Here is a 41356-nt window from a genome sequence, read left to right as displayed (position 1 = left end):
CCCCCCCCCCCCCCCCCCCCCCCCCCCCCCCCCCCCCCCCCCCCCCCCCCCCCCCCCCCCCCCCCCCCCCCCCCCCCCCCCCCCCCCACCACCCATCCGGTGCACCGCCGCCAGGGGAGCCCACCGCTCCCCCACACAGACCGGAAAGACCATGGCTTCCACCACACCGATAGACACGCCGCCGGCACCGCCGGTGGCGCGCAAGAGCGCCAGGCCCAAGACCGGGCGCGCGGGCGACAAGATCTTCCTGGGCCTCTCAAGGGGCTCGGGCATTCTGCTGCTCGTGATCATGGCGTCGATCGCCGTGTTTCTCACCTACCGCGCCGCGCTCGCCGTGTCCAAGGACGAAGGCAACTTCTTCACCACCTTCGACTGGAACCCGGCCGGCGACCCCCCGGTCTTCGGCATCGCGGTCCTCCTCTTCGGCACGATCGTCAGCTCGATCATCGCGATGGCCATCGCCGTCCCGGTCGCTGTCGGTATCGCCCTGTTCATCTCGCACTACGCGCCGCGCAAGCTGGCCGCGCCCCTCGCGTACGTCGTCGACCTGCTCGCCGCAGTGCCGAGCATCGTGTACGGCATCTGGGGGGCCCTCTTCCTGGTCCCGTACCTGGAGGGCCTGAACCTCTGGCTCGACCAGTTCTTCGGCTGGACCTACTTCTTCGAGAAGACCGAGGTCGGCGTCGCCCGCTCGCTCTTCACCGTCGGCATCCTGCTCGCGATCATGATCCTGCCGATCGTGACCAGCGTCAGCCGCGAAGTCTTCCTCCAGGTCCCGAAGATGAACGAGGAAGCCGCCCTCGCCCTCGGCGCCACCCGCTGGGAAGTCATCCGCCTCTCGGTGCTCCCCTTCGGCCGCTCCGGCGTGATCTCCGCCTCGATGCTGGGCCTGGGCCGTGCGCTCGGCGAGACGATGGCCGTCGCCACGGTCCTGTCGCCGAGCTTCGTCATCTCCGGACATCTGCTCAATCCGGGTGGCGGAACCTTCGCCCAGAACATCGCCGCGAAGTTCGACGAAGCCGACGAGCTCGGGCGCGACGCCCTGATCGCCTCCGGCCTCGTGCTCTTCATCCTCACCCTGCTGGTCAACGGCGCGGCCCGGCTGATCATCGCCCGCCGCAAGGAATACTCGGGGGCCAACGCATGAGCCAGGCAGCCAACACCGGCATCCAGGAACGCCCCACCCCGATGGCGCCCACACGCAAGACCAGCCTCAGCAGCCGGGCCCTGCCCCGCTGGGCCCCCCTCGCCTTCGCGGCCGTCGCGATCGCACTGGGCGTGGGCATCGGCGCGGCGGCGGGCTGGCGCAGCCACACCCAGTGGGGACTGCTCTCCGCCCTGCTCTTCGTCGTCATCTCGTACGTCACGACGACGGTCGTCGAGAACCAGCGCCAGGCCAAGGACCGCCTCGCCACCAGCGTCGTCTGGGTGTGCTTCCTCCTTGCCGTCGTCCCGCTGTTCTCGCTGATCTGGACGACGGTCAGCCGCGGCGCCAAGGTCCTCGACGGTTACTTCCTGACCCACTCCATGGCCGGTGTCCCCGGCATCGAGGCGGGCGGCGGCGTCTACCACGCGCTGATCGGCACCCTGGAGCAGGTCGGCATCGCCACCCTGATCTCCGCCCCGATCGGCCTGCTGACCGCCGTCTACCTGGTGGAGTACGGCAAGGGCGCGCTCGCCAAGGCCGTCACGTTCTTCGTCGACGTGATGACGGGTATCCCGTCCATCGTCGCCGGTCTCTTCATCCTGTCGATCATGCTGATGGCGGAACTCCAGCCATCCGGCCTGATGGGTTCGCTGGCCCTGTCGATCCTGATGCTCCCGGTCGTGGTCCGCTCCACCGAGGAGATGCTCAAGCTCGTCCCGAACGAGCTCCGCGAGGCATCGCTCGCCCTCGGCATCCCGAAGTGGCGCACCATCCTGAAGGTGGTCATCCCCACCGCGATCGGCGGCATCACCACCGGTGTGATGCTCGCGATCGCCCGGATCGCCGGCGAGACCGCGCCGATCATGCTGCTGGTCTTCGGCAGCCAGCTGATCAACCCCAACCCCTTCCAAGGTGCACAGTCCTCGCTCCCGTTCTACATCTGGGAGCAGTACAAGATCGGCAGCGAGCCGTCGTACGACCGTGCCTGGGCCGCCGCCCTGGTCCTGATCGCCTTCGTCATGATCCTCAACCTGGTGGCCCGCGGCATCGCCCGCTGGAAGGCCCCGAAGACCGGCCGCTGACCGCGGCACGAAAGAAGCAGTGATTCAGATGGCCAAGCGCATCGACGTCAGCGGCCTGTCCGCCTACTACGGCTCCCACCTCGCCATCGAGGACATCTCGATGACCGTGGAGCCCCGCTCCGTGACCGCCTTCATCGGCCCGTCCGGCTGCGGCAAGTCCACCTTCCTGCGCACCCTGAACCGTATGCACGAGGTCACCCCCGGTGGCCGCGTCGAGGGCAAGGTGCTGCTGGACGACGAGAATCTGTACGGGACGAACGTCGACCCGGTCACCGTGCGCCGCACGGTCGGCATGGTCTTCCAGCGTCCGAACCCGTTCCCGACCATGTCGATCTTCGACAATGTCGCGGCGGGCCTCAAGCTGAACGGCTCGTACAAGAAGAACCAGCTGTCGGACATCGTCGAGAAGTCCCTGCGCGGCGCCAACCTCTGGAACGAGGTCAAGGACCGGCTGAACAAGCCCGGCTCCGGTCTCTCCGGCGGCCAGCAGCAGCGCCTGTGCATCGCCCGCGCGATCGCGGTCGAGCCGGAGGTACTGCTGATGGACGAGCCGTGCTCCGCCCTGGACCCGATCTCCACCCTCGCCATCGAGGACCTGATCGGCGAGCTGAAGGAGCGCTTCACGATCGTCATCGTGACGCACAACATGCAGCAGGCGGCCCGTGTCTCGGACCGCACGGCGTTCTTCAACCTCGCGGCGGTCGGCAAGCCCGGCAAGCTCGTGGAGATCGACGAGACGGAACGCATCTTCTCCAACCCGTCCGTTCAGGCAACCGAGGACTACATCTCGGGACGCTTCGGATAGTCACCCGGCAACGGGGCTGACGTGGGCCGGGGGCGTGGGTGGTTACGCCCGGTGGTGGGTTTCCACCGGCGAACCGCCTCACCCCTCCGGCGAACCGGCCTTGTCCTCAGACTGCCTTGAGGTGCTGCATGGCGGTGCCACCGCAAGGCGAAGGGGCCGCCCCCACTCCCCGCAGGGGGAGTGGGGGCGGCCCCATTTCCGTACAACCACGATCACGCCGGGCAAAGGGCGAAGCGGCCACCGGACGACCCCGGCGACCCCACCGCCCCGTCACCCGAACAGCAGCACCACAACCCCGTAACTGGCGGCGGCGACCAACCCCGCGGCCGGCATCGTGATGAACCACCCCAGGATGATGTTCTTGGCAACACCCCACCGCACCGCGTTCACCCGCTTCGTGGCGCCCACACCCATGATCGCCGAGGTGATCACATGCGTCGTGGAGATCGGCGCGTGAAACAGGAACGCCGAGCCGAACATGATCGACGCGCCCGTCGTCTCCGCGGCGAACCCCTGCGGCGGGTCCAGCTCGATGATCTTCCGGCCGAGCGTCCGCATGATGCGCCAGCCACCCGCGTACGTACCCAGCGAGAGCATCAGCGCGCAGACGAGCTTCACCCAGACCGGAATCGGGTCGCTCGGGCTCTCGACATCGGCGATGACCAGGGCCATCACGACGACACCCATCGTCTTCTGCGCGTCCTGCAGACCGTGGCCGAGCGCCATGCCCGCGGCCGAGACCGTCTGGGCGATCCGGAAGCCGCGCTTGGCCTTGTGCGGGTTGGCCTTCCGGAACATCCACATGATCGCGACCATCACCAGATAGCCGACGACCAGGCCGATGACCGGCGAGAGGAACATCGGGATGACGACCTTGTCGAGCACCCCGTCCCAGTGCACCAGTGTCCCGCCGGCGAGCGCCGCACCGACCATGCCGCCGAACAGCGCGTGCGAGGACGAGGACGGCAGCCCGAAGTACCAGGTGACGAGGTTCCAGATGATCGCACCGACGAGCGCGGCGAAGAGGATTCCCATCCCCTTGTCCCCCTCGGGGGTCGCGATCAGACCCTCACTGACGGTCTTGGCGACACCGCTGCCGAGGAATGCACCGGCAAGGTTCATCACCGCGGCCATCGCCAGTGCCGCACGTGGTGTCAGTGCACGGGTGGAGACGGACGTGGCGATGGCATTCGCCGAGTCGTGGAAGCCGTTCGTATAAGTGAAGCCGAGCGCGACACCGATGGTCACGATCAGCGCAAAGGTGTCCACGTGGTTCAGGACTCCTTGACCGCGATGGTCTCCACCGTGTTGGCGACATGCTCGAACGCGTCGGCCGCCTCTTCCAGCACGTCCACGATCTGCTTGAGCTTCAGCACCTCCATGGCGTCGTACTTGCCATTGAAGAGATGGGCCAGCAGCTTGCGGTGGATCTGGTCGGCCTGGTTCTCCAGACGGTTGACCTCGATCCAGTACTCGGTGAGGTTGTCCATCGTCCGCAGACCCGGCATCGCCTCGGCGGTCAGCTCGGCCGCCCGGGCCAGCACCTCGATCTGCTGCGCCACGCCCTTGGGGAGTTCTTCGACCTGGTACAGCACGACCAGGTCGACGGCCTCCTCCATGAAGTCCATGATGTCGTCGAGCGACGATGCGAGGTTGTAGATGTCCTCGCGGTCGAACGGCGTGATGAAAGAGGAGTTCAGCTGGTGGAAGATCGCGTGGGTGGCATCGTCCCCCGCGTGCTCCGCTGCCCGCATGCGCTCCGCGATCTCGACTCGGGAGGCAGAGTCCGCCCCGAGCAGTTCCATCAGGAGTTTCGAGCCCGTGACGATGTTGTCCGCGGATGCGGAGAACATGTCATAGAAGCTCGTCTCCCTGGGGGTCAGACGAAAGCGCACGTGGGGTCCTCGGATGCTTTGGATTCGGTCAGGCTGATGCTAGGCGCATCATCCGGCCACGGCTAACCGGCATTCTTCAGTGTCGCGCATCGGGCACTGTGATCAGCACGGGCCCCCGGTCACGGTTCGGCAGAATTCGTTAGGATATACCCACCAGGGGTATATAAACGGCAGGGTTAAGGGAAAACGGGAGGCAGCAATGACCACCACCGAGGCCGCGGAGACGGAGCCCGTCGTCACCGACCACGACCGGGGTATTCACGGCTATCACCACCAGAAGGACGAACACCTCAAGCGGCTGCGCCGGATCGAGGGCCAGATCCGCGGTCTGCAGCGGATGGTCGACGAGGACGTCTACTGCATCGACATACTCACCCAGGTCTCGGCGTCCACGAAGGCGCTCCAGTCCTTCGCGCTCCAACTGCTGGAAGAGCACCTGCGGCACTGCGTCGCCGACGCGGCGGTCAAGGGAGGCGACGAGATCGACGCGAAGGTCGAGGAGGCCACGAAGGCCATCGCCCGCCTGCTCCGTACCTGATACGGGGAGATGCCCGGTGCGGGAAGAATGCCCGGTGCCGGCCGGGGATGCCCGGTGCGGGGCAGGGTCTGACGCGGGGCGGGGCCCCGCACTCACCCCCGGTGGTCGGCCTGCCGGGGGACGGCGGTTCGCTCAGTGATCACCCGGACGTTCAGCACCTCGTCGATACGGTCCGCACTGAGCCGTTCCCCGATCGCGGCCGACGCGGCGATCATCAGCTCACCGCAGAGCTCGATCTCGGCGAGGGCCACATGGTCAGATACGGTCCGCGTGCCGAGCGTCACCACGTCACTCACCTCTCACTGCCGTCGCCGACTTCCTAGCGTAGGGAGCGGACCACACGCCGCGCATGGCACGGACGGACCATTTCGCACCCGCCGGCATGCCTACGCCCCCGCCTTCGTCCGTGCCCTCGCCCGAGTGCCGCCCGGCTATCTCTGCCGGATCTTCCCGGTGTAGATGTCGCGATCGTCCGGCAGTCGCACGGAGACCGGTACCCCGAATCCGTACAGCAGCGTCGTCGACACCACCTCCACCGCCGGCCCCTCGTTGGCGAAGCTGAACCGGTGGCGCACCTTGCGCAGCCGCCCCTGTTCGTCCAGATACGCGTCGAACGCCACCGTGTCCGTGTGGAACCCTTTCGCCGCCGCGGCCAGTGCCCCGCGAGATTTCGGCGATGCCTCGCGCGCCGCCCGGCCGATGTCCGAGATCCCCCGGTAGTGCCGCACGGCCACTCCGGCGAGCTCGGTCCTTCCTACGTACGTCACCTGCCGCGCCCCGCGCAGCAGTTCGGCGGCGGCCGTCGGATCGGTCACTCCGCCAGTGACCAGATTGCCGTCCTCCAGGGTCGTCGTGTCGATCCTGACCCACTTGTCCGCGGGCACACCGGCGCCGCGGTTCATCATGTAGAGCGCACCGGGGGCCAGCAGTTCGGTGATGGGACGGTGCTCGTCCTCGCCGGCGGCGTCCTCGGGCAGCACGACCTTGAGCCGGCCCACCTGGTTGCGGAAGTCGTACGTCCCCCGGCCCCTGATCGTCACCCGCGTCCCGCCCGCCGCGGTCTCCATCGACGTACGCACCTCGGCGCTTCCGGCGACGGACCGGGCTCCGGCCCCGATCACCGTCCCCGTCCCGGTCCCACTCACCGTCCCCGCGAGCACCGCGGCCGCGCGGTGGACCGCGTCGAGGGAGTCGGCCCCGCCCCGTTCATCGGCCATGGCACGGTCGCCGCCGCCACCGCCGCCCGAGCATCCGGCGGTCGCCGCCATCACGCCCACCACGGCAAGGGCGCAGACAGCGCGCGCCCCGCCTCCGGACCTGTGCTGCTGCACCACCATCGCCTGCCAACCCCCAACGACGTACCGCTTGCCCGAGCCCTCCACCCGTTCCGCATAACGACAGCCCGTGTCCCCCGTCACGCCGCTCCCGTACGCCACACCGCCGGGTGGCCGTGCCCAGTACCGTGGACGGGTGTATGTCCAACACACCGATGAGGTCCCGCAAACTCCCCCCACCCCCGCGTCCTTTGGGCACGAGCCCACGACCGTGGAACGCGGCTCGTTCTGCACCGCCCGCTGCAGCTGCGGCTGGTCCGGGCCGGCCCGCCGCTCCCGGGACCGGGCCCGCACGGACGCCGCGGAGCACAGCGCGGCGTCCTGACTCCCTCGTTCCACTCCCCTGACCTCTCCCCCACCGACCGGCCCTGAGCTCCACGACCCGGAGGTCCGATGAACCTGCCACCCCTGCCCGACCGGCGCACCCTGCTCACCGCGGGCGCCACAGCAGCACTCACCGGCGTCACCGCGACCGCCTGCAGCGGCACATCCGTCGCCGGTTCCGGAACCGGCGACGGGGGCAACTCCTCGGGCACGTCAGGCACCGCGGGCAACACCACTCCTGCCTCACCGGTCTCATCGGTCCCGTCGAAACCCTCCCCCTCCGGCCCGGCGAACTGGTCCGCCCTGGCCAGGAGCCTCGACGGCACCCTCGTACGCCCCCAGGACGCGGCCTACCCGACCGCCCGTCAGCTCTACAACACCCGCTTCGACGTTCAGAAGCCCGCCGCCGTCGCATACGTCAGGCACGAGGCGGACATCCGCGAGTGCCTGGCCTTCGCCCGTCGCACCGCCACCCCCGTGTCCATCCGCAGCGGCGGTCATTCCTACGCCGGCTGGTCGAGCGGCAACGGACGCCTCGTCCTTGACGTCTCGTCACTGTCCCGCGTCGACAGGAACGGCACGATCGGCGCGGGCGCCAAGCTCATCGACGTCTACCGGGGCCTCGCCCGCCACGGTCTGACGATCCCCGGTGGCTCCTGCCCCACGGTCGGCATCTCCGGCCTCACCCTCGGCGGCGGCCACGGTGTCGCCTCCCGCGCGTACGGCCTGACCTGCGACAGCCTCACCGCGGCGACCGTCGTCACGGCCGACGGCAAGACCCTCACCGCGGACGCCAAACACCACCCGGACCTCTTCTGGGCGCTGCGCGGCGCGGGCAACGGCAACTTCGGCGTGGTCACCGAGCTGACGTTCCGTACCCGCCCGGCCCCGCAGACCGTCACCGCGTACATGTCCTGGCCGTGGTCGCGCGCCCGGGCCGTCATCCAGGCCTGGCAGGAGTGGGGACCGTCCCAGCCCGACCAGATCTGGTCCTCGGCACATCTCGCCGCGGGCCCGGGCGGCGGCCACCCGACCGTTTCGGTGGCCGCGTTCAGCCTCGGTACTTACGGCGAACTGCAGAACGCCGTCGACCGCCTCGCCGACCGGATCGGTGCCCCGGCCTCCTCCGTCTCGCTGCGCCGCCGCAGCTACCAGGAGTCGATGCTCGTGTACGCGGGCTGCTCGGGCATCACCGACGCCCAGTGCCATCTGCCGGGCACGACACCCGGCCGCACCCCACAGGGCACCCTCCAGCGCGAGACGTACGCCGCCGCGTCCGACTTCTACGACCGCTCCCTGCCCCCGGCGGGCGTGAATGCCCTGCTCGACCGGGCCGAGGCGTTCACCCGGATCCCCGTCACCCAGGGCGGAGGCGGCGGCTCCATCGCGCTCACCGCACTCGGCGGGGCGATCAACCGGGTCTCCCCACAGGCGACGGCCTTCGTCCACCGCCGCTCACGCGTACTCGCCCAGTACATCGGTGCCTGGAGACCCGGCACGGCGGGCAGCGCCCAACAGGACTGGCTGAAAAACACCCACGCGGCGATGCGCCGGTACGCGTCCGGAGCGGCGTACCAGAACTACACGGACCCGACGCTGACCGACTGGCGCCGGGCCTACTACGGCTCGGCGGCCGACCGTCTCACCCAGCTGAAGAAGCAGTACGACCCCGGCCGCCTCTTCGCTTTCCCGCACGCTCTCTGACGTACGGTGATGCCCGTGCCGTGCGGTCACGGGCATGACGTACGGCCACGGGCCTGGCGTCCGGCCCGGGGGCTCGGCGTCCGACCACAACCCCGGCCCCGGCACCGGCCACCGATGGTCCCGGCCGCCTCCTACGCGGCCAGGTCCTTCTCGCCGGCCCCGCCGCCAGTCCCCGGCCGCGGCTCGGGAATCCCGAACGCCCCGGCCCGCCCGTCCGCCGCAACCGACAGCTCCGGCCGGCGCGACCGTACGAGCCACCCGAGCCGGTCCGAACGGGAGACGGCCGCCACCAACGGGGTCAGCAGCATCATCGCCAGCGGGGCGAGCAGCAGAGCGGCTGCCGTGCCGAGCGCGAATCCGCCGATGACGTCGGTCGGGTAGTGGACACCCATGTAGATCCGGCAGAAGCCTTCCAGCAGGGCGAGCGCGATCGCGGCGATGCCGAACTTCCGGTTGGCCACGAAGAGCCCGACGGCCAGAGCCATCGCCATCGTGGCGTGGTCGCTCACGAAGGAGAAGTCGTTCTTCCCGTCCACCAGGACATCCAGCCCCTGGTGATCCCGGAACGGACGCGGCCGCTCCACGAAGCCGCGGATCGGGATGTTGATGAGCAGCGCGATCCCGGCGGCGAGCGGCGCCCAGACGATCCCGGCGACCGCCGTCACCGAGTCATCGGCCGTGCCGCGCCGGCGCACGCTCCACCAGCACCACAGGACCACCAGGACCATGCCGAGCATGATCCCGTACTCGCCGACGAACTCCATGACCCGGTCGAACCAGGTGGGAGCGGACTTCGCGAGTCCATTGATGTCATAGAGCAGGCTGACGTCGGGGTTCGACCCATCCAGTGCGAGTCCAGCCATCTGCTGCGGCCCCTTGCCTTGTCTGCTACCGCGGTCCACACCCATGTGCACCGCTTTGACGAACCCCCGTGTCGGTTCGATCACTGCGTGGATCGGTAAATCGGTAATGCGCGGATCAGTACTGCGTGGCGGCTCTGTCCCTGAGGTCTTCCCCGGTCGGCGCCGCATGGTCGGTGCACCACTGTCCGGTCCACCCAGGGAACGACGTGCCCCGTGCGTACGTTCCACTCTCCACCGAATGATCACCATGACGTTATCGAAGAGTGACTCATCGTCGCAGCTCAGGGCCCAGGCTTCACGGAGAGTTCCGGCCACCGCCGGCCCGGCGTCATGCCGCCGGGAGGGCGGTCGGAAGGGCCGCGGCCCCGTCCTTGGTCACGCGCGTCGCCCCGAAGTAGTCGGGCGTATCGATCTTGTCGAACCGGATCACGGCCCCGGTGTACGGAGCGTTGATCATGTACCCGCCGCCGACGTACAGCCCCACGTGGTGGATGGCCCGTGAGTTGTTCAGATCGTCCGAAAAGAACACCAGGTCACCCGGGAGCAGTTCGTCCCGCGAGGGGTGCGGCCCGGCGTTGTACTGATCGTTCGCCACCCGGGGCAGCTCGATGTCCACGGTGCGGTACGCGGCCTGGGTCAGCCCCGAACAGTCGAACCGCCCGCCCTGCGCGGCCGTACCGTTGCCGCCCCACAGGTACTTCGTACCGAGCTTCTTCTGCGCGAAGTAGATCGCCCCGGCCGCCTGCTGCGAGGGCTGCACCCGTCCGACGGGCCGGGCGAAGCTCTTCTCCAGGGACCGGATGATGGTGACGTAGTTCTGCGTCTCCTCAATGTCCGGAACCCCGCCCGACCGGATCACCCGGTACGCACCGGCGTTGTACGCGGCCAGCATGTTGTCCGTCTGATCCCCCGGCACCTTCTTCACGTACCCGGCCAGTTCGCAGTCGTACGAGGCCGCGGACGGAATCGCATCGGCCGGGTCCCATACGTCCCGGTCCCCGTCCTTGTCCCCGTCGATCCCGTGACCGGCCCAGGTGCCCGGGATGAACTGGGCGATGCCCTGAGCGGCGGCGGGACTCTCGGCCCGGGGGTTCCACCCGCTCTCCTGATACAACTGGGCGGCCAGCAGGGCCGGGTTGATGGCGGGGCAGAGGTTGCCCCACTTCTGCACCAGGGGCTGGAATTTCGCGGGCACCGCCCCCTTCGCCAGCGCGACGGCTCCGCTGCTGCCGGAACTGACCAGTCCGGCAGCAGCGGAGTACGTACCGACGACGAGCAGCGCCACGAAGCACATGGCCATGCCGACGCCGATGCCACCAACCACCCAGAATTTCCGCACCCCTCAACCATCCCCCATCGGAGCCGGGTTCATGAGCGATTTCGCGGGTGTGTACGAATCAACCGGGTCATCAAGGTCGTTGACCGGCCACTCCGGCGCACTGACCAGCCATCAGGATGCTCCGGTGGACCAGTAGTCGGAGTGCACGTTGGGGCGCGGAAGGGGATAGACCCCTTCGTAGGCGGGCCCGTTCGGCTTGGAGGTGGAGTCGGCGACCTTCGACTCCTTCACGCAGGGGCTGTCCGCTTCGAAGAACGCCTGCCCCTTGCCGCGGAAACTCACACTGATGCCGAAGCCGGCCTTCGTCTGTGCGTAGACCGCCGGGAACTCCTTGTCGTTGTTCTTCGCCTTGATGCGGTAATCGCTCTTGCGCCAGAACTTCTCGACCTGGTCCAGGAAGCTTTGCCGGCGCTCCGCCGACACGATGGTCATCACGGTGCGCCTGCGCGTCACATCGCAGCTGCCCGTCGTCGTCGGGCCGTGCGCCCACTGCACCTCGGGGTCGATCTCCTTCAGCACGGCGTCGAGCATGCCGTCGGACCGTTCGGCGGCCTCCTGCATGTCCATGCCGCTCTCCTTGGTGCTCTTGGTGCTCTTGGTGGCCCCGGCGCTCTCGCTGCCGCTCGATTGTCCGCTCTCGTTGCCGCAGCCGGACAGTGCGAAGCCGAAAGCCAAGGCCACCGCGACGATCTGGAACCTTCGCTTCATCGCTGTTCCTCCATCTTGAGCCGGTCGGAGTGTCCCGACACGATCAGAGCGATGCTGTCCGCCGACATAGCGTCCCGTACCGGATCGAAGTAGTTGGAGTGCGCGTCGAAGCTCACACCGTCGGTGCTGATCAGAGGCTGGCCGGGGGCCACCGGGAACCGCGTGCCCCCGAAGGCCTTGCTCGCCGGGTCCTTGCCGAACCAGAGGTCGTCGTCGCCCGGGTCGGCCAGGTCTCCGGCGAGGTATGCACCGGCGGGCCCTCCCAGAAGCATCCCGATCGCACCCACGGCGGTCTGTGTCTTGGACGGGAGCTTGGTCACCGGGTCGTTGGCCGCGGCACCGACGAAGACATGCCCGCTGCCGACGCCGAGGTCCACGGCGCGATCCACGCCCACCCCCGGACTGCCTACCAGAATGATGTCGTCCACCCCCGGAATACCACCGTCGCGCTGCGTCGCGGCGCCCACGGTACGTGAACCGTAGGAGTGCCCGATGGCCGTGATGTGCGGGTCCTTGTTCTGATTGGTGGCCGCGATACCACCCATGAAGTCGCTGTAGGCCACGCCGCCCTTCTCCGCACGGCCGGTGCCCGCGACCGCCAGGCTGTGCAGCCCGTCCGGCGTCTGCGGTGCGTCGTATCCCAGCCAGACGATCGACGCGGTGGACGAGTCGTAACCCTGGGCGCCGATCGCCGTGTCACGGGCACGCTTGAGATCGTTCTTCGCGAATTCCTCGTCGAGGGAGGTGTTCAGCCCCGGCACATAGGCCGACACGTTCTTCGAGGTGTCGGGGTTCCCGTAGGAGACGATGGCCCGCCCGTTGCCCTCGTCGCTGATGCCGATCAGGTACATCGGCGGCTTGCTCCCCTCCTGCAGCTGCCGGTCGATCTCCTTCAACGCCGCCAGCTGGTCCTTCGACTTGGAGTCGGTCTTCCCCTCCAGCTTCGAAATCAGGTCCGGGAGGTTCTTCCGGTTGGCCGCGTCCCTGTCCGCCACCGGGATGCCGTCCAGATTGCCGATCTTGTCCGGGGAGAGCTCCAGGTACTGATCGCGCTGTTGCTGCGTCAGCCCGTTCCACCAGTCCCTGCGTTGGGCGGCAGTCCCATTGTAGGGAATACGGTCGTTGAGGTATTTGCGCTTCGCGTCCCGTACCGCCGACTCGACGCGGCTACCGGAGCCGGGCAGCCCGGCCACCGCGCCGCCGCCCCCGCCGGAAGCCTTGGTCATGTCCCAGGCGGCGGCTACGTACTTGCCCTTGTCCCACTTGCCGCCGGCGCCCCGTGCGGCCTGGGCGTACTGGTCGGCGATGTCCTTGGCGGTGTCGACGGGGTGGGAGACCGTGTCGACGACACCGCTGACGTCGCCCCACAGGCCGTCGTCGCCGACGACGCCGGTGAGGAAGTTGCCGTCCGAGGGGCGGGAGGAGTCGGTGTCCGAGTTTTGTCTACCCGCGTCGACCTGCGAAGAAGAACCGCCGGAGGCGGATTCGGGGGAACCGCCGGAGGTGTCGGAGCCGCCGGTGCTGTCTGTGCCACCGGAGCCACCGGAGCTGCCGGAGCTGCCGGATGAGGCGGACCCGCCGGAATCCGAGCCGCCGGATGTGGTGGACCCGCCGGATGTGTCCGAGCCGCCGGACCCCGTGCCCCCGGTCACGGTCGCGCCCTCGGATCCCGCACCGCCGGCGGAATCGGATCCGCCCCCGGTCGAGGTGCCGCCGCCGTTACCCGTATCTGTGCCGTTGCCGGCGACCACGTCGACATCGGGTGCCGGGCAGGCGCTTCCGGTCAGCTGGCAGATGGCGTTACGGATCTCCCCGGTCAGCTGCCCGCCGATGCCCGTCGCCGCGAGCCCGCCGATGAGGGCCACGACCACGAGGATCATGCCCAGGTACTCCATCGCGGTCTGACCGGCGTCCCGACGCCACTTGATCATCCGCGCGATGCTGAACGGCCGGTGCTCGGCGCGCTGTTCAGGACTGAGCCCGAACCATTCGCGCGAGCCGGCCCGGAACAACAGGACGACGACGACAACCGGCATCACCAGTTGCGTCACACCCTGCCCGCCGGTGTCCTCGCTCAGTGTCGCCAGGGCGCCGAGGGCGAGCCAGACGTGTACGGCGAGGAGCCCGCGCCAGATCCAGACGCCGCCGGTCCGCATGTACAGCGACAGTACGAATCCGGTGACACCGGGCAGTGCGGCGTACAGCACCATGCCCAGGAGGTGACCGTCGACCGCATCGACGGACGACGCCACGACCAGCGCGTCGATCGCACCCACGACGGTGACGACGAAGAGCAGCCGGACGAGAATCAGCACCGCTTGCAGAGGACGCGACAACGACTGTCTGCCCGGACGGGCCTCGGCAGCGCTTATGCCGGCGCCACCCGGTACTGCTAATTCTCGTATGCCAGACACGACGAGTCTCCCAGCTTGGTGAGTGGGCGCAGCGACAGTTCCCCCGGTCTCTGTATGCGACCACACCAACACTGGGCGCGGCATGGGCCCCAGGGCCCAATGCAGGACTCAAAGTCCCAGGCGGCCAGCCTGTCCCTTACTCCACCGACTGGCCTGATATGGGCCATTGGGGATGATGACGTGACGTCAGGGAGCTCCGGCGGACCAGAAGTCGGAGCGGACGTTGGGGCGGGGGAGGGGGTAGACGCCCTCGTAGGCGGGGCCGTTTGATGGGGTGGTGGATTCGGCGACCTCCGACTCATTTACGCAGGGGCTGTCTACCTCGAAGAAGGCTTGGCCCGCACCACCGATAATCAGAGTGACGCCGAACCCATCTCTTGTCTGGGCGTAGATAGCTGGGGAGTCCACGTCATTGTTGACGCCCTTGATCCTGTAGTCACGATTCCGCCAAATGCGTTCCACCAGCCCCAGAAAGCTCCCCCGGCGCGCCGCGGACACAACGGTCATCACCGTGCGTCTACGAGTCACAGCACAACTCCCCGTGGTCGTGGGCCCGTGAGCCCACTGCACCTTCGGCTCAATACTCTTTAACGTCGCATCCATGATGCCGTCTGCGTGAACCGCCGCTTCCTGCATATCCATGTCAGTTCTCTTTCCATAGTTCACGCACCCGGCAAGTGACACACACAACAGAAGCGCCACAGTCATCATTCGGATTCGCGGCCTCATCGATAGTCCTCAGCCTTTACTCTCTCAGATTTGCCCGAAGCAATTAGAGCGATGCTGTTAGCCGATGAAGTATCCCTATCTGGATCGAAGTACTGACGGTGCGCATCGAATGAGACCCCTCTGCCACTGAGCAGTCGCGGACCTTCGTCCACAGGAAAACGTCGCGCACCGAACGCCTCGCTCGCCGGGTCCTTACCGAACCAGAGATCGTCGTCCCCTTGATCAGCGATATCTCCTGCGATGTAGGACACGGCCGGCCCTGCGGCGATCATCCCCACCACACCGACGGCGCTCTGCTGCTTGGACGGAAGCTTGGTCACCACGTCGTGTTCTGCAGCCCCGACAAAGACGTGCTCCTTCCCAACCCCTAGATCCTCGGCACGATCAACTCCCACCCCCGGGCTACCAACCAGGATGATGTCGTCAACCCCCGGGATCCCATTTCCATGCTGCGTGGCAGCACCCACAGTCCGCGAACCATAAGAGTGACCAATAGCAGTCAGATGCGGGTCCTCGTTATCATTCGTTGCTTTCAGGCCCGCCATGAAACCGTTGTAGGCCAACCCACCTCTTTCAGCTCTCTCGTCACCCATCACGGCAAAAGATCCCAGTGGGTCATCGACCGGCGTTTGCGGTGCGTCATAGCCGAGCCAGACAATCGCCGCACTGGAAGCGTCATGCGCCTGAGTTCCGATCGCCGTATCCCGAGCACGTTTGAGATCGTTCTTCGCGAAATCCTCGTCTAGTGCAGTACTCAACCCCGGCACATACGCCGAAACATTCCGAGCCGTATCGGGGTTCCCGAACGAGACAATCGCCCGCCCATTCCCCTGGTCCCCAATGCCGAGCAGGAACATCGGAGGCTGCCGCCCCTCCTGCAACTGCCGGTCGATCTCCCGCAACCCCGCCAACTGCGTCTCCGACTTCGCGTCGTCCCGCCCCTCCAGCTTCCCCATCAGCAGCTGCAGGTTGTCCCGGTTCGCCGCATCCCTCACCACAGCCGGAATGCCGTCCAAGTTGCCGATCTGGTCCGGGTACACCGCCAGGTACTCCTCGCGCTGTTCGTCCGTCAGGCCGGCCCACCAGGCCTTCCGCTCGGCCGGTGAGGCGTCGCGGGGGATGCCGTTTTTCAGGTAGCCGCGTGCCGCGTCCCGTACCGCGGCCGCATCGCCCGCCGCATCGGTCCACGTGGCGTCGGGGACCTTCAGGCCCTCCTCGGCCCTCATCTGGCGCAGGATGCGGGCGTACCGCCAGTCGATCTCGGCCGCCGTCCGTACGGCCTTCGCCACCCGGTCCGCGATGTCCTGCGCCTTCGACACGTTCGGGTTGGGCGCGACCAGACCCGAAGGCGGCAGGAGGCCCGGCAGGGAACCCACCGACGCCGTCCCGCCCGGCAGCGGCTTTCCGTCGATCAGGCCCTCGCCCGCCGCCGGATACGTCACCGAACCGTCCGCGTGCACGGTGAACTTCAGGGACTCCGCATCATCCAGTGCCTCCCGCAAAGCCCGTTGCTGGATGCGCAGCTCATGGGCCAGGCTGTTCAGCGTCGTACGGAGCAATCCGCACTCCGTGTAGACGTATTGCAGGTTCCGGCTCATCTGCTGCAGCCGACCGACCGCCGCGTCCGCCGCCGCGCCCCGCTGTGTACCGCGCAATCCGGTCAGGAGTTGCGTCTCGATGCGGTCCCGGCCCGCGTCGGCACGGTTGCTCGCCCTGCCCCACCCGTCGGCCGCACCCTCCAGTTCGCCGCACTTCAGGTCGCGCAACTGTGCCCAGGTGAGGGTCATCGCACCTCACCCCGACCCGACGACGCCACCGACGCGAACGACGCCTTTACTGTCTCGTCCGTCTCGCCCTGGGCCCGGGCGACAGCCCTCAGCTTCCCGGCCAGCGCCCCGCATTCCCCCCGCGCGAGCTCGAACCGTCGCACCCACGACTCCCGTACCGATCCCAGCTCCGCCAGCGCGGTCAGACCTCCGGTCCCCGCGAGCAGGCCCTGGTGCGCTGTCTCCAGTTCCGACTTCACCGGGCCGAGGTGCGTACACATCCCCTCCGCACCACCGGCGGCCCGTAACCAGACCCCGTCGCTGTGCTTCAGTACGTCCCTGCCGCCGCCACCCGCCTCGCCCGCCAGATCACTCAGCCGCTGCCGGCCCCCCGGCTGTCCCACCACTGCCACTCCGGCCACCCCGTTCCGTCCTTGATCGTGGAGCGGCACTGTGCCAAATCCAGTGCGGGCGACACGCCGCGCCCGCACGCGCCTCAAGGCGTCAGGCCCTCGCAGGCCCCGCGCACCAGGCCCCGCATTTCACCCGAACGGGCTACCACCACGCCGCGCCCGAGCCGGTCGGCCGGATCCGCCAACAGTGGCGGTCGCCACATGTCACGCACCGCTGGCGCGAGTTGGCAGACACACGGAGGGAACGTGGCTCGGAGTGCGACTAGTTGTAGGCGTGCACGGCATGGGCATACAAACCGACCCACCCATCGACGAACCCATCACCGCACACGAGACCCCGGTGAACGCCGACGGCCACCTCGTGGTCGCCTTCCGCGACGACGCGGGCGTTCGTCACCCGGAGTGTGCGTCCTGGCCGGACACCGGCACACCGGCCAGGTCGAGGAGTTCGTGCATGTCCTTCACGGGGAGGGCAGGGTTTCCCGCGACGGAGCCGACCGTGTCCGTATCGGCCAGTAGCTCTCGGATCCGTGACAGCGCAAGACGCGGACCGAGCTGCCGTCTCCCGCGTCTCCGGATCGCGGCTGAGTCTGTCCAGGGCCTCAGCCCCCAGCCCTGGATCACGCAGGGCCAGCCGCCGCCGCTTCGGGTCGCAGGAGTCGGCAAACCGGGCCGCGAGTCCTTCCGAGGGGAAGCTGGGCTTGGAGGCGAGCGTCATCACGGCGCGGTGCTCCCCGTTCAGGAACAGGTCGAGCAGCAGCTCCGGTGGTGGTTCCGGATGGAATTCGCACAGCAGCAGCCGTACGGCGAAATCCTCGTCCCTGGCCAGGAGTTCCACCAGTTCCTGCGGCAGCCCCGGGCAGGTGGCGGCGCTCCGCCGCAGCCACAGATGCGCGGACGTCGCGCACCGCCGCAGCACATCCATGTCTTCACGGGCCTCCCGCACCCACGCCAGGGGGGCCAACCGGTCCTCGGGACCGACGGTGTAGTCGATGGCGGCCCGTTCGTCCTCGGTCAGTTCGGGACGTGCGGAGGCGACGAGCCGTACGTGCGGGTCCGGGCTGACGGCGAGTCGTGCGACCAGGTCCGCAGGCAGCGAAGGGTTCGCGGCGAGCGACGACAGCCGGTCGCCCTCGGCCATCAGCCGCTCGGCGAGCTCGCGACTGAGCCGGCCCACCGCGAGCAGCCGTTGGAGCTGCCACGACTCCGCGAGGGCTTCGACGAGCCACGCGGTCCGCTCCTCGTCATCGCGGCACACGCACAGCGCGGCGGCCTGCCGGACCTCCGAGTCCTGATCGTTGAGCAACGACTCCTGTGCAGAATCGTCGAGTTGGTCCCACGCGCGGCAGGCCATACGCCGGAAGAACGGCTCCGGATGGTCCGCCATCCCGGCCAGCACATGGACCGGCACACCGGCGGAAGCGGCCGTCTCGTGGCGGATGGAGTCCCGTGAATGGGTGAGCAGCCGCTCGTACGCCCAGTCCGGCAGCGGCTCCACCGGCATCCGGTACGGATTCGGCCCCATGGCCAGGATGAGGCTGATCTTCGCGGACGGATCGTCGAGAAGGCGGGCGCGCTGGACCGGGTCGGCGTTCCAGCTCGCGGCGAAGGCCTCCCTGACATCCGGTTCCGGGTGGGTGAGGATCGCGTCGACCACCTCGGGCGACAGGCCCTTGCGCTGGGCGACGTTGCTTCTGACCTGCCGGTCGTCGCAGCCGAGCAGCCGCAGCAGCACGCTGCCGGGCGCGGCCGGGTTCCACGACAGCATCTGGAGTGCGACCTCGTGGTGACGGGCCAAGGAGTTCATCGGGCAGGCCACGTCCCCAGCGCCCGCGCAAGCCGCTCGCTCTGCGCCACGGTGATCCCCCGGGCGAGGCGCAGCCCGCACCGTGGACTCATCGAACCGTCGCACTGAAGGATGCCGTCGAACGACGGCTCACCGCCGCTGAGCGGCGACGGTCCGGGTATCTCCCAGCGGGCCGGCTCCCACAGGGGATGGTCCAGCAGAAGCCGAGCCGCAACACGCGCGGCCTCGGCCACCGGCGTGCCGGCCGCCCGGACCAGCGCCGCGCTCACCGCTTCCTCCGCGTCGCCCGGCAGATCCTCGTCACCGAGCGCGGGCAACAGGAGCAGCAGCCGGGCGTACGGGTCATGGACTCCGGGCGAGTTCGGGTCGGAAGTCGTGTTCGCGATATGGCTCAGCTCCTGCCAGGACAGCCCCGGCCCGGCCTGATGCCCATCCAGGGTGGCGAGATGACCGTGCCGACACCCCCAGTCGGGATGGGAGACGAAGTATTCCGTCCCCTGGTCATCGGGAAAGTTGCGGTTCACCACCACCACGCTGTGACCACCGCCGAACGGGATACGGAAGACCGGCCACCGTTCCTGGTCCACCAGTTTCTCGTACGCCTCGTCGAGATCGGCCTCGTCCGCACCGAACCACCCCGTGACCGGCTCACCGTCCTCGTCGTCCGTCTCACCCATCCACAACAGGTACGCGGCCCAGAAGCCCGGACGGGAGAGGAGATCCTCCCCCGCCACCAGCGGGTCGTCTTCATATCCGGAGATCAGCACGGCCCAAGACTGCCAGCGCGATGTCCGAGCCGCGTGAAGTTGGTTCAGCCGGGCCACGCCTGCGGTGCGTAAGAGGATCTACCGAGTCTCCTCAGCACTGCTCCGGGCCCCGCCGCCGTGGCGCGGAGCAGTTCCCCGAGGACCTGGCCGCCTCGGTCCCGGACTTCCCCTCGTTCGCGGCCTGGCTGGACGCCATGGCCCGTTCGGTCACCACATCCGAGCCACCGAGCTGATCGCGGGAAGGGGGCCGGGTTGCCTCAGGCCGTCGGCCCGCCCGCAAGGTCGGCCGGTTCCGGGTCGGAGGACAGGCGGGCGTGCAGATGCTCGTCGTGGTACGCGCCGTCGCCGAAGCGGTGGGAGTCGCGCAGCGTGCCCTCGGGAAGGTAGCCGCAGCGGTCGGCCACCCGGCAGGAAGCCTCGTTGCCGACAGCGTGGGCGATCTCGATCCGGCGGGCGTCGGCCGTCCTGAAGGCCCAGCTGGTCACCGCGCGAGTCGCTCTGGTGGCCACGCTGCGTCCACGGGCGGCCGGCAGCAACCAGTAGCCCATCATCGCCAGGCCGTCCGCACGGTCGACCCAGCGCACGGTGACATTGCCCAGCAGGGCTCCGTCGGCAGCGCCCAGCACAGCGAAGGAGGCGACGCTCCCCCGGTCCCAGCCACCTTCACGAACCTCCAGCGACGCCATGGCTTCGCTGCGGTCGGCCGCCGGGAAGGGATTCCAGAGAGCGATCAGCGGGTCCGCCGCGCCAGCGACCAGGCCGTCCAGCATCACGTCCAGCTCGGCGGCCTCCCGGCTCCATGGGCGCAGCAGTACGTCCCCCAGGTCGAGCGTGGCGCGGACGAAGGTCCGCCGGTCGGCGGGGTTCTGGGCAGCGACCGGGGATATGGGGGTGGTGGAGGTGTTCATGGCCCTCTTTCTACACAGCCACCCGGCGCACCGCCAGCGAATTTCCGCTGGTCACGGGAGTGCCGAGCCCGCTCAGCAGACCGCACCCGGCCCCGCCGCCGTCGCCCGGAGCAGATCCCGCACGAGGTCGTAGTCGATCGCCTCCGTCTTACGGAAGCGCAGGCAGCCTTTCCCCATGTCCTGCCCGGCCAGCCGCTCCGCGAAGGCCTCACGCACGTCGCTGCGCATCAGGTAGAAGGAGATGTACTGCTTCTGCGAGGCGAACGCGATCTCCGCGGTGCCGTCCCGCTCGTACGCGGGCATCCCGTACGCCATGACCTCGTCGAACCCGGCCAGCTCCGCCCGGCACAACTCCCGCAGCCTCGTCAGGGCGTCCCTGCGCTCCTCGGACACCTCGGCCAGATACCCGGCCACGTCCTTCGCCTCGCTCTTCACCATGCAACGAGGCTATGCCCGTCCCGTACGTCTGTCGCCCGGCCCGCACTCCGCATCGCCCTCCCCCTTGGCCGCGCACTCCACCCAGAGGAGCTTCCCACCCTGCCCGGGCAGCCCGCCGCGCATGGGGTACGCGCCCCAGCTCTCCGCGTAGAGGGTGACGAGGTAGAGCCCCCGCCCTCGTTCGGCGAGTTCCGCCGGGGCCTCGGCGGTCCATTGGAACGGGGCGGGGATGTGCGGGTTGGTGTCCCAGACGCTCAGCCGGATACGGCTGCGCCCGGCGTCGCGCAGACGGAGGGAGTACGCCCCCGAGGAGTGCAGGTACGCGTTGGTGACCAGCTCACTCGCCAGCAGTTCAGCGGTCTCGGTGAGTTCGCGCATCCCGTGTACGCGCAGGATGGTGCGGAGGGTTGCACGGGCCACGCCGGGGGCGCGGGGATCCTGCGGGAGTTGGAGGGTGTACGTCCAGGGCGGGGTTACCGTGGCACTGACCATGGAAGTCTCCGTTCACGGAGGGAAGTTGAATCATGGGTTTCCGGTTACCCGGTGACGAGGCCGCTCCGTCGAGCGGGGTACTTCCGGGCTGGTGGCCTGACATCCAAGGTAGCGACCGGCAGCTAACGCGTTAACCATTTTCTGGTGAATCAATAAACTGACACCCTTGTGGGTGACCAGCCGCTCAAGGAGGCGAACAAACCCGTGCGACCACATCCAACGGGTCGTCAACTTCGGTTCGGCAGTGAGCTGCGCAAACTCCGCGAGCGCGCAGGGCTCACTGCGACCCAGGCCGGTCAACTCCTGGGCGTGAAGCAGAACCAGATCAGCAACATGGAGGCTGGACGCATCGGCGTGAGCCTGGCGCGCCTACGCGCCCTGGCCGGCCAATACGAATGCGCCGACAAGGACATGGTCGCCGCGCTAGGGAACATGACCTCCGATCGCACACGCGGCTGGTGGGAGGAGTACCGAGAGATTCTGCCCGCGCCGCTCCTCGACCTGGCCGAAATCGAGCACCACGCCCGTCGGCTGCGGACGGCCGTCACCGTTCACATCCCCGGCCTCTTCCAAACTGCGGAGTACGCGCGCGAAGTCTTCCGCCAGGACGTACCGGAACTGTCGCCTCCCGACATCGAGCACCGCATCTCGTTCCGTATCAAACGACAGGCCGTGCTCTTCAGGGAATCACCGACACCACACCAGGCCGTTGTCCATGAGGCCGCACTGCGCATGCAGTTCGGCGGTCCGGCGGTGACCCGCAAGCAGCTTCAGCATCTTCTCGACATGAGCGAACGTGAGCACACCACTCTCCAGGTGATCCCATTCTCCGCGGGAACCTTTGCCGGGTCGGGTCAGTCGATCTACTACTTCCTCGGACCGGTTCCGCAGCTCGACACCGTCAACCTGGACCAGTCCCACGGTCCCGTTTTCCTCGACGCCGAGGCCCAGTTGGAGAAGTACCGCGTACTGCTCGGCCGCATGGAAGCCACCGCGCTGGACCGCGACACGTCCAGGAACTTCATCCACAACATCGCCCGCGACCTGTGAAGGAACCCACCATGCCCGCTCCCGCCTGGCAGAAGTCCTCCTACTGCGCCCAGGGCAATTCCTGCGTACACATAGCCGCCCCCGCCCCCGACACGGTCTGCCTCACCGAGAGCGGCGACCCCACCGGAGCGATACTCCGCACCACGCCCGCCGCCTGGGCCGCCCTCGTACGCGGCCTCAAGGAGAGCCGCCCCGATGACTGACTTCCCCGTCGCCCCCTCCAGCTGAACCCGTTCTCCGCAGGCATCTGTGACGGGGTGGCCCAATCGGTCCACTACTTCCTCGGGCCAGTCTCACGGTCCCGTTTTCCTCGGCGCCGAGGCCCAGTTGGAGAAGTACCGCGTACTGCTCGGCCGCATGGAAGCCACCGCGCTGGACCGTGACACGTCCAGGAACTTCATCCACGAAATCACCCGCGATCCGTGAAGGACCCCACCATGCCCGCTCCCACCTGGCGAAAGTCCTCGTACTGCGGTGAGGGCGAATCCTGCGTACACGTAGCCGCATCCGCCCCCGGCACGGTCTGCCTCACCGAGAGTGGCGACCCCACCGGAGCGATACTCCGCACCACACCCGCCGCCTGGGCCGCCCTCGTACGCACCCTCAAGGAGTGCGACCACCATGACTGACGCCCCCTCAGGGCCCTGACACAGGCCGGCCTGTTCCAGGTGCGGTGGGCAGTTCGACTCGGACGGTGAGGCCACCGTCGGGGCGGGGGGTGGCGGTGAGCTCGCCGTGGTGAGTCAGGGTGATCGCCCGGACCACGGCCAGTCCCAGCCCGGAGCCGTCGCTGCGGTGTTCCCGACCGCGCTGGAACGGTTCGAAGAGGGCGAGGAGTTCGTCCGGATCCAGCACCGGGCCGGTGTTGCCGACCTCGATGAAGGCAAGGCCACCGACGGTGCCCGTGGTCACCGTCGCCGCGCCGTCACGGTGGTTGTGCCGCACCGCGTTGGCCAGCAGGTTCAGTGCGATCTGCCGCAGCAGTGAGGGGTCGCCCGCGACCGGGGCGGGCGCCGGATCGGCGGTGATCCGGATGCCCGCTGTCCGGGCCTCGTCGGCCAGGTCCGCCAAGGCGTCCCTGGCGGCGTCCTCCAGGTCGACCGGATGCGGCGTCAGCTGCCCGCTCTCGCCACGCGCCAGTGTCAGCAGTGCCGCGATCAGGCGTTCACTGCGCGCGTTGGCGTCCAGCGCACGCTGGACGGCGGGTCTCAGGTCGGCCGGGACCCGGCCTTGGGCGAGCGGGATCTCCAGGGCGGTGCGCTGGAGGGTGAGCGGGGTGCGCAGTTCGTGCGAGGCGTGGGAGGTGAAGCGGCGCTGGGCGGTAAAGCTGCGGTCCAGGCGGTCGAGCATGGCGTCGAAGGTGTTGCCGAGTTCGCGGACCTCGTCGTGCGGGCCGGTCAGGCCGAGCCGTTCGTCCAGGGTGCTGCCGGCGCCGATCCGCCGGGCCGCCGCAGTGACCTGGCTGAGGCGGTGCAGCGAGCGGCTGCTGCCCCACCAGGCGAGCAACGCGGCGAGTGCGGTGAAGACGGCGAGCAACAGCAGGGAGCGCAGCAGCAGATCACTGAGGACGGTGTACTGAAAGTCCTCGAAGCGCTGGGCGGGGCTGGTGAGCGCAGCGGGCACCGAGGAGCCTTGCGGCGTGGCGATGTGGCTCGGCTCCACCTGGGCGGGAGCCAGCGCGCTCGCGGGGACAATGCGGTGGCGGTTTTCCTCCAGGAGTTGACGAGCGCTCAGCCAGTTCAGCAGGAGCAGCCCGCAACCGAGGAATGCGAAGACCGCCGTGGTCATCAGGGTCAGCCGGCCGCGCAGGGGCAGCCCGTGCAGCGAGAGTCGGCGACCGGTCCGGGCTCGGCTCACAGCCGGTACCCGTAGCCGGGGTCGTTGGTGATCAGTGGCGGTTCGCCGAGCTTGCGGCGCAGCGAGTGGACGGTGACCCGGACGGCAGTGGTGGCCGGGTCCAGCGCCGCGTCCCACAGGCTGTCCCGCAGCTGCTCGGTGTGGACCGGGGCGCCGTCCGCGGCCAGCAGCAGTTCCAGCACACCGAGCTCCTTGGGTGTCAGCTTCAGCGGCCGGCCGTCGCGTTCGGCGACCCTGCGCACGGTGTCCAGGTTGACGCCGTGTCTGCTCAGCACGGTGGCACTGCTGCCGGCCAGGGAGCGGCGGCCCAGCGCGCGCAGCCGGGCTATCAGCTCCAGGTACGAGAAGGGTTTGGCCAGGTAGTCGTCGGCGCCCTGACCGAGGCCGTCGACCAGGTCGGCGAGGGCGCCGGCGGCGGTGAGCATCAGGATTCTGGCCGGGTAGCCGGCTGTGTTCAGGGCCCGGCAGACGGCGTCCCCGCTCAGGTTGGGCAGGTGCCGGTCCAGGAGCAGGACGTCATACTCGGCGGCGGCCGTCATTTCGAGTGCGCGGGCGCCGTCGTGGGCGACGTCGCAGACCATGCCCTCGGCGCGCAGGCCCTCGGCGAGCATCGCAGCCAGGTCCACCTCGTCCTCGACGATCAGCACTCGCATCCTGTTCCACTCCACTCCACTCGCTGCACTCTGTCCTGCCCTGCCCTGGTCAACGATGCCCTGGTCAACGATGCCTCGGCAGGCGTTAGCCAGCGGTTAGGCACACACTCACCCGTGCATAACTCGTCGGTCCGTAGGAATGGCGGAGGTCAATGTCGACGTCCAGCAGGGAGAGCAGGAAATGCGTACCAAGACCGTACGGACCGTACTGGCGGCGACCGCCGTGACGGCGGCGCTGGTGATGACCGGATGCTCCTCACAGGGCACGGCGCCCAACGTGGCCGGGGGCGACGGCACGGAAAAGAGCAAGCCGCAGGACGACAACGCGGTCCGGCGGGCCTGGGTGGACTGCATGCACAAACAAGGGCAGACCAGCGTCGAGCAGGACAAGGACGGCAACATCACCTTCCCGGCCACCGGTGTCGACAGTCCCGGCTCGGCCAACGGCTTCGACGCGGCGAGCAAGGCCTGCGACGCCAAGGTCCCCGGCATCCACCAGGTCCAGCAGAAGGGCAACGAGAAGGCCGTCGAACAGGCGCGCGCCTTCGTCGCGTGCGCGCGGAAGAACGGCTACGCGGACATCCCTGACCCCGACCCCAAGAGCGGCATCCTCAACTTCACGGCGAAATCGTTCGACTCCGCCGCGTGGGACGCCCTCCAGCCGGCCTGCGGCAAGCTCCCGATGCCCGGCTACTCGATCGGTCAGTGATCATGAACCGCACTGTTGAGACCACCACCCCCGCCGACACCTCGCCCGCCCCCGCGCGAAAGAAGCGCCGTAAGGTCGTCATCGCGCTCGTCCTGGTCGCCGCGCTCGGCGGCTCGGGTGCGCTCGCCGCGATACGCCCCTGGGAGCACCACGGCACCGCCTCCGCGCAGCCGCCCGTCAGCCACGGCACCGTCGCGGTGCAGAAGGGCTCGCTGTCCACCGGCATCCAGGTCGGCGGCGCGCTCAGCTACGACACCCCGACTCCCGTCGTCGCCTCCGGCCACGGAACCATCACCGCCCTGCCCGCCGTCGGCTCCGTCGTCAAGGCGGGAGCGAAGCTCTACGAGGTCGACGGACGGCCCGTGGTGCTGCTCACCGGGGACCGGCCGATGTGGCGCGACCTCGGCCCCAAAATCAGTGACGGACCCGACGTCGAACAGCTCAAACGCAACCTGATCAAGCTCGGCCACGCCGACGGACTCGGCCTGACGGCCGACCAGAAGTTCACCCCTGCCACCGTCACCGCCGTCAAGCGCTGGCAGAAGGCCCTCGGTGAGAAGCAGACGGGGACGGTCGCGCTCGGCAGCGTCGTCATGCTGCCGCAGGCGGCCGTGCGGGTGCAGCAGCTCGGCGCACAGCTCGGCTCGACCCTCGGGGCCACCGCGGTCATGACCGTGACCGGCACCGACCTGGTCGCCACCGCGCAGCCCGCCGACAACCAGCTCTCCCAGTTCAAGCCCAACGGCCGGGTGACGGTGAAGCTGGCCAACGGCAGCACCATCGACGGACGCATTCGCTCACTGGTCCGCGGCGGTTCCGGCAACGGCGGGGACAACAGCTCGGACGGCTCCGGTGGCGCGGACAAGACCACCGTCACCATCGCGCTGGACCACCAGCGGCAGGCCAAGCAGGCCGGGCCCTCCTCCGTGACCGTCACCGTCGTCGGCGAGACCATCAGCGACGCGCTCATCGTCCCCGTCACCGCGCTGCTCGCCCTGGACGGCGGCGGTTACGGAGTCCAGGTCGTCAGCGGCACCACCACCCGGCTTGTCAGGATCCAGCTGGGACTGGTCGCCGACGCCAAGGCGCAGATCACCGGGGACGTCCAAGCCGGCGCCCAGGTGGTGATCCCGAAGTGATGCCCCACCAGCCACCCGGCAGGGCACCCGTGCTGGAACTCTCCGGCATCACCAAGGAGTATCCGGGATCACCGCCGCTGCGCATCCTGCACGGCATCGACCTCACCGTCGAAGCCGGAGAACTCCTCGCCGTCGTCGGCCCCTCCGGCTCCGGCAAGTCCACCCTCCTCGCGCTGCTCGGCTCCCTCGACCGGCCCACCGCGGGGAAGCTGCGCTTCGAAGGACGCGACCTGTCCGCGCTCTCCGACCCCGAACTGGCCGCCCTGCGCGCCCACCGGATCGGCTTCGTCTTCCAGCAGTTCTTCCTGCTGTCCGGGCTCACCACGGTCGAGAACGTCGCCACCGGCCTCCTCTACAGCGGCGTCCCCGCCTCACTCCGGCGCGCCAGAGCCGCCGAAGCCCTGCGCGAGGTAAGCCTCGGGCACCGACTCCGCCACCACCCCGACCAGCTCTCCGGTGGCGAGAAGCAGCGCGTCGCCATCGCCCGCGCCCTCGTCGGCCGCCCCGCACTGCTGCTCGCCGACGAACCCACCGGGGCCCTGGACAGCGTCTCCGGCGCCGCCGTCGTCGAACTGCTGCGCACCCTGAACGCCAACGGCACCACGGTCGTCGTCATCACCCACGACCGCGAGCTGGCCGCCTCCTTCCCCCGGCGAATCGCCCTCCACGACGGCCGCATCGACTTCGACGAACGCGGCCCGCACCCCGCAGGAGCTGTCCGATGACGCCACCCCTGCGCCGCACCCGGCTGCGCCCGACGGACATGCTGCGCCTCGGCATGATCGGACCACGCACCCGCAAGATGCGCTCCGCCCTGTCCGCGCTCGGCATCTCCCTGGGCATCGCCGCCGTCATCGCCGTGACCGGGATCTCCGCCTCCAACCAGGCGCACCTGCTGGAGCGCCTGGACCGGCTCGGCTCCAACCTGATCACCGTCGCCCCCGGCAACGGCGCCGACCAGAAGCCGGTGCCGCTGCCGCCCACGGCCGAGAAGATGCTGGCCAACATCGCCCCCGTGCAACAGGTCACCGCGACCGGGGCCACCAAGGCCCAGGTCTACCGCAACGACCTGGTCCCGGCGCAGCAGACCAACAGCCTCACCGTGCTGGCCACGCGGCTCAACCTGCTCGACGTCCTGCACGCCACTCTGCAGAGCGGGCGCTGGCTGGACAAGGCGAGTGAGAACCTCCCGGTGACCGTGCTCGGTGACCAGGCCGCGCTCCGGCTCGGCGTGACCGCGCCGGGTGAGCGGGTCTGGCTGGGCGGACAGTGGTTCGTCGTCACCGGAATCCTGGCCCCGAACGAGCTCGCACCCGAGCTCGGCACCGCCGCCCTGGTCGGCTGGCCCGAGGCCACCGCCCACCTGGGCGCGGACGGCACCGCCGCCATGGTCTACCTCAGGGCCCACCCCGAACGCGTCCCTGACGTACAGACCGTTGCCGGAGCCACCGCCGACCCCGCCAACCCAAGCACGGTCGCGGTCAGCCGCCCTTCCGACCTGTACACGGCACGGGCCGAGACCAAGAACTCCCTCACCGGACTGGTCCTCGCCCTCGCTGCGGTCGCCCTGCTCGTGGGCGGCGTCGGCATCGCCAACACCATGGTGGTGGGTGTGATGGAACGCCGCGGCGAGGTCGGACTGCGCCGCGCGCTGGGCGCCCGAGGCGGCCAGATCGCCGTTCAGTTCCTGATCGAGGCCGTACTGATGGGCCTCATCGGAGGAGTCGGCGGGCTGTTCGTGGGCGGCCTCGCGGTCTACGGCTACGCCCTCGCACAGGGCTGGCCCGCCTCCATCCCGCTCTACACGGTCATCGCCGGACCGCTGGTGTCGGTACTGGTGGCGGCCGTCGCCGGAATCTACCCGGCACTGCGCGCAGCCAGGGTGTCCCCGACAGACGCCCTGCGCTCGGCCTGACCGACGGCACCGGAGTCGCCGGCTGGGCCTGACCACGCGGCGGCAACGGTCCGGGCGGATTCACCGACGCCCGCCACACCCGTCCCGCCCGCCCGGCCCGTCCCCGGCCTGTTCCTCCGCCTTTGCCGCACATTCCACCCAGAGCAGCTTCCCGCCCTGCCCCGGCAGCCCGGTCCTCATGGGGTATGCACCCCAGCTCTCCGCGTAGAGGGTGACGAGGTACAACCCACGCCCTCGTTCGGCAAGCTCCGCCGGGGCCTCGGCGCTCCACCGGAACGGGGCGGGGATGTGTGGGTTGGTGTCCCAGACGCTCAGCCGGATACGGCTGCGCCCGGCGTCGCGCAGGCGCAGGGAATACGGCCCCGAGGAGTGCAGGTAGGCGTTGGTGACCAGCTCACTCGCCAACAGTTCGGCGGTCTCGGTGAGTTCGCGCATCCCGTGTACGCGCAGGATGGTGCGGAGGGTGGCACGGGCCACGCCGGGGGCGCGGGGATCCTGCGGGAATTGGAGGGTGTACGTCCAGGGCGGGGATACCGTGGCACTGACCATGGAAGTCTCCGTTCACGGAGGGAAGTTGAATCATGGGTTTCCGGTTACCCGGTGACGAGGCCGCTCCGTCGAGCGGGGTACTTCCGGGCGGGTGGCCTGAATCAGAGATTAAGCTGCTGCAAGGATTGCTTGCAGCAGTTGACCGGAATCCTTGACCTGAACCACTCGTGTGAGTGACAACCCAACTCAGCCGCTCCCAAGGGAGAGTTCGACATGGCAGGCAGGGCCGCCGCTACCGCACGTCGCACACGGCTCGGCGCCGAGCTGCGCAAAATGCGGGAACGTGCCGGGATGACCACCACTCAGGCAGCCGACCTCCTGGGCACGAGCTCGGGGCAGCTCAGCAACATAGAGGTGGCGCGGTTCGGTGTGAGCGCCGACCGGGTACGGGTCGCGGCCCACACGTACTCCTGCACCGACCAAGCACTGATTGACGCGCTGGTCGCCATGGCAAGTGACCGCAGGCGTGGCTGGTGGGAGGAGTACCGGGAGATCCTGCCGCCCAAGCTGCTCGACCTGGCCGAGATCGAGCACCATGGCACCGGCCTGCATGCGGCGCACAGCATCCACATCCCCGGCCTGCTCCAGACCGTGGATCACGCCCGGGAGATCTACCGGCAGGCCGTTCCCGAGTTGTCTCCACCGGAGATCGAGCATCGCGTCTCCTACCGCATCAAGCGGCAGGAAGTGCTTTACCGGATGGCCCCTGTCCCCTATCAGGCCGTCATTCACGAGGCCGCTCTGCGCATGATGTTCGGTGGTCCGAATATCGCCCGGGGACAGCTCCAGCACCTGCTCGGGATGAGCGAGCTCCCCCACGCGACGATCCGCGTGATCCCCTTCGAGGCCACGTACTATCCGGGCTCGGGTCAGTCCGTGTACTACGTACGCGGACCGGTACCCGCACTCGATACGGCGCAGCTCGACCAGTCGCACGGACCCGTGTTCATCGACGCGGAGGCCCAGTTGGCCCAGTACCGCCTGCTGCTCGAACGACTCGACGACGCGGCTCTGAACGTCGAGCGGTCCCGAGAACTCATCCACAAGGCCGCCCAGTGCCTGTGAAAGGAACCACGATGTCCGCACACACCTGGCAGAGGTCGTCCTACTGCGCACAGGGCGAAGCCTGCGTGCACGTAGCCGCGGCCCGTACCGGAGCAATAGAACTCACCGAGTCCGGCGACCCCACCGGCGCGATACTCCGCACCACGCCCGCCGCGTGGGCCGCCCTCGTACGTACCCTCAAGGAGAGCCACCGCCATGACTGACATCCCCGCCGACCTCACCTGGATCCGTGCCGCTCCCGAGGGCGAGGAGGGCCCCGGCCCCTGGATCGAGATCGCCTTCGGCCCGGACGAACTCGTATACCTCCGCGAGACCGGCGACCCCACCAACATCGTCACAACCACCCAGGCGAAATGGGACGCCTTCACCAAGGGCGTCCAGGCGGGCGAGTTCGACCACTTCGCCGAACTCGACGGCGACCAAGGCACAGTGGCACCGGCCTGACCGGAGCTGGAACAAGACGCGTTGCGACACTCCCCCCCTGGTCAGCAACCACGTGGGGAGGCCATGTGAAGGCGTGGGAAGTTCGCCGGATTCGAACAGGCGAAGCTCCGTGCGGACGCCTCCGCTGACGGATAGCGTCATGTTCACGGTGAGGGAGGGCGAGATCACGGCAGAACGTGCGGTTCCGCCTCGCGTGGTGGCCGCAGAGCGTGTCGCCTCCGAGGCGGGATTCAAGAAGAGTTGCATCCCTGAAGTGGGCAGGTTGCTCAGGCTGGCCGCTGCTGCGAAACCCCACGGAATCATTGCGGAGAGCGGCACCGGCTCGGGAGTGGGCACCGCCTGGCTGCACAGTGGCCTTGGCTCCGACGCACGCCTGATCACCGTAGAGCGTGACGCGGAGCTGGCCCGTCGAGCGGCCAGTGTCTTCGCGGACGACAAGCGCGTCAGCGTTCTCACCGGGGACTGGCGACTGCTTGAACAACATGCCCCCTTCGACGTCTTCTTCTGCGACGGCGGCCCGTACCCTTCAATCAGGCTCGATCGGGCATGAGCGGCAGCCCCGGGACATCGGTGCCGCTGCTCGCCCTCGCTGCTGCTTGCCGCGTACCCCAAGGCCTACCGCGACCAGTACGGGAACGAACTGCTGGCCTGCCTCGCCGAGGCGCACCCCGGACGCGGCTGGCCGCCGCCCCGCGAGGTCGTCGCCGCTGCGCATCGCCCCCGGCAGCCGCGCCATCGGCTTCCACTCCACCGGCTGGTGTCCATGGGCCCGGGGGCTCGGCACGCACACGCGGATGCTGCCCTACGGCCTGCTCCCGCTGGTCACCGTGGCCGCACCCGTGGATGTGGGCAGTGAGATTGCGACAACGGTACGGAAGGGTGACGTCACGGCCCCGTCCGGCCGAGGAGAAGCTCGCCGGCGACGAGCGTCAGCACATCGGGGCGGTGCACGGCCAGGGCCGGGGCTGCCGTGGGCCAGGCGTCCCGCCATGTGTCCGGCCGCTCGGCCCCGGGCATGGTCAACGGCATGAACGACGACCCGGGCCGGATACTCCGCTGGAACTTCTTCATCGGCGGACACCTGAGCGCCTCGGTGCCCGTACGCCTCGTAGAGCGCACCGAGGCGGGCCAGCTGGTGTGGATGGAGACCGGCACACCGATGTGGCGTACGAAGCTTCCGCGCGGGGCACACCTGCGGGACATCGCCCCGCACGAGCGCCCGGCCGGCGGGTACCCCTTGGTCGCCGACCGGTGGCCCATGGGCAGCGCGCTCTTCTACCAGCCGACCGGTGCCGCGCACTCCGTCCTCTGGCTCTTCGGCCGCAGACGGAAGTTCCGTGGCTGGTACGTAAATCTGGAGCGCCGGGTCCACCACGGCGACGACATCGACATCACCGACCACGAGCTCGACATCAATGTGGCCCCGGACCGGAGCTGGCAGTGGAAGGACGAGCAGTCCTTCGCCGAGAAGACCGGTGACCCTGCCTACTGGTCGGCCGACGAAGCGTCAGCCATCCGAAGCGAGGGCACCTCGGTCGTACGGCTCGCCGAGGCCGGAACGTTTCCCTTCGACGGCACCTGGTGCGATTTCCGGCCGCCGCCGACCTGGACGACACCACCCCGGCCACCCGTCCCACGCCACCCCCTGCTCTGACCACCCCCTGCTCTGACCAGCCACTGCGCTGACCAGCCCTGCCTAAGAGTCTCGGCCAGGGTGGCGGGATGACAGTCATTGCCCGGGGTCACCCTCCGTGATACACAGAGTAACCATACGAATTCGGTCATACACCGATTCGATCCGCAGGTCAGGGCGGTCGGACCGGTCAAACGTGCGAGATCCGGGTAAAAAGAGCCGTCAAGCCGTCGCACCAGAGCAGTTTCATCAGCGAAGATAGAGAGCGACCCATGTCGTGTGGCAGGGGCACTGAACTACCCAACAGGGGCGGTGACTTACATGATCCTGGCAGCTGAAAAGGGCGACATCACCACCATCATCGGCGGAATCGCCCCGAATTGGGGGCCGTTCGGGACCTTGGGCAACGAGGCCCGCGTAATGATCGAGGTCGTGATGGCCATTGCCATCCTGCTCTGCCTCGGCATCGCGGTCTGGGGTGCGGCAAAGCAGCGCATCGGCGCCACGGCACTGCGCGACACATTCAGCGCGGAGCAGGGCAAGGGGCTGATCGTTGCCGGTCTGACCGGTGTGTTCATCATCGGATCACTGGGCACCTTGTTCACCATCGTCTACGGGATGGCCGTCTGACCGGCCGTCATCCCATGTCCGGGGCAGTCCCGCCCGCTCCCACACCATCCGTCCGTCGTGCCCACCGGCAGAGGTTACGTTTCCCTGATGTCGAGTCACCACACCGCGTCCGCGCGGCAACCCGCACGGCTACCGTCGTACTACCCGGTTCAGGAAACGGTTGAGGGGGCGTACGCGGCATGAGCCTCGACGACGAGAACGGCTACGGCAGCGGTTCAGGTCGTACGGACGATGGATACAGCACCATCGGCGGTACGCGCCAGACCCGTACCCGCCTCCCCGACGGCGAGGGCGGCGACGGCTACAGCACCCCCCGCCGCCCCGCCCGCAGCTCCCGCTCCCTCGTCACGGTGGTCGGCGTGGTCGTCCTCCTGATCGCGGCTATCGCGTTCGCGAACATGGGCGGAGGCGGCGGAGACGGCAGTGGCGGCTCGGGGAATGGGAAGAGCAAGCCGGATTCGTCGTCCACGGCGGCCACGGGGACGAAGCCGGTGACGGGGAAGAACGGTTCGATTCCTTCGGGGTTCGCCCATGACGAGCAGGGGGCGCAGAGCGCGGCGTCCAACTTTGCGGTGGCGCTGGGCTCTGTCGGGATGTTCAACGCAGACACACGCCAGAGCATCGTTCAGGCCACCCACGACCCGGCCGTCGCGGAAGACCTGCTGGCCGCACTGACAAAGGCCTACTCACCGGGATTCCTCGAGAACGTCGGTCTCAATGAGGACGGCACCACTCCCAGTGGCCTGACCTTCGTTTCTCGTACCGTCCCGGTCGGCACGAAGGTGGTCGAACATAACGGCGACACAGCCACCGTCGAGGTCTGGTGCACGGGGCTCGTCGGCATGGCCGGACAGGGTTCCACCAAACCCGTGACCGCAACGTGGTTCACCATCTCGGAAAAGCTCAAGTGGGTCGGGGGCGACTGGAAGATCGAGTCGTCGAGCCAGACGGAAGGCCCCACACCCGTCAACGGCGACAACAGGGCATCTACTGCGGACGACATCGCTGGTGCGGTTGAGGGATACGGAGGCTTCACCTATGCCCGATAGCCACCGCCCACGTGCGCGCTCCCTCGTAACGCTCCTGAGTAGCCTTCCGGCCACGGTTATCCTGCTGGCTTCGCAAGCCGCTGCGGCCCCGTCTCCGTCGCCCACGCCCTCTCCCAGCAAGAGCGACAACGCCTGCGACCTCATCGTCGGGCTCGCCAAGGACTACTGCGAAAACGGCGACGCAGGCGCCCCCAAATCCGACCCCTCCTCCACCCTCGACAACTCCCTGGACCCCCTCTCCTCCCTCGCCCGCGGCTGCGCCGACGCCGCCGCATGGATCGTCGGCAAGCTCAGCGAGGCCGTGAAGCAAACCGCGAACGTCGACTTCACCAACGAGACCTTCCGGCAGCAGTACGCGATCGTGTTCGCGGCCTCCGCCATCCTCACGCTCGTCCTGTGGCTGTTCGCCGTCGCCAAGCGCGCCATCCGTGGTGTCCCGCTCACCACCGCGATCTCCGAAGCCGTCGGATTCCTCTGGCTGACGGTCATCGCCTCAGCCTTCACCCCACTCGTCCTCTACGTGGTCGTATCAGCCACCGACGGCGTCAGTGACGTGATCGCCTCGGCCACGGGAAACAAGGCCGACGTCTTCTTCGGGTCGTTCGCCGAAGCGCTCAAGAAGGGCTCCGACATCGGCGGCGGACCGATCATGCTGATCGTCGTCTCGCTCGTCTCGATCCTCGCCGCGGGCGTCCTCTACCTGGAGCTCGTCATCCGCGCCGCCCTGCTCTACGTGGGCGCCCTCCTCGGCACCGTCGTCTACGCGGGGCTCGTCGACAAGAACATGTGGGGCCACGTGCGCCGCTGGGCGGGCATCATGATCGCGGTGATCATGGTGAAACCGGTCATCGTCATCGTGCTGGGGCTGGCCGGCGCGCTCTCCGGGGACGACGGGCCGAACGCGTTCTCCTCCGTCGTGTCCGGCCTCGCCATCATCCTGCTCGCGATCTTCGCCTCCGCGATGATCTACCGGTTCGTTCCCGGCTTCGGCGACGAGATCCAGGGCGCCCGCACCAACCGCAAGCAGGCCACCGACGGCTCCCAGGCCGCCGCGATGATCAGCTCCCCTGCCGCTCTCGTCTCCCAGGGCATCAAGACCCACAGCAGCCGCAGCGGCCAGAACGGCGGCGACAGCGGCAGCGGCGGGGCCCGGCCCGCCAACCCGGTCAGCGGCGGTGTCGCCGCCCACAGCTCCCGCAACTCCGGCGGCGGGAGCGGAGTCGGCGGCGGATCTGTCTCCTCCGCCGCACCTCCGCCCCGCAGCGGATCGGGACCGACCTCCGGCACCCCCCACGGCAGCCGCTCCCCCCGAGGTGGCGGATCAGGCAGTTCAGGTAACAACAGCACGGGAGGTGGAGGGCGTTGACGACTCAGTCCCACACGATCGCGCCCCGCCGTACGTATCTCATCGGCCGGGCCCGGCCGAACGCGATCGTCGGCAAGAACCGCGAGACCGGCGAGATCGCGCTGATCATCGCCGGTGCGTTCTTCGGCATGATGAGCGGACTGCTCGTCCCCTACCTGGCCCCGCGGATCGTGCTGCTCGCAGGCTTCCCCCTCCTCGCCCTCGCGATCGTGTACCTCCCGTACAAGCACCGCACCCTCTACAAGTGGTTTGAGATCAACCGCAGCTACAAGCGCACCCTGCGCCGCGGTACGACCTACCGTTCCGCCGTCATGGAGGCGGGCGTCGGCGCCGACGGGCGCGAGGTCGAGATCGGGCCGCCCCCCGGCATCGGCCGGATCAACTGGCTCGCCGCCCCCTTCGGCCCGGACGAGATCGCCGTACTCCTGCACGCCGACCGCCGCACCGTGACCGCCGCGATCGAGATCGAAGGCCCCGGCGTCGGGCTGCGCGACAGCGAGGACCAGGAAGCGCTCGTCGACCGGTTCGGCACGCTGCTGAAGCATGTCGCCAACGGCGACGGCTTCGTGACCCGCATTCAGATGCTCGCCCGCACCCTCCCCGCCGACCCCGACGCCCACGCCAAGGACGTCGCCCAACGCGGCGACAAGACGTCCCCGGGCTGGCTGCAGGAGTCGTACGACCAGCTGCAGTCCATGGTCTCCACCTCCAGCGAGCAGCACCGCGCCTACCTCGTCGCCTGCATGCACTACACCCGTGAGCTGGCCGCCGAGGCCAATGCCATGGCCCGCGCCGCCCGCCCCCAGGCCGGCCGCAAACTGGACCGGGACGCGGGTCTCGCCGTCGTCATGGCGCGCGAACTCACCGACATCTGCGCCCGCCTCGCCGAGGCCGACATCCGGGTGCGCCAGCCGCTCGGCCAGAGCCGGCTCGCCTCCCTCGTGCACTCGATGTACGACCCCGACCACCCCATCGACCACATCCAGGCCATGACCAAGCGCAACGCCTGGCCCGCCGAACTGGACGCGGTCGAACCGACGTTCCTCCAGGCGAAGACCCGCGAATCGGTCACCCGCGCGCCCTGGTGCCACTCCACGGCCTGGGTGAAGGAGTGGCCGATGACACCCGTCGGCGTCAACTTCCTGGCCCCGCTGCTCGTCCACACGCCCGATGTGATCCGTACGGTCGCGGTCTGCATGGACCTCGAACCCACCGAGATCGCCATCGAGCGGATGCTCACCGAGAAGACCAACGACGAGGCGGAAGCCAGCCGTCAGGCCAAGATGAACCGCACCGTCGACCCGCGCGACATCGCCGCGCACGGCCGGCTCGACCAGCGGGGTGAAGATCTCGCGAGCGGCGCGGCCGGAGTGAACCTGGTGGGGTACATCACCGTGTCCTCGCGTTCACCCGAATCCCTGGCCCGCGACAAGCGGACGATCCGTGCTTCGGCCGGAAAGTCGTATCTGAAACTGGAGTGGTGCGACCGCGAGCACCACCGCGCCTTCGTGAACACCCTGCCGTTCGCCACCGGCATCCGTCGCTGACCGCAAACAACCGAGAGAATCGAGAGGGAGGTCGGTCACGCCATGCGAGATCCGCTGTCCGCGCTGTCGGACGCCTTCACCGCCTTCCTCTTCGGGAAGGTGGAGACGACCAGGCTGCCCGTCCGGACGTCGACCGGACAGGCCCAGGCCGTCTACCTGCCCACCGCGGCCCCCGGCCTCGGCGACTCCGGCGTGATCATCGGCCGCGAGGTGTACTCCGGCAAGGGCTACATCTACGACCCCTTCCAGCTGTACGGGCAGCAGCTGCCCGCCCCGCACTGGCTGGTGCTCGGCGAGTCCGGCAACGGCAAGTCCGCGCTGGAGAAGACGTACGTGCTCCGCCAGCTCCGCTTCCGCGACCGGCAGGTCGTCGTCCTGGACGCCCAGGGCGAGGACGGCGTCGGCGAGTGGAACCTCATCGCCCAGGAGCTCGGCCTCACCCCGATCCGCCTCGACCCGACCTCCGCGCTCAACGGCGGCATCCGGCTCAACCCGCTCGACCCCACGATCACCACGACCGGCCAGCTCGCCCTGCTCCGTACGATCATCGAAGTCGCCATGGGGCACGGCCTGGACGAACGGTCCGGCTTCGCGCTGAAGGTCGCCCACGCGTACGTCAACGAGACGATCACCGACCGGCAGCCGGTCCTGACCGACATCGTCGACCAGCTGCGCCACCCGGAACCCGAGTCCGCCGAGGCGATGAACGTCGACATAGATGACGTACGGGCCTGGGGCCTCGATGTCGCCCTCGTCCTGGACCGCCTGGTCGACGGTGACCTGCGCGGCATGTTCGACGGACCGACGAGCGCCGGCATCGACCTCGACGCCCCGCTGATCGTCTTCGACCTGTCACACATCGACCGGAACTCGATCGCGATGCCGATCCTGATGGCGATCGTCGGCGTCTGGCTGGAACACACCTGGATCAGGCCCGACCGGAAGAAACGCATCTTCCTGGTCGAAGAGGCCTGGCACATCATCAACTCGCCCTTCGTGGCCCAGCTCTTCCAGCGCCTGCTGAAGTTCGGGCGCCGGCTGGGTCTCTCGTTCGTGGCCGTCGTACACCACCTCAGCGACGTCGTCGACGGGGCGGCGGCCCGCGAGGCCGCGGCGATCCTCAAAATGGCCTCGACCCGCACGATCTACGCCCAGAAGGCCGACGAGGCCAGAGCCACGGGCCGCGTACTCGGCCTGCCCCGATGGGCGGTCGAAATCATCCCGACCCTCACCCCCGGCATCGCGGTCTGGGACGTCAACGGCAACGTCCAGGTGGTCAAACACCTGATCACCGAGGCGGAACGCCCCCTGGTCTTCACCGACCGCGCCATGACCGAGTCGTCCGCGACCGAACTCCTCCCGGAGGACGTACGCGCCGCCGAGCTGGAGGCGGAGCAGCGCGCGGCACGGATCGAGCACCAACAACGACTGAACGAGTCGTCCGAGTCAACGGTGGCATGACATGGCAGGGCGCGGCGAGGTACGTACCGGCGGCAGCGGAGGCGGCGGAGGCATCCCGGACGGCCTGCTGATCGGCCTGCTGGCCTTCCTGCTCGGGCTGACGCTGCTGGCGTGGACGGCCACCGGCCTGGCCGGACTGTTCACGCACGGCGCCTGGCCGGAGGGGGTCACCCTCGCCGAGACCCCGTTGGCGATGCGACAACTCGTCACCACCCCGCACGACATCCCGGCCGCCTGGCCGAACACCCCGGCGGGCGAACTCTCCGGGTACGGACTGTTCTGGGGCCTGTTCATAGGCGAACTGATGGTGCTGCTGGTGCTGACGGTCTTCGTGATAGGGGTGGTGACCCGCTGGCGGCTGGTACGGGCACAGCAGCGGAGCCAACGGTACGGGGACGAGGACATGCCCGTACCGTCCCAGCGGCAGGAGCACCGGCCCGAGGCCCAGAACCCACAGCAGACGGAGCCGCAGCCAAAACCCGAGCCGGGGCCTCGACCGACGGTCCACTCCCCGGTGGCCGTGCCCGAACCCGTACCCGCACCCGCACCCGCACCCGCACCCGCACCCGCACCCGCACCCGTGGAGCACACCCCGCCCGAGCCCACCTTCCCCTCTCCCCGGACCCCCTTCGTCGTCTACGGACCGGCCGCCACCCGCCGCCCCACCGTCATCCAGGCGATCCAGGAGGCCGACGGGCCCGCGCTCGTCGTCACCTCCGACCCCACCGTCTGGGCCGAGACGAAGGACGCCCGCGCCAAGCTCGGCCCGGTCCTCGTCTACGACCCGGGCCACCTCTGCGACACCCCGGCCCGCCTCCACTGGTCCCCCACGGCCGGCTGCGAACAGCCCGACACGGCCGCCGCCCGCTCCACCGCGCTCCTCGCCCCGGTCCGGCCGCAGGCCCGGATCGACGCGACGACGGCCGACACCGCGGAAACGCTCCTGAAGTGCTGGCTGCACGCCGCCGCCATCGACGGCAGGCCCTTCCGCCAGGTCCACCGCTGGGCCCTCGGCGGCAGCGCCCACGAACCGGTGCGCCTGCTCCGTACCCACCCCAAGGCAGCCTCCGGGCTCGCCGGCGTGCTGGAGTCCGCACTGACCGCCCATCCCGAACGCCGCGAGATGGCACAGGAATTGACGGTACGGGCCTTCGCCGCGCTCTCCTCGGTCCACATCCGCGAGGCCTGCACACCGAACCGGGCCGATTCGCTCGTGCTGGAATCTTTCGCGGGCGAGGGGGGCACCCTTTATGTGGTGGGTGAACCGATCGAGGATCCCCGCTCGGGTCCCGGAGCGATGCCCCTGCTCACGGCACTCGCCTCACACGTGGTCGAGCACGGCCGCCGCATGGCCGCACGGTCAACCGACGGTCGGCTCGACCCACCAATGACGCTCGTACTCGACGACGTCGCCGCGGTGGCGCCCCTGCCCCGGCTCCCGGAGCTGCTGTCGACCGGCCAGGCCCGGGGCCTGCCGACGCTGGCCCTCCTCCGCTCCCAGGAACAGGCCCGCTCCCGCTGGCCCCAAGACCTCACCGGCTCACGCTAGCGGGGCGAACCCGGCGCCACGCACCTACACCGGCCGCCCCACCGCATACCCCAGCTCCCGCGCAGACGGGTCGCCCGGCACAGGCACCGACTCCCCGGTGGCCACAAACCCGATCCGCCGATAGAGCGCCGCAGCCCGCGCGTTGTCCTCGTGCACATACAGCCGCACCCGCTCGATCCGCGGCTCCACCAACGACCACGCCCAGCCCGTCCCGGCCCGGAACAACTCTTCGGCCAGTCCCTCTCCCCGTGCCTCGGGCCGTACGAACACGCCGACCACATGCGCCTGATGGACGTCGGCCGCCTCCGCGAACCGCACCTCCCCACCACCGGTGGTGGACCCGACGGCGGCGGGCAGGGAATCACCGGGACGCGCGAACGGGCGTCCCTCTACGACGGCACACTCGAAGCAGGCCCACTACCGAAGGCCACCGCCACGGATTCAGCCGCGGGCGGCTGGCGGGTTCGGCTCCGACTCCCCCTGGCGGACACACCCTCGTGACGACCGTGCTCACCGCGGACAACCAGCCGATGCAACGTTTCGGCTTCCGCATGCTGCTGGAGAGCCAGGACGACATGACCGTCGTCGGCGAGGCCGCCAACGGCCACGAGGCCCTGGGCCTCGTCTTCCGGCACCATCCGGACGTGGCCCTGATGGACATCCGGATGCCACTCCTGGACGGCATCGAAGCCACCCGTCGCATCATCAGAGCCGGTGCCCGTACGCGCGTCCTCATCGTCACGACGTTCGACCTCGACCGGTACGCGTACGACGGCCTCCGCGCCGGCGCCAGCGGCTTCCTCATCAAGGACGCACTGCCGAGGAACTCCTCTCCGGCATCCGAGCTGTGGCAAGCGGCGACGCAGTGGTCGCCCCCAGCCTCACCCGCCGTCTTCTGGACGCGTATGTGCAACACCTGCCGACCGTTCCCGGCGGCCCCTCCACCCTGGACGCACGCATCGCGACCCCCACCGAACGGGAAAGGGAAATCCTCACGGTCATCGGCCGGGGCTGGACCAATACGGAGATCGCCGAACGGCTCCACCTCGGCGAATCAACGGTGAAAACACACGTCACGCGCATCCTCGCCAAAACGGGATCCCGCGACCGCGTCCAGGCAGTCATCCTGGCCTACGACACCCACCTGGTCACCCCCGCCTGACAGCAAAGAGGGGTGAACGCAGAAAAGCCCCGTGCCACAAGGGCACGGGGCTTTCCCGTAAAAGGAGTTCGGCGGCGTCCTACTCTCCCACAGGGTCCCCCCTGC

43 protein-coding genes and 3 pseudogenes are annotated in these 41356 nt (G+C 68.9%); 25 read left to right on the top strand and 21 right to left on the bottom strand.

Translation table 11 applies throughout. From position 1 onward, the window contains the following. Positions 1–151 precede the first annotated feature (151 nt). Genes pstC through pstB form a run of 3 tightly spaced genes read left to right on the top strand, consistent with a single transcriptional unit; the run spans position 152 to position 3034 of the window. Positions 152–1147 (top strand): phosphate ABC transporter permease subunit PstC, encoded by a 996-nt coding sequence (gene pstC / locus ACZ7IB_RS41875; RefSeq protein ID WP_470920037.1) that lies wholly within the window; start codon positions 152–154, stop codon positions 1145–1147. Continuing rightward, positions 1144–2229, top strand: a complete 1086-nt coding sequence (gene pstA, locus ACZ7IB_RS41870; RefSeq protein WP_470920035.1) for a phosphate ABC transporter permease PstA — start codon at positions 1144–1146, stop codon at positions 2227–2229. Before pstC ends, pstA begins: the two co-directional genes overlap by 4 nt. Before the next feature lie 28 nt (positions 2230–2257). Beyond that, positions 2258–3034 carry a phosphate ABC transporter ATP-binding protein PstB gene (gene pstB, locus ACZ7IB_RS41865; RefSeq protein ID WP_383959836.1) on the top strand — a complete coding sequence of 259 codons (777 nt, stop codon included), beginning with the start codon at positions 2258–2260 and terminating at the stop codon, positions 3032–3034. 270 nt (positions 3035–3304) lie between these two features. Here pstB and ACZ7IB_RS41860 read toward each other — a convergent pair whose 3' ends face one another. Next, the gene (locus ACZ7IB_RS41860; RefSeq protein WP_327273922.1) at positions 3305–4303 is read right to left on the bottom strand and encodes an inorganic phosphate transporter; all 999 of its coding nucleotides are present in this window, start codon (positions 4301–4303) and stop codon (positions 3305–3307) included. Positions 4304–4308: 5 nt separating this feature from the next. Next, positions 4309–4929, bottom strand: a complete 621-nt coding sequence (locus tag ACZ7IB_RS41855; RefSeq protein WP_114245730.1) for a DUF47 domain-containing protein — start codon at positions 4927–4929, stop codon at positions 4309–4311. Between the two features lie 199 nt (positions 4930–5128). On the opposite strand from ACZ7IB_RS41855, the gene ACZ7IB_RS41850 reads away from it, so the two are divergent. Continuing rightward, a complete protein-coding gene (locus ACZ7IB_RS41850) occupies positions 5129–5467 on the top strand; it encodes a metal-sensitive transcriptional regulator (protein ID WP_470920032.1) in 339 nt (112 codons plus the stop codon). 92 nt (positions 5468–5559) lie between these two features. Here ACZ7IB_RS41850 and ACZ7IB_RS41845 read toward each other — a convergent pair whose 3' ends face one another. Both ACZ7IB_RS41845 and ACZ7IB_RS41840 read right to left on the bottom strand, forming a co-directional pair. Next, a complete protein-coding gene (locus tag ACZ7IB_RS41845; RefSeq protein ID WP_266359403.1) occupies positions 5560–5754 on the bottom strand; it encodes a hypothetical protein in 195 nt (64 codons plus the stop codon). Positions 5755–5898: 144 nt separating this feature from the next. Next, entirely contained in the window at positions 5899–6804 is a 906-nt protein-coding gene (locus ACZ7IB_RS41840; protein ID WP_470920039.1) for an SCO4651 family lipoprotein, read from the bottom strand. A gap of 133 nt (positions 6805–6937) precedes the next feature. Here ACZ7IB_RS41840 and ACZ7IB_RS41835 point away from each other — a divergent pair, with 133 nt between their 5' ends. Then, positions 6938–7126, top strand: coding sequence for a hypothetical protein (locus ACZ7IB_RS41835; protein WP_470920030.1), 189 nt, complete (start codon positions 6938–6940; stop codon positions 7124–7126). Between the two features lie 68 nt (positions 7127–7194). Further along, entirely contained in the window at positions 7195–8829 is a 1635-nt protein-coding gene (locus ACZ7IB_RS41830; protein ID WP_470920028.1) for an FAD-binding oxidoreductase, read from the top strand. A gap of 131 nt (positions 8830–8960) precedes the next feature. Here the strand turns inward: ACZ7IB_RS41830 and ACZ7IB_RS41825 are convergent, their stop codons facing one another. From ACZ7IB_RS41825 to ACZ7IB_RS41770, 12 genes are all read right to left on the bottom strand, one after another. Then, entirely contained in the window at positions 8961–9692 is a 732-nt protein-coding gene (locus ACZ7IB_RS41825; RefSeq protein WP_470920026.1) for a phosphatase PAP2 family protein, read from the bottom strand. Between the two features lie 328 nt (positions 9693–10020). After that, positions 10021–11031, bottom strand: a complete 1011-nt coding sequence (locus ACZ7IB_RS41820; protein WP_470920024.1) for a C40 family peptidase — start codon at positions 11029–11031, stop codon at positions 10021–10023. Positions 11032–11142: 111 nt separating this feature from the next. After that, positions 11143–11739, bottom strand: coding sequence for a hypothetical protein (locus tag ACZ7IB_RS41815; RefSeq protein WP_470920023.1), 597 nt, complete (start codon positions 11737–11739; stop codon positions 11143–11145). Next, a complete protein-coding gene (locus tag ACZ7IB_RS41810; protein WP_470920021.1) occupies positions 11736–14054 on the bottom strand; it encodes an alpha/beta hydrolase in 2319 nt (772 codons plus the stop codon). The genes ACZ7IB_RS41815 and ACZ7IB_RS41810 overlap by 4 nt, the downstream gene beginning before the upstream one ends. 285 nt (positions 14055–14339) lie before the next feature. Next, positions 14340–14882, bottom strand: a complete 543-nt coding sequence (locus ACZ7IB_RS41805; protein ID WP_470920019.1) for a hypothetical protein — start codon at positions 14880–14882, stop codon at positions 14340–14342. Further along, positions 14879–16669: an alpha/beta hydrolase gene (locus tag ACZ7IB_RS41800; RefSeq protein ID WP_470920017.1), complete on the bottom strand. Its 1791-nt coding sequence runs from the start codon at positions 16667–16669 to the stop codon at positions 14879–14881. The genes ACZ7IB_RS41805 and ACZ7IB_RS41800 overlap by 4 nt, the downstream gene beginning before the upstream one ends. After that, positions 16666–17070, bottom strand: a complete 405-nt coding sequence (locus tag ACZ7IB_RS41795) for a hypothetical protein (RefSeq protein WP_470920016.1) — start codon at positions 17068–17070, stop codon at positions 16666–16668. The genes ACZ7IB_RS41800 and ACZ7IB_RS41795 overlap by 4 nt, the downstream gene beginning before the upstream one ends. Positions 17071–17323: 253 nt before the next feature. Next, complete coding sequence (locus ACZ7IB_RS41790; protein WP_470920015.1) at positions 17324–18868, bottom strand: hypothetical protein; 1545 nt, start codon at positions 18866–18868, stop codon at positions 17324–17326. After that, entirely contained in the window at positions 18865–19635 is a 771-nt protein-coding gene (locus ACZ7IB_RS41785) for a hypothetical protein (protein ID WP_470920013.1), read from the bottom strand. The genes ACZ7IB_RS41790 and ACZ7IB_RS41785 overlap by 4 nt, the downstream gene beginning before the upstream one ends. A gap of 257 nt (positions 19636–19892) precedes the next feature. Further along, positions 19893–20543, bottom strand: coding sequence for a GNAT family N-acetyltransferase (locus tag ACZ7IB_RS41780; protein ID WP_470920012.1), 651 nt, complete (start codon positions 20541–20543; stop codon positions 19893–19895). Positions 20544–20615: 72 nt separating this feature from the next. Then, positions 20616–20981, bottom strand: a complete 366-nt coding sequence (locus ACZ7IB_RS41775; protein ID WP_470920010.1) for an iron chaperone — start codon at positions 20979–20981, stop codon at positions 20616–20618. Between the two features lie 9 nt (positions 20982–20990). Beyond that, a complete protein-coding gene (locus ACZ7IB_RS41770; RefSeq protein ID WP_470920008.1) occupies positions 20991–21473 on the bottom strand; it encodes an ATP-binding protein in 483 nt (160 codons plus the stop codon). A 204-nt stretch (positions 21474–21677) separates the two neighbouring features. Here ACZ7IB_RS41770 and ACZ7IB_RS41765 point away from each other — a divergent pair, with 204 nt between their 5' ends. The 3 genes from ACZ7IB_RS41765 (at position 21678) to ACZ7IB_RS41755 (ending at position 23152) form a co-directional block, all read left to right on the top strand. After that, positions 21678–22523 (top strand): helix-turn-helix domain-containing protein, encoded by an 846-nt coding sequence (locus ACZ7IB_RS41765; RefSeq protein ID WP_470920006.1) that lies wholly within the window; start codon positions 21678–21680, stop codon positions 22521–22523. Positions 22524–22534: 11 nt separating this feature from the next. Further along, a complete protein-coding gene (locus ACZ7IB_RS41760; RefSeq protein WP_470920005.1) occupies positions 22535–22726 on the top strand; it encodes a DUF397 domain-containing protein in 192 nt (63 codons plus the stop codon). Positions 22727–22960: 234 nt separating this feature from the next. Next, positions 22961–23152 (top strand): DUF397 domain-containing protein, encoded by a 192-nt coding sequence (locus ACZ7IB_RS41755; RefSeq protein WP_470920003.1) that lies wholly within the window; start codon positions 22961–22963, stop codon positions 23150–23152. A 7-nt stretch (positions 23153–23159) separates the two neighbouring features. On the opposite strand, the gene ACZ7IB_RS41750 is transcribed toward ACZ7IB_RS41755, so the two are convergent. Together ACZ7IB_RS41750 and ACZ7IB_RS41745 are read right to left on the bottom strand one after the other, a co-directional pair. Next, positions 23160–24380, bottom strand: a complete 1221-nt coding sequence (locus tag ACZ7IB_RS41750) for a sensor histidine kinase (protein ID WP_470920002.1) — start codon at positions 24378–24380, stop codon at positions 23160–23162. Next, positions 24377–25033: a response regulator transcription factor gene (locus ACZ7IB_RS41745; RefSeq protein WP_470920000.1), complete on the bottom strand. Its 657-nt coding sequence runs from the start codon at positions 25031–25033 to the stop codon at positions 24377–24379. Before ACZ7IB_RS41745 ends, ACZ7IB_RS41750 begins: the two co-directional genes overlap by 4 nt. A gap of 181 nt (positions 25034–25214) precedes the next feature. Between ACZ7IB_RS41745 and ACZ7IB_RS41740 the strand changes: the two genes are divergently transcribed. Genes ACZ7IB_RS41740 through ACZ7IB_RS41725 form a run of 4 tightly spaced genes read left to right on the top strand, consistent with a single transcriptional unit; the run spans position 25215 to position 28796 of the window. Beyond that, a complete protein-coding gene (locus tag ACZ7IB_RS41740) occupies positions 25215–25742 on the top strand; it encodes a hypothetical protein (protein ID WP_470919999.1) in 528 nt (175 codons plus the stop codon). Positions 25743–25744: 2 nt separating this feature from the next. After that, complete coding sequence (locus ACZ7IB_RS41735) at positions 25745–26881, top strand: peptidoglycan-binding protein (RefSeq protein WP_470919998.1); 1137 nt, start codon at positions 25745–25747, stop codon at positions 26879–26881. Continuing rightward, positions 26881–27606, top strand: coding sequence for an ABC transporter ATP-binding protein (locus ACZ7IB_RS41730; protein WP_470919996.1), 726 nt, complete (start codon positions 26881–26883; stop codon positions 27604–27606). The genes ACZ7IB_RS41735 and ACZ7IB_RS41730 overlap by 1 nt, the downstream gene beginning before the upstream one ends. Further along, entirely contained in the window at positions 27603–28796 is a 1194-nt protein-coding gene (locus tag ACZ7IB_RS41725; RefSeq protein ID WP_470919995.1) for an ABC transporter permease, read from the top strand. The genes ACZ7IB_RS41730 and ACZ7IB_RS41725 overlap by 4 nt, the downstream gene beginning before the upstream one ends. Before the next feature lie 60 nt (positions 28797–28856). On the opposite strand, the gene ACZ7IB_RS41720 is transcribed toward ACZ7IB_RS41725, so the two are convergent. Further along, on the bottom strand, positions 28857–29345 hold the full coding sequence (locus ACZ7IB_RS41720; protein WP_470919994.1) for an ATP-binding protein: 489 nt from the start codon (positions 29343–29345) through the stop codon (positions 28857–28859). A gap of 213 nt (positions 29346–29558) precedes the next feature. Between ACZ7IB_RS41720 and ACZ7IB_RS41715 the strand changes: the two genes are divergently transcribed. The 4 genes and pseudogenes from ACZ7IB_RS41715 to ACZ7IB_RS41700 all read left to right on the top strand — a co-directional run. Beyond that, positions 29559–30410 carry a Scr1 family TA system antitoxin-like transcriptional regulator gene (locus ACZ7IB_RS41715; RefSeq protein ID WP_470919992.1) on the top strand — a complete coding sequence of 284 codons (852 nt, stop codon included), beginning with the start codon at positions 29559–29561 and terminating at the stop codon, positions 30408–30410. An 11-nt stretch (positions 30411–30421) separates the two neighbouring features. Continuing rightward, positions 30422–30613 carry a DUF397 domain-containing protein gene (locus tag ACZ7IB_RS41710; RefSeq protein WP_470919991.1) on the top strand — a complete coding sequence of 64 codons (192 nt, stop codon included), beginning with the start codon at positions 30422–30424 and terminating at the stop codon, positions 30611–30613. Beyond that, the gene (locus ACZ7IB_RS41705) at positions 30606–30854 is read left to right on the top strand and encodes a DUF397 domain-containing protein (protein ID WP_470919989.1); all 249 of its coding nucleotides are present in this window, start codon (positions 30606–30608) and stop codon (positions 30852–30854) included. The genes ACZ7IB_RS41710 and ACZ7IB_RS41705 overlap by 8 nt, the downstream gene beginning before the upstream one ends. 139 nt (positions 30855–30993) lie before the next feature. Then, a pseudogene (locus tag ACZ7IB_RS41700) lies at positions 30994–31371 on the top strand (O-methyltransferase); the annotation flags it as partial. Between the two features lie 368 nt (positions 31372–31739). Here the strand turns inward: ACZ7IB_RS41700 and ACZ7IB_RS41695 are convergent. After that, positions 31740–31871 (bottom strand): hypothetical protein, encoded by a 132-nt coding sequence (locus ACZ7IB_RS41695; RefSeq protein ID WP_470919987.1) that lies wholly within the window; start codon positions 31869–31871, stop codon positions 31740–31742. A 10-nt stretch (positions 31872–31881) separates the two neighbouring features. Here ACZ7IB_RS41695 and ACZ7IB_RS41690 point away from each other — a divergent pair, with 10 nt between their 5' ends. The 7 genes from ACZ7IB_RS41690 to ACZ7IB_RS41660 all read left to right on the top strand — a co-directional run bounded on the left by ACZ7IB_RS41690 (position 31882) and on the right by ACZ7IB_RS41660 (position 40089). Beyond that, positions 31882–32508 (top strand): ribonuclease FAU-1 family protein, encoded by a 627-nt coding sequence (locus tag ACZ7IB_RS41690; protein WP_470919985.1) that lies wholly within the window; start codon positions 31882–31884, stop codon positions 32506–32508. 300 nt (positions 32509–32808) lie between these two features. Next, positions 32809–33117 (top strand): hypothetical protein, encoded by a 309-nt coding sequence (locus ACZ7IB_RS41685; protein WP_018101695.1) that lies wholly within the window; start codon positions 32809–32811, stop codon positions 33115–33117. A gap of 179 nt (positions 33118–33296) precedes the next feature. Next, the gene (locus ACZ7IB_RS41680; protein ID WP_470919983.1) at positions 33297–34166 is read left to right on the top strand and encodes a DUF8175 domain-containg protein; all 870 of its coding nucleotides are present in this window, start codon (positions 33297–33299) and stop codon (positions 34164–34166) included. Beyond that, the gene (locus ACZ7IB_RS41675; RefSeq protein WP_470919982.1) at positions 34156–35532 is read left to right on the top strand and encodes a hypothetical protein; all 1377 of its coding nucleotides are present in this window, start codon (positions 34156–34158) and stop codon (positions 35530–35532) included. The genes ACZ7IB_RS41680 and ACZ7IB_RS41675 overlap by 11 nt, the downstream gene beginning before the upstream one ends. After that, positions 35529–37079 (top strand): SCO6880 family protein, encoded by a 1551-nt coding sequence (locus tag ACZ7IB_RS41670; protein WP_470919980.1) that lies wholly within the window; start codon positions 35529–35531, stop codon positions 37077–37079. Before ACZ7IB_RS41675 ends, ACZ7IB_RS41670 begins: the two co-directional genes overlap by 4 nt. Before the next feature lie 42 nt (positions 37080–37121). Then, positions 37122–38540 carry an ATP-binding protein gene (locus ACZ7IB_RS41665; protein ID WP_470919978.1) on the top strand — a complete coding sequence of 473 codons (1419 nt, stop codon included), beginning with the start codon at positions 37122–37124 and terminating at the stop codon, positions 38538–38540. A 1-nt stretch (position 38541) separates the two neighbouring features. Next, a complete protein-coding gene (locus ACZ7IB_RS41660; protein WP_470919977.1) occupies positions 38542–40089 on the top strand; it encodes a type IV secretory system conjugative DNA transfer family protein in 1548 nt (515 codons plus the stop codon). Between the two features lie 24 nt (positions 40090–40113). Here ACZ7IB_RS41660 and ACZ7IB_RS41655 read toward each other — a convergent pair. Further along, positions 40114–40410, bottom strand: a pseudogene (locus ACZ7IB_RS41655) (GNAT family N-acetyltransferase); the annotation flags it as partial. 176 nt (positions 40411–40586) lie between these two features. On the opposite strand from ACZ7IB_RS41655, the pseudogene ACZ7IB_RS41650 reads away from it, so the two are divergent. Beyond that, a pseudogene (locus tag ACZ7IB_RS41650) lies at positions 40587–41251 on the top strand (response regulator). Positions 41252–41356 lie beyond the last annotated feature (105 nt).

The organism is Streptomyces sp. NPDC037301 (assembly GCF_055602785.1).
This window is presented reverse-complemented; position numbering and strand designations above follow the sequence as displayed.

Bases quoted from the DNA above. Each gene is read 5' to 3' on its own strand.
- ACZ7IB_RS41725 (WP_470919995.1), top strand. From the start codon at position 27,603: ATGACGCCACCCCTGCGCCGCACCCGGCTGCGCCCGACGGACATGCTG.
- ACZ7IB_RS41710 (WP_470919991.1), top strand. From the start codon at position 30,422: ATGTCCGCACACACCTGGCAGAGGTCGTCCTACTGCGCACAGGGCGAA.
- ACZ7IB_RS41715 (WP_470919992.1), top strand. From the start codon at position 29,559: ATGGCAGGCAGGGCCGCCGCTACCGCACGTCGCACACGGCTCGGCGCC.
- ACZ7IB_RS41735 (WP_470919998.1), top strand. From the start codon at position 25,745: ATGAACCGCACTGTTGAGACCACCACCCCCGCCGACACCTCGCCCGCC.
- ACZ7IB_RS41800 (WP_470920017.1), bottom strand. From the start codon at position 16,669: ATGACCCTCACCTGGGCACAGTTGCGCGACCTGAAGTGCGGCGAACTG.
- ACZ7IB_RS41770 (WP_470920008.1), bottom strand. From the start codon at position 21,473: ATGGTCAGTGCCACGGTAACCCCGCCCTGGACGTACACCCTCCAACTC.
- ACZ7IB_RS41740 (WP_470919999.1), top strand. From the start codon at position 25,215: ATGCGTACCAAGACCGTACGGACCGTACTGGCGGCGACCGCCGTGACG.
- ACZ7IB_RS41705 (WP_470919989.1), top strand. From the start codon at position 30,606: ATGACTGACATCCCCGCCGACCTCACCTGGATCCGTGCCGCTCCCGAG.
- ACZ7IB_RS41825 (WP_470920026.1), bottom strand. From the start codon at position 9,692: ATGGCTGGACTCGCACTGGATGGGTCGAACCCCGACGTCAGCCTGCTC.
- pstC (WP_470920037.1), top strand. From the start codon at position 152: ATGGCTTCCACCACACCGATAGACACGCCGCCGGCACCGCCGGTGGCG.
- ACZ7IB_RS41775 (WP_470920010.1), bottom strand. From the start codon at position 20,981: ATGGTGAAGAGCGAGGCGAAGGACGTGGCCGGGTATCTGGCCGAGGTG.
- ACZ7IB_RS41660 (WP_470919977.1), top strand. From the start codon at position 38,542: ATGGCAGGGCGCGGCGAGGTACGTACCGGCGGCAGCGGAGGCGGCGGA.
- ACZ7IB_RS41745 (WP_470920000.1), bottom strand. From the start codon at position 25,033: ATGCGAGTGCTGATCGTCGAGGACGAGGTGGACCTGGCTGCGATGCTC.
- ACZ7IB_RS41840 (WP_470920039.1), bottom strand. From the start codon at position 6,804: ATGGTGGTGCAGCAGCACAGGTCCGGAGGCGGGGCGCGCGCTGTCTGC.
- ACZ7IB_RS41695 (WP_470919987.1), bottom strand. From the start codon at position 31,871: ATGCCCGGGGCCGAGCGGCCGGACACATGGCGGGACGCCTGGCCCACG.
- ACZ7IB_RS41805 (WP_470920019.1), bottom strand. From the start codon at position 14,882: ATGAGGCCGCGAATCCGAATGATGACTGTGGCGCTTCTGTTGTGTGTG.
- ACZ7IB_RS41850 (WP_470920032.1), top strand. From the start codon at position 5,129: ATGACCACCACCGAGGCCGCGGAGACGGAGCCCGTCGTCACCGACCAC.
- ACZ7IB_RS41675 (WP_470919982.1), top strand. From the start codon at position 34,156: ATGCCCGATAGCCACCGCCCACGTGCGCGCTCCCTCGTAACGCTCCTG.
- ACZ7IB_RS41755 (WP_470920003.1), top strand. From the start codon at position 22,961: ATGCCCGCTCCCACCTGGCGAAAGTCCTCGTACTGCGGTGAGGGCGAA.
- ACZ7IB_RS41720 (WP_470919994.1), bottom strand. From the start codon at position 29,345: ATGGTCAGTGCCACGGTATCCCCGCCCTGGACGTACACCCTCCAATTC.
- ACZ7IB_RS41760 (WP_470920005.1), top strand. From the start codon at position 22,535: ATGCCCGCTCCCGCCTGGCAGAAGTCCTCCTACTGCGCCCAGGGCAAT.
- ACZ7IB_RS41730 (WP_470919996.1), top strand. From the start codon at position 26,881: ATGCCCCACCAGCCACCCGGCAGGGCACCCGTGCTGGAACTCTCCGGC.
- ACZ7IB_RS41685 (WP_018101695.1), top strand. From the start codon at position 32,809: ATGATCCTGGCAGCTGAAAAGGGCGACATCACCACCATCATCGGCGGA.
- ACZ7IB_RS41790 (WP_470920015.1), bottom strand. From the start codon at position 18,868: ATGAACTCCTTGGCCCGTCACCACGAGGTCGCACTCCAGATGCTGTCG.
- ACZ7IB_RS41690 (WP_470919985.1), top strand. From the start codon at position 31,882: ATGAACGACGACCCGGGCCGGATACTCCGCTGGAACTTCTTCATCGGC.
- ACZ7IB_RS41815 (WP_470920023.1), bottom strand. From the start codon at position 11,739: ATGAAGCGAAGGTTCCAGATCGTCGCGGTGGCCTTGGCTTTCGGCTTC.
- ACZ7IB_RS41680 (WP_470919983.1), top strand. From the start codon at position 33,297: ATGAGCCTCGACGACGAGAACGGCTACGGCAGCGGTTCAGGTCGTACG.
- pstA (WP_470920035.1), top strand. From the start codon at position 1,144: ATGAGCCAGGCAGCCAACACCGGCATCCAGGAACGCCCCACCCCGATG.
- ACZ7IB_RS41665 (WP_470919978.1), top strand. From the start codon at position 37,122: ATGCGAGATCCGCTGTCCGCGCTGTCGGACGCCTTCACCGCCTTCCTC.
- ACZ7IB_RS41830 (WP_470920028.1), top strand. From the start codon at position 7,195: ATGAACCTGCCACCCCTGCCCGACCGGCGCACCCTGCTCACCGCGGGC.
- pstB (WP_383959836.1), top strand. From the start codon at position 2,258: ATGGCCAAGCGCATCGACGTCAGCGGCCTGTCCGCCTACTACGGCTCC.
- ACZ7IB_RS41780 (WP_470920012.1), bottom strand. From the start codon at position 20,543: ATGAACACCTCCACCACCCCCATATCCCCGGTCGCTGCCCAGAACCCC.